The organism is Petrotoga sp. 9PWA.NaAc.5.4, from assembly GCF_002895485.1.
Classification (GTDB): domain Bacteria; phylum Thermotogota; class Thermotogae; order Petrotogales; family Petrotogaceae; genus AZRK01.
Genome location: NZ_AZRK01000022.1, coordinates 1 through 57,671, shown reverse-complemented (window position 1 = coordinate 57,671; position 57,671 = coordinate 1). Strand labels below are relative to the sequence as shown.

Genomic DNA, 57,671 nt, shown 5'->3' with positions numbered 1-57,671 from the left:
GCATCAATTGTTCCTACCCTACTATCTATTTTTAATATTTTAGCTGGATTTATGGTTAACATCTTTAAAAGATCTTCTTCTTTCGCACCATATCTTAACGCTGTGGCCGCTTGAATAGAAGCATATTCTAAGTGTATAACTGGATGATCACACATTAAAGAACATAATATGCCTTTTTCGTTTATTATAGATATAGATTCAAAACTCATATCTCTTGTTTCTAATTTTGTTCTAAAACCTAATAAAGGGCCTAATATTAGCGGAATATTTTTTTCTTTTATGTAATCTGCAATTTTATAAGCTTCTGTAGCATGCTCTATAATAAGATCAAAATTAAACTCTTCTGCCAATCTTATGGCTGTTAATATATCGTCTTTCCTATGTGCGTGTATTCGTGCAGGAATTTCTTTTTTTAAAACTTTTTCGCCTATTTCATATTTTATATCAATCTCACTAAAATCTTTTCCGTCTTTTTTTGCTAATTCTTTTTTCTTCATATAGTTTTTTACTTTTATGAAATAATCTCTAATTATGGCTGCATTTCCGAGCCTGGTTGAAGGAATTTTGTTTGTAGAACCGTACACTCTTTTAGGATTTTCACCTAAAGCCATTTTTAAACCAGCAGGCTCCCTAATTATTGATTCATCAGTAATCTGAGAATTAAATTTAACAATTGCTCCCTGTCCACCTATTGGATTAGCACTACCAGGTACTATCATAACAGTAGTTACGCCTCCAGCTAATGCTCTTTTGATTGCAGCATCTTCTGGATAAAAGGCATCTATAGCTCTCACTTGTGAAGTTACCGGATCTGTTGCTTCATTGCCATCTTGATAAGATCCTCCAACACCTTCTTCAAACAATCCTATGTGAGAATGAGCATCGATGAAACCTGGGAAAATATATTTTTCGCTTGCATCTATTATTTCAGCGGAACTCTCTTCAATATTTTCTGATATCTTAGAAATTTTGCCATTCTCAATTAAAATGTCTCCTACAAATGGTTTTTTTGAAACGGGAAATATCTTACCTTTTTTAAGTAACAAATTATGCATGTAATTATGCCTCCTTTATGATTTTAATTTCATCTGCTTTAAAAATTATAAAATTCACATTTTATAGAGATAATTTAGAGTTTATCTTTTTCGATAAGCATATGGAAGGAGAGAAGGGGGCTCCGCCCTGGACCCACTTTAAATTCAAAAGCTCATTTTTAAAAACTTCTCATTTCTAAAATACCTATACAGTTAATACTAAACCCACTTTAAATTCAAAAGATTATTTTCTAAAATCTTATTTATAAAATGCTTATGCAATTCTAATTTTGATAAATTACCTATATTTTTAAGTTCTTAGGTACGTATATCTAAGGAGGGAGGAGGGCTCCGCCCTGGACCCACTTTAAATTCAAATGCTCATTTTTAAAAATTTCTCATTTCTAAAGTACCTATACAGTTAATACTAAACCCACTTTAAATTCAAAAGCTTGTTTTCTAAAAATCTTTATTTATAAAATGCTTATGTAATTCTAATTTTGACAAATTAACTATTTTTTAGCTTCTTTGGTACTCGTAGCAAAGTAAGGGGGAGGGGGGCTCCGCCCTGGACCCACTTTAAATTCAAAAGCTCATTTTTAAAAATTTCTCATTTCTAAAGCACCTATACAGTTAATACTAAACCCACTTTAAATTCAAAAGATTATTTTAGAGAACCTAATAAAACTCTACTTTTAAAAGTTTTATTTACTAATTTTAATTATAGTTTAAAATAAGAATAATGTCAAACTATTAGAAATTTAAAGTATAATTACTCTTAGAATTATTTTAGAAGCTTTAGAAATTAAAAATTTTCTAAAAACAAAGTTTTGAATTTATGATGGATTTAAGAAGGAGTTTTTTATGACATTTGTAAGATTTTTAGTTTTTATAATTTTTTATTATTTTATAATATTTATATGTATTAGATTTCTCTTTAAAAAAGTTAATCCATATAAAGCGAATTTTCTATTAGGTTTAGTGAGCATATTTCTAACGCTATTTATTATCAATTTTTCTGGATTAAGTTGGAAAAATGCTGGATTTTCCTTTGGAAATGTAAAGGCAGGGATAATTATGATAATTATCTCTTTATTTTTAATTTTTTTATCTATAATTAGTATAAAAAAAGTTTCGGATAACGAACTTTTTAAGGTCCCTTACATTCACACAAAAAATAATAAGATGTTGTTATTGTATGTTTGGCTTTTAGTAGGACCCTCTGAAGAGTTTTTTTACAGAGGATTCTTTCAAGGAAGTTTAGAAATATTAATACAAGGTTCTTTATTATTTTTAAACTACTCAACATTAATTTCATCTTTATTCTTCGTAATTATTCATCTTTTTAATGTTTTTATGAGACAAGAAAGCTTTCATCAGTTCTTAAACCTTCTTCCAGGAAGAATAATAATGTCTTTAATTCTTGGATTTACTTTTCAAATAAGCCAAAGCATTATTTATCCTATTATAATACATACTCTTTCAGATGGGATAACTATCTCTTATCTGATAATTAAAAAAAATAAGTTGCTAAGTAATTATCGTTTATAGATTTCATGTGCTTAAATTTTTAGTTACCTTTATATTTAATACATATATTTCTATTTATTTATGGTATTAATATAAAAATCACTTTTTATAATTTTATTCTTGACCAACGTAATTTTTTTTTGGTATAATTTTAGTGAAAGAAATAATTAATAAGAAAAATATCAGGGGGTGGTAAAATGGCAGAAATTAGAAGAGCTGAAAGAGACGATTATTTATCACCTTTTGATTTTTTCAACAGAGAGTTAGAGGACTTTTTTAGATCCATTCCTTTTGGTGTTGGCATAACTCAAAGAGGAGAAATGGATGTTTACGAAACAGAAGATGATTTTGTTGTAGAATGTGAATTACCAGGATTAGATAAGAGAGATATAAAAGTAAAGTTGGACAACGATGTTTTAACAATATCTGCAGAAAAAAGAAGTTCTGATGAAGTTAAAAAAGGTAACATTTACAGGCAAGAAAGATATTTTGGAAAAATCGAAAGATCTATCCGGTTGCCAGAATACATTGACAAAGATGATATCCAAGCTAAGTATGAAAATGGTGTACTCAAGGTAATTATACCTAAAAAAGAAAGTGCGAAAGGCGAAAGTAAAGAAATATCAATAGACTAATTTAACAATAACAGCGGGCGTATGCCCGTTGTTATTTTTTTTTATAGTTATTTTAAATGTGAAAAATAAAAAATAAATTTTCTTAATAAAAACTAAATATGATATAATAATAAAAATTGTATTTTTAAGAATCATATGTTTATTTCCCTGTTCGCTTAAGTGTCTAAGGTGAAGTTCTTTTCCCCACATAAGCGGGGTGTCAGGTTGAAAACCTTAGAAAATTTTGTGCATCCTTGGTTGCAAGTACCAAAGAAGTAAAAAAATAAACGGGAGGAGATAACCATGCAGAATTTAATAAAAGTAAATTTAGGAGAAGCAGCGATTGAAATCTCAGATTTAACTCCTTTTCCTTTATTGTTGTGCGAGTTTCTATACGAAGGAGATTTTGAATTGATGAAGGCGGATTTAAAAAACAATACGAAATTTATTTTAGAAACCGAAAAAGTAGAGTTACTTATGAAACATCTTTCTGGTTTAACTTCTGATTTTGTAATAGAACCCTTTATTCTTTCCGAATTTTTAGATTATCTCTCTAATTTTCAAATCAATTCTTCTGACTTAAAGCATATTTCCCTGAATAATTTGTTTGATGCTGTCTTAATAGAAACCGATAAAAAAAATTATGAGACTGTAGAAAAAATTATTGCCTTTATGTTAAAGATGGATCCCGGTTTTGCTCCAGCGTATGAATTAATTGGTTCTATATTAATAGAAAAAGGAGAAATTGAAAAGGGAAAAGAATATTTAGAAAAAGCTGTTAAAACTGATCCCTGGAATATTGCAGCATTATCTGAATTAGGTGAATTATACTTTAATTTAGGAGAATATGAAAAAGCAGCTGAAATCTGGAAAAAAGAAATAGAACTTTCTCCCAATAATTATGTAACTTATTTCATGATAGCTGATGCTTATATTCAAATCGAAAATTATGAAAAAGCTGCGCATGTATTAGAAAAATTTTTGAATAGGTTTCCAAAAAGCATTCTTGGTAGATACGAACTATCTTCTATATATGAAAAACTACTTAGAACCACGGAGGCAGAAAAACTTAAAGAGGAGATTCTTAACGAAATTCCCGAATATTCAAGTGATATCGAAGTTTGGGCTAAAGTAATGTTTGAAAACAAAAAATATAAAGAAGTTCAAAATTTTTTGGAAAAATATATTTACGAAAACAAAGACCAGGAACATTTTAAGCTTTTATTAGTTATACCGTATTTAAAGTCAGGCAAAATATATGAAGCTAAAGAGATATACAACCAAATTAAAGAAAATTATATGTGGTACATTTATGGATTAAAAGAAATTATTGATTCAAATCTTTCTAAAGAAGAATTACAAAAATTAGAAGGGTGAGAACATTTTCAATAAAAAAGTATTTTTAATAATTATTGTTTTTATATTTTTAAATTTTATTCTTTACTTTATTGATTCTTCTTGGCAGAAAATTATTGTATTCAACAGCCTATTATTTATTGGGTTAGTTGATTTTTTTTATTTTATTATCCCAGATTTAGGAGTTGCTGTCATTTTTGTAATCGCTTTGCTAAATTTTAATTTAGAAAATCTTATGTATGCTTTATTTGTTTTTTTCTTAACGTTTTATTATTGGAAAAAAGCTAAAATGGGTTTTGGAGATGTTAAACTATTAACTTCTTTAACCCTTTTGTTTGGAATAGATATATTCTTTATCATAACAATTAGTGTTATTCTTGTGATTATTATAAACTTTAAGGCAAACCCTAAAAAAATACCTTTGGGTTTTTATACTATGTTAGGTACTATTATATTTTACTCAATAAGTGGATTATACTATGTTTTATGATATTTTTACTTCTTTCTTAGAAATACCTGGTATTTTTATTTCAATAGGTATAATATTAATGTTAATAGAGCTTTTTCGAAAAAAGGGTTCTTGGTTATCTATATTTATAATGTGCCTTTCTATTTATATATTATCATCTGGTTGGTTTGCTAAAATTTTTGTAACCCCATTAGAAAATAAATATCCTTCATTAGAAATTAACTCATTAAAAAATTTTTCGGAAGAAAGTGTTATCGTGATTCTGGGTGGAGGAATAATTCCTATGACTCCAAGGTATGGAGAGGGTGAATTATCTGATTCTGCTTTAAAAAGAGTTTATGAAGGATATTTGATACACAAAAATTATAATTTGCCAATTATAGTAACTGGAGGACAACTTAGAGGCACAAATATCCCAGAAGCTACTATAATGAAACAAGAACTTATAAACTTTGGTGTAAATCCAAGTTATATATACGCAGAAGAAAAGGCAAAAAACACACAACAAAATGCAATGTTTGTTTTGGAATATTTAGAAAATAAAAATTATAATAATATTTTTTTGGTAACAAGTGCTGTACATATGCATAGAGCTTTAAAATATTTTGAAAATGTTTCTGATGATATAAACATAATACCCTTTCCTACAGGATATCTTGTATCTAATGAACAAATAAAATGGTACGACTTTTTACCTGAGATAGATTCATTAAAAGCAAATGCTGCTGCCTTACATGAGTATTTAGGATTAATAAAATTCGCTGTTACCAATTAACTTTATTCAAATTAAACGGACAGGTAAAAATACCTAAAAAATTAAAAAAAATTGTATTTTGCAAGGATTAGAGTTGAGAAGATATTTTTAAAAAGATTAAACGTTAAAAACATTTATAGAAAATGAGTTTTATGATTTTTAAAGTGAATAACGAGAAAGTCTCAAGGAGGAAAAAATATGGAAGTAAAAACAAAAACTCCACAACAAATTTTAGAGGTTATAATTAACCAACTAAAATTATTACATAACGATACCGCTGTCCTTTGTGTTGATTGTCAAAATGGATTCACCGAAAGATGTTTATCAGAGCTTCCTGTAGAAGGTACAGATGAGAATTGGATAAGAGAGGTTAATGTCTTTTTGGATCTTATGAAAAAAAATAATTTTAAAATAATTGCAAGTAAAGATGATCATCCAGAAAATCATGAATCTTTTAAAATATGGCCACCTCATTGTATAAAAGGTACGTACGGAAATCAACTATTTATTGACAACTACGACCATATAATATTGAAAGGACAAAATGAGGATAGTGATAGTTATTCTGCCTTTTATTCTGATATAAATAAAAAAATTGAATCTGGATTAGACAAAATATTGAAAGATTACAAAATAAAAAATTTAATCATTTTAGGTTTGGCTGGAGATGTGTGTGTTATTGCAACAATCGAAGATGCGTTAAAAAGAGGGTATAAAATATTTCCGATAAAAGAATATATTAAATCAGTAAATAAAAAAGATATAAAAGAGATTTGTGAAGAAAAATTTGGGAAAATAATAGTTTAAAAAATAAAAGGCATTTTTAATGCCTTTTAGATGGTCGGAGCGACTGGATTTGAACCAGCGACCTTCAACACCCCATGCTGACGCGCTACCAACTGCGCTACGCTCCGAATATTTTTATAATTTTAAATACATAAAAAATTATAACATAAATTTTCGGAAACGTCAATTATAGAAAAAATACAGTAGAAAGTTAGTGGAGGAATATGAATTATAAAATAGGATTGGCACCGATGGCTGATTATACCGATTATCCATTTAGAAAGTTATGTAAAAAACACGGAGCACAATTTGTATTTACTGAGATGATTTCTGTAGATTCAATCATACAAAATAACGATAAAATTATTAAAATGTTACCACAAAAGGATGAAAAAAATATAGGAATTCAATTATTTGGAAATGATCCGGATAAATTTTGTTTGGCCGTACAAAAAATAGAACATTTAGCAGATTGGATAGATATAAATGCTGCTTGCCCTGTAAATAAAGTTGTTAAAAAAGGTGCGGGAGCAGCGTTGCTAAAAAATCCTAAAATTTTAAGTAAAATTGTATATTCATTAAAAAAATATACAACGTTACCAATAGGTGTTAAAGTGAGATTAGGGTACAAAGAAATAAACATTGAAGAAATTTCAAAAATTATACAAGATTCTGGAGCCGATTATATTATTGTTCACGGTAGAACAAGGGAACAATTCTATCATGGAAAAGCAGATAGAAGTTATGTTAAAAAATTAAAAGAACACATAAAAATACCTATTGGCGCAACTGGTGATGTTTTCTCAACAGAGGATATTTACGATTATTTAAATAATTACAAAGCAGATTTTGTAGTTGTAGCTCGTGGTGCTATAGGGAATCCATGGATATTTCGAATGGACAATTATATTCCAAACTTAGATGAACAAATAAATGTCTGCTTAGAACATTTAAGATATATGATTGAGTTTTATGAATCAGAAACTCAAGCTGTAAAAAAATTTAGAAAAGTATTAACAAAATACTTTTCTGGAAAAAAAGGTGTAAATGAAATAAGGAAAAATATTTCATCAATTTTTTCTTACAATGATGTTTGCGAAATTATTGAAAAAAATCTTGTTTTGAAAGACACTAACTAAGCTTTTTCATCAAATAAGATACCTTCAAGATCATTTAAGGCTTTTGCAAGTTTTAAAGAAACCTCGGGAGGAATTTGTCGTATTACTTTTTCAGTATTTTTTTCCACTATTTTTACTATTAAAATATCCAAATCTCTGTCTATTTCAAATCTTGCTTCACCCTTAAAAATTTGTGACAGTTTTTCAAGCCTATCTGCGATTATTTTTGATATTTTATCCAGGTCTTCTAAAGTAAGTTGATCTTCTTTTTTTATACTATTTATACTATTTGTACTATTTGAATCTCCAAAATTCTTTTGGAGGTTTAAAATGTTTCTATTAACAAAATTTATGGTACTTGCATCAGAAGTGTTACTCTTCCCCCCAATATTTGGTATTTCCATCAATAACCACTCCTTTTTTAACCTAATGTTTACTCATTTAGGAATTTCAAAAAATTAGATTTTATTGTTATTTTAAGCTTAAATTTTATAAAAATTACTTAATAACTCTAATTCTTAATAAATATGATTTTTTTAACTTCTTCGCTGCGTTCAGCTAAAAGAAGAGGGAGGGGCTATGATATGGACCCTTATAAAAATAAAACTTCGTTTTTAGAAAATTCTTCGTTTCTAAAATGTCTATCATTTAATTTTTACTCAATATAAGTATCGACTAAAATTAAAATAACTTTAATCAGATAATATCATAAAATAAGCATCGCATCTCCAAATGAAAAGAACCTATAACTCTTATCAATAGCTTGTTTATATGCATTCATAAGATAATCATATCCTGCAAATGCCGATACTAAAAAAATAAGAGAAGATTTTGGAAGATGAAAATTTGTTATAAGAGCATCTACTATTCTAAATTCAAAAGGAGGATATATGTATAGTTTTGTTTTACCTATTAATTTCTCTGGATTTCTGGAGATTGATTCCAAAGTTCTAACAACTGTAGTTCCGACTGCAACTACTTTATTCCCTCGGGCTTTTGTTTTTGCAATTTCTTCTAAAGTATTTTTTGAAACGCTGTAATATTCTTCATGAATATCGTAATTTCTGATATCTTTTTCTTTTACAGGTCTAAAAGTTCCTAAACCAACGTGAAGAGTTACTTCAGAAAAATTTATTCCATATTCTCTTAACTCTTGCAATAATTTTTCTGTAAAATGTAAACCTGCTGTAGGTGCAGCAACTGCACCCTCATATTTTGCATATTTTGTTTGGTATTTATTTGGATCATCCAATGACTTTTTTATGTAGGGAGGCAAAGGTATTTCACCTATTTCAAAAATTTTTGAGTAAAAGTCTTCTTCTTCAAATTCTAATATTCTTGATCCATCTTCAAGATGATCTATAACTTGACATGTTATTCCATCTGCAAAAATCAATTTATTACCCTTTTTTATTTTTCCACCAGGTTTTACAAGTGCTTTCCAAATTTTTTCAGATCCGTCCTTTTCTAAAAGTAATACTTCTACTTTAGCGCCTGTTTCTTTTTTTCCATGCAGTCTTGCAGGTATAACTTTTGTGTTGTTAACTACTAAAAGATCTCCTTTTTTTAAATAACTTTTAATTTGTCTAAATATTGCATGTTCTATTGTTCTTTTATTTCTATCAAGTACCATCAATCTGCAACTGTCTCGTGGTTCTACAGGTTCCTGAGCAATTAACTCTTCTGGTAAATCATAATTATAATTTTCTATATTAAATATATTTTCATTCATCTAAAAACCTCCGCAATTCTAAAAGTTTATTCGAATCAAAAGAATATTCTGAAAATTTGTCTTGAGAAATCATATAATATCCAAGCTTATTACTAAAATATACTATTAATTTATCAGCTGGAGATTCAAAATATATTCTCTTTTTTTCAGATATCCTTTTTAAAATATCTTTATCTTCTTCTTTTTTTAATACATGTTCTATATTTTTATCAAAAACAATTATGACAGGAAAGAAAGTTAAATTTTCAATATACAAATTATCTAATAAGTCCAACAATAAATTGATACTATTTATGTTGTTATATCTCACTACGTTATTACCATCTATAACAACGCCTTTTATTTGTTTAAAAGTTATGAGTCTATAATGATAATATGAAATATTTTTAAGCTGAAACTCAATTATCTGTTTTTCATACTCACTTAAATTTTGAAAGATTTCTTTTATCTTTTTTACTAAAGAAACTTTGGTTTCAAGCGGATCTATACTTAATATTTCATCTAATAGATTTTGTACAAAAGGCGTTTTTGCTTCTAAAGGAATATAGGTTATCAATGAATAAATATCTATATAATCTCTAAAATTTAACCTTTTTAAAATTACTTTTGCATCATAAAATTCTACTCCATATTTTTTTAGTTTTTCATTATATCCTCCTGGTGGAAACTTTTCTGGAAAAATTATAAACTTTAAATTTTCTATAGCTTCATCGCTCAATTTATAATAATTTTTTAAATCTAAAAATCTATTTTCTTTAGGTTTATTCAATATATGTAGAATTAAAAACTGAAAATCATGTATATGCTTTTTCGAAATTTTTAGTTCCGCATCTTTCCCTAAGATTCTATATATCCAAAACATTTTTCTCTCGTTTAATTCTTTTGGAGATTTGATCAATTTATTTACTTTTTCTACTAAACTTCTAGTCTTTTTTGCATGTTCTTGATAATCTTTATGGTCTATTACTTTAAAAATTCTTTGAAGCGACAATTTTTATTCTCCTTATCTTTCAAACTTCATAAAATAATATTTTTATGTTATCTTCTATTTTTTTATAATCATTTCCTTTAGCGTCTATTTCTATATTTCTAAAGTTATAATCAATATCATATGAAATATATATATCCAACCTATTTTCAGGTAGCAAATAGTCCAATAAATTTGCCCATTCTACCAAATAGATACCTTTTGGATCAGAAAAAATGTCTAAATATTCAATTTCATAAGGCTCCGTTAATCTGTAAAGATCTACGTGATAAACAACTGGATCAAAATCATAAACTTTAATCAAAGAAAAAGTTGGGCTGGTAACGTTAATTTTCTGATGGCTTAGTCCATTTATTATAAACGAAACTAAAGTTGTCTTACCTGTACCTAACTCTCCATATAGTAAGATTTTAGCACCTGGGAAGAGATTTTTTGAAATTATTAAACCTAATTTTTTCATTTTAGAAATATCAATTTTATGGTATTTTATTATTTTAAAAAACCTCCGTTTTACAAATTATTTTTATTTACTTTGGAAATTATGAAACTCCGATTTTATAAATGTTTTGAATCTTAGTTTTTTCAAAAATATTTCCTCAACTATAATCTTCACAGAATATAAATTTTTTTAGCTTTTTTGCTACGTGTAGCTAAGGAGAGAGGAGGGCCGTGCCCTGGACCCTTCTTAAATTCAAAAGCTCATTTTTAAAAACTTCTCATTTCTAAAGTACCTATACAGTTAATACTAAACCCACTTAAATTCAAAAGCTTGCTTTCTAAAATCTTTATTTATAAAATGCTTATGCAATTCTAATTTTAACAAATTAACTATTTTTTTAGCTTCGTCGATACTTGTAGCCAAGTAAGAAGGAGGAGGGCTCTGCCCTGGACCCGTTTTAAATTCAAATGCTCATTTTTAAAAACTTCTCATTTCCAAGTAAGGGGGAAGAGGGCTTCGCCCTGAACCCGTTTTAAATTCAAAAGCGTATTTTTAAAGTACCTATACAGTTAATACTAAACCCATTTTAAATTCAAAAGCTTGTTTTCTAAAATCTTTATTTATAAAATGCTTATGTAATTCTAATTTTAACAAATTAACTATTTTTTTAACTTCTTTGGTACTCGCACCAAAGGAAGAGTAGAGGGCTTCGCCCTGGACCCTTCTTAAATTCAAATGCTCATTTTTAAAAACTTCTCATTTCTAAAGTACCTATACAGTTAATACTAAACTCACTTTAAATTCAAAAGCTTGCTTTCTAAAATCTTTATTTATAAAATGCTTATGCAATTCTAATTTTGACAAATTAACTATTTTTTAACTTCATGTAATTCATATAAATAATGTTATAATATTAGAATTAATTTTTTTCTACAATTTCTCCTGCTTTAACTAAAGTTATTCTAACTATATATGGACCAATAAGTTCATAAATAATAACTCCACCTAAAACAATCGATCTAATCTGTTCTCCATAAGGAGAAGGTAGTATATTTTGGGCTATCATTGATAAGCCGATCGCAACTCCCGCTTGAGGTAAAAGAGTCAATCCTAAAAATTGTTTGACTGTTTTTGGACTGTTGGAAATTGCAGAACCAATATACGCTCCAAAAAACTTTCCCAAAGACCTTAAAATAACATAAACGATTCCTAAGATTCCCACTGTTTTTAAAACGGAAAAATTCAATTCTACGCCAGAAATTACAAAAAATAAAATAAGTATTGGAGGAGTGAATTGCTCAATTGTGGTAAAAACCTTTCTATTGCTGGGAATGATGTTTGCTAAAGTTGCCCCAAACATCATACAAGTTAAAAGAGACGAAAGATTAAGCTGAATAGCAATTCCAGAAATTAAAAAGATAAAAGCTATAATTAAAGATAAAAGTTCATCTTCTCCTTTTACTTTTTTAGAAATAAAAGCAACAATTATGCCTGTTAATAGACCTAAAAGTAAAGCAAGAATTATTTCTAACAAAGGAATTAAGATCATATTAATTATCGAAATTGTAGCTGATTTATCAATCAATGCCTTGCCGATTGAAGAAGCAATGCCAAAATACATTATTGCAGCTGCATCATCCAAAGCAACAACAGGAAGTAAAGTTTCTACAACTGGCCCTCTTGCATGATATTGTTTAATAACCATAATAGTGGCTGCAGGTGCTGTAGCAGCACTTATAGCACCTAATATTATGCCCATAAAAATTGGTTGCTTAAAAATAAATATGGTCCCTAAGGATACAAAAAGCATCGGAAAAAATGATTCAAAAAAAGTTATAGGCAAAATACCTTTTCCAATTTTTTTTAATCGCTCTAAATTAAGTTCACTACCAATACTGTAAGCAATAAAAGCCAAAGCCATTTCTGAAATAACAGAAAAATTTCCTATCACATTACTTGGTATTAATCCTAATATTGAAGGTCCTATTAGTATACCAGCAATTAAATATCCTGTTACATTTGGAAGCTTAAACTTTCCCAATATTTTTGATACAACAATTCCCGTTAATATTATGATTGCCAAGTAAAACAACATATGCATCTTTGTTCTATCTCCTTTGTTTTGATAAAATTTCGAATTCATTTATAGGAAGAGTAAACATTACTCCTATGTTGTTACCTTTTAAATCGCTAATTACTTTTCTTACGCAATCCATTGCTATAGGTATTTTTTCGTCGGGCAATACCATAAAAAGAGTTTTATTAAACGGACGACTCTCACTTAAGGCACTTCTTAATGCACTAAATAAAAATGATTCTGGATAAGAATCTACTAAAGTTTTCATCATACCTGAGCTGTCTATTATAGTCCCTCCACTTATATCGTGCTGACTTAATTCTAATAACAAGTCATTCAATTTTTCAATCCTATTTAAAACAATCACTAATATCTGCATATAACAAAACACCGCCTTTTCATTTTTATCGTTTTTTTATCGTTTATTTTTTTGTTCAAGATAATAACTGCATTCTTCTTTTAAAAAACAATCGTCACATTTTGGCGTTTTTTTACAAATGTCTTTTGAATGTTTGACAATCAAAGCATGATATTCGTTATAAAGCTTAAGATCTCTTTTTAGATTGTCTTCAAAAAAAGTTTGTACCTTTTCATAAGTATCTGAATCTACTAATCCTAATCTCTTAAACATTCTTTTTGTATAGGCATCAACTACAAAAATAGGATATTCAAAAGCATATAGTAATATTGAATCCGCTGTTTCATTGCCAATTCCTTTTATACTCAGCAATTCATCTCTCAATCTTAAAAAATCTTTTTCTTTTATTTTTTCTAAATCAAAATCATATTGTTTCAACCAATTTAAAAAATTCTTTATCCGCTTACTTTTAACGTTGTAAAAACCTGCAGGTTTTATAAGGTTTGATAATCTATTTTCTTCTAAATCACATAATTTTTGTGGACTCAAAACCCCTTCAACTTTTAAATTTTCAATAGCCTTTTCTACATTTTTCCACGAGGTATTTTGTGTTAATATAGCCCCTATAGTTACTTCAAACCAATCGTCACCGGGCCACCAGCTTTGAGGTCCGTAATATTTATATAAAGCATCATATATTTTAAGAACCCTGTTGATTTTTTTCACCTTCTACCTCCAAATAAGGTTTTTAGGAATATCTCCATTTAAAGCTGTAATTATATCTTGTGCAACCATCACGGACATTTTACTTCTTGTTTCGAATGTTGCCGAACCAATGTGTGGAGTTAATATAACGTTATCTAACTCTACTAATCCGGCTGTTATTTGAGGTTCATTTTCGTATACATCTAATGCTGCTCCTGCGATTTCTTTGTTTTTTAATTTTTCATATAAAATCTTTTCATCGATTACCGCACCTCTTGAAGTATTAATTAGAAAAGAGCTTCTTTTTATAAGAGACAATTTTTCCTCATTTAACAAATGAAACGTTTCTTTGGTTAAAGGTACATGTAAACTAATATAATCCGAACTTTCTAACAGTTCTTTAAGGTCTACATAAGAAGCATTTAAATTATTTTCAATTTGAGAAGAAACTCTGTGCCTTTGATTATACAAAACCTTCATGTTAAAACCTAATGCACGTTTAGCTACTGCTTGCCCTATATTACCAAAACCTATAATTCCTAAAGTTTTACCGTAAACATCGCTACCAAGAAAAAGTTCTGGTTTCCATCCCTCAAATTTACCTTTTCTTGTAAATTTATCTGATTCTACTATTCTTCTAGCAATTGATAAAATTAAAGCCCATGTTAAATCAGCTGTTGTTTCTGTTAATACACCAGGTGTGTTAGTAACATATATTCCTAACTCTTTAGCTTTTTCTACATCAATATTGTTATAACCAACTGCATAATTTGCAATGATTTTTAATTTATTTTTTCCTTCTTCTAAAATTTCTTTATCTATATTGTCAGCTAACATAGTAATCATAGCATCAGAAGTTTTTGCAAGACTTTTTATCTCCTGTTTAGTTAAAAGATTTTCCTTTGGATTAATCCACACCTCAAATTTCTCTTTTAATATTTTTATCCCTGCTTCTGGAATTTTATAAGTAATTGATACCTTTTTCACTAAAAACCTACTCTCCTTTCTCAACATTTATATAATAACTTTAAAAATTCAAAAATTCGTATTTTAATATGTTTTAGTGTTGATTTTTTTACAAAATACCTCCTCAGTTCTAATCCACATTAATTTCTAATTTTTTAACTTTTTCGCTACATGTAATGAAAGAGAGGGGAAGGGCTCCGCCCTGGACCTGGTATAAATTCAAAAACTTTATTTCTAAAGTGTATATCTAATTTTTATCAATTGTATATTTTTTAAATTCTTAACTGCGTGCATACAAGAAGAGAGGGGAGGGCTCCGCCCTGGACCTGGTATAAATTCAAAAACTTTATTTCTAATGTGTATATCTAATTTTTATCAATTGTATACTTTTTGGCTTCTTAACTGCGTGTACACAAGAAAAGAGGGGAGGGCTCCGCCCTGGACCTGGTATAAATTCAAAAACTTTATTTCTAAAGTGTATATCTAATTTTTATCAATTGTATATTTTTTAAATTCTTAACTGCGTGTATACAAGAAAAGAGGGGAGGGCTCCGCCCTGAACCTGGTATAAATTCAAAAACTTTATTTCTAAAGTGTATATCTAAATTTTTATCAATTGTATACTTTTTGGCTTCTTAACTGCGTGTATACAAGAAAAGAGGGGAGGGCTCCGCCCTGAACCTGGTATAAATTCAAAAAACTTTATTTCTAACGTTTCTAAAATATTCATAACAGACTACATAAAAAATGTAAAATATATCACGATATAATTTTTAGAAAATTCGAACTATATCATCCTAATTTTCACGAAACTTATTATAGCAAAAATATTTAATAAAAGTATTTTGCATCTTTACATTTTAATTTCATTTTTTCATACATAAAATACTTCAATCTTACCAGATTTAACTTTATTATATTTTATTATTTATGATATAATATTTGAAGTTATTTGAATTTTATCTTTATGTGTAATTCCCAATGTATTAGAGTAATTTATAATTAGAAGAATTTATAATCATGAATAGCGTTTATTAGAATTTTTAAAGTGGGTAAAGCGATTTTATTGTAGGAGGTGTCATTTTTATTGTTTGATCCAGAATTTATAAGAAACGTGGCAATAATTGCTCATGTTGATCACGGTAAAACAACTTTAATGGATAGAATACTGGAATTAACTCATTCTATAGATAAAAGAAATATGCGTGAACAATATTTAGATTCAATGGATTTAGAAAGAGAAAAAGGAATTACTATAAAATCTCATCCTGTTAAAGTATTTTATAGAGCAAAAAATGGTAAAGAGTACGAAATGAATATTTTAGATACCCCTGGTCATATAGATTTTACCTATGAAGTATCGAGAAGTTTAGCTGCATGTGAAGGAGCCATTTTATTAGTTGATGCAACTCAAGGTGTCCAAGCTCAAACTGTTACTAATACTTATTTAGCTTTGGAAAATAATTTGGAAATAATCGGAGTGGTAAATAAAATAGATTTACCGAGTGCCAATATAGAAGAAACTATATTAGAAATAAACGATTTAGTTGGTATAGATCCTGAAACTATAGTTAAAGTTAGTGCTAAAACAGGAGAAGGAGTTTTAGAGTTATTAGAAACTATCATTCACAAGGTCCCATCTCCTACATTCAAAGGTACATCAAATGAAAAATTACAAGCATTAATATTTGATGCTAAGTATGATAAGTATAGAGGTATAATAATATATACAAGAATTTTCAAAGGTACTGTAAAGAAAGGTGATATCATCCAATTAATGGCAACGGGAAGTACTTATGAAGTAACTGAAATTGGTATTTTCCATCCAGAAATGATCGAAACTGATAACTTATCGTCAGGAGAAATAGGATACATTGTAGCTGGTATAAAAAATATTGAGGAAGCAAGGATTGGCGATACAATTACTTTTGCTAATGATCCTATTGATAAACCTTTGCCTGGTTATAAAGAAGTTAAACCTATGGTTTACGCAGGGTTATATCCAGGTTTACCTGAATACTACGAAGAGTTAAAAAAAGCGCTTGAAAAATTAAAGTTAAATGATGCAGCCCTTGTTTTTACACCCGAAAGTTCTCCAGCAATGGGATATGGCTTTAGAATAGGATGTTTGGGACTTTTACATATGGAAATTGTAAAAGAACGTTTGCAAAGAGAATTTGAAATAGCGGTAATTTTAACAGCACCAATTGTAATATATAAGGCAAGGTTAAAAAATGGAAAAGAAATAGAAATAACAAATCCCTCAGAATTTCCTGAGCAAGATTATTTAGAAACTGTATATGAACCTTATTCTAAATTAGATATAATTACACCTCCGGAATACATGGGAGATCTTATCAATTTAACTCAAGTTGAAAAGAGGGGTACTTTTTCACATGTGTCTAATGCCGGAAAAAACAGAGTTGTTTTACATTTTGAGATTCCTTTAGCTGACCTAATTTTTGACTTTTTTGATAAAATGAAGGCTTTAAGCAAAGGTTACGCTTCAATGGACTATGAAATAATCGGTTATAGAGAATCTAAATTAGTAAAAATAGAAATACTTATAAATCATGAAAAAGTTGATGCTCTTTCGTATGTTGTACATGAATCTCAAGCTTACGAAATTGCAAGAAAATTAGTAGATAAACTACAAGAATTAATCCCTAAACATCAATTCGAAATACCTATTCAAGCGTATTGTAAAGGAAAAATAATTGCAAGGTCAACTATTAAAGCCTTAAGAAAAGATGTCCTTCAAAAGTGTTATGGTGGCGATGTCACAAGAAAGATGAAACTTTTAGAAAAGCAAAAAGAAGGTAAAAAAAGAATGCGAGAAATAGGTAAAGTCAATATTCCACAAGATGCCTTTTTAGCATTATTAAAAATAAACGAAGATGAAACTAAAAAATAGGTACTTTAGAAATAAAGATTTTGAAAAAAAGCATTTGAATTTAAAACGGGTCCAGGGCGGAGCCCTCCTCCCACTTCCTTGGCTACAAGTATCGAAAAAGTAAAGAAATCGGTAATTAGTAAAGACTAAAAGCGTTAAGGTATTTTGTAAAAGAATCACCATTAAAATATACGTATAATAAGGATTTTGGAATTTCTAAAGACAGTAACTAAAAAATAAAAGGAGGATCTTTCATGGCTAAAACTCAAAAACAAGAAAAATTAAATAAAAATATAATCTATCGAATAATTCTTTGGGTAGTTGGTATAGTTTCGTTAATCGTTTTTTCTTTGGTTATAAATCAACCTTGGATTCTTTTTTTAGTTACCTTTATAGCTTTATTAAGTAAAGAATGGCTTTTAACCTTTATAATTACCGGTATTAGAGGAACTGGCATTTTTGGGTTAATGGGAAGTATAGATATTTTATGGTTAACTTTATGCATCTTCTTTATATTTATTTGGGCTCTTTTTAGATTTTTCTTTGACACAGACAGATTTTTAAAAAAAGTTATTAGATCCAGACATATAAATAATTCTAAAAACACTTAATTTAAGAGAAGGTTACTCAATTAATGAGTAACCTTCTTTTTATGCCAGTTTATATACTGTATAGTTAGAACTTATGCTTCTTTTTATCAATTTTGTTTTATATTATATTTTCTTTCTATTTTCTTTATTTCATCTCTGTATCTTGCAGCATCTTCATATCTTAACTCTGAAGCTGCTTCATACATTTTTTCTTCTAATAAAGCTATATAATCTTCAGGAGATGTATTTTCTTTAACTGCGAACATTAAATCTTCTTCTTTGATTTCAGAATCTTTAAATGGAGCAAAGATATCTTGCGGTAATTTTTTTATTATACTCTTTGGAATAATATTATTTTCTTCATTGTATTTTATTTGTATATCTCTTCTTCTATTAGTTTCATATATAGCAGCTTTCATTGCTTCGGTTATTCTATCTGCATATAATAATACTTTACCATTAATGTTTCTTGCTGCTCTTCCTATTGTTTGAATGAGCGTAGTCTCAGATCTTAAAAATCCTTCCCTATCAGCATCCATAATAGCAACGAGAGAAACTTCAGGTAGATCAAGTCCTTCTCTCAACAAATTTACTCCTACGACAACTTCTATTTCACCATTTCTTAACTTTTTAACTACCTCGGCTCTTTCTATAGTATCAAGTTCTGAATGGAGATATAATGATTTTATTCCCATAAGATTTAAATGATCAGATAAAATTTCTGCGTCTTTTTTCGTTAAAACTATAACTAACGCTCTCTCTCCACGAGCTACCACTTCTTTAACTTCCGACACAAAATCATCAACCTGTCCCTCGGTTTTTTTAACTTCCACTTTAGGATCGATTAAACCTGTTGGCCTTATTATCTGTTCAACAATTTGATCAGATACTTCCATTTCAAAAGGACCTGGTGTAGCAGACACAAAAATTAGTTGATGAACTTTTTCTAAAAATTCTTCAAATCTTAAAGGCCTATTATCCAAAGCTGAAGGTAATCTAAACCCATAATCAACCAAATTTTTCTTTCGAGCATAATCTCCTCTGTACATTGCTTTTAATTGAGGAACAGCTATATGAGATTCATCTATAAAAGTTATAAAATCGTCATCAAAATAATCTAAAAGCGTCCAAGGGGCATCACCCGGTTCTCTGCCATCAAAGTATCTTGAATAATTTTCTATTCCTTTACAATAACCTAAAGTTTCAAGAAATTCTATATCTTGTCGAGTCCTTTGTTCAATTCTCTGTGCTTCTAACAGTTTACCTTCTCTTTTGAAATAATCTATTTGTTTTTCAAGATCTCTTTCTATTTCTTTTATCGCATTTAAAATCTTTTCGTCACTCGTTACAAACTCTTTCGCAGGATAAATAGTAATTTTATCATACTCTTCAATTGTAACTCTATTGAAAACATCCAAAGATTCTATTTTCTCTACTTCATCATCAAAAAAGCTAACTCTTATTCCAAAATCTTCGTAAGGAGGAAAGATTTCTAAAGTATCCCCTTTCCATCTAAACGTACCTCCCAGAAAGTCTTTCTCTTGCCTTGTATATTGCATTTTTGCTAACTTTTCTAAAATAATTCTTCTCGAATAACTTTCTCCTACTCTTAAATATAGGTTTATATTTGAAAAATCTTCTGGATTACCAGAAGCATAAATGGCAGATACACTCGATACGACAATAACATCTCTCCTTGTTAAAACAGATTTAAGAGTTGAAAGTCTCATTTTAACCAATATATCGTTTATATCCGCATTTTTTTCAATATAAATATCTCTTGATGGTATGTATGCTTCTGGCTGATAATAATCATAATAACTAATAAAAAACTCTACTTTATTTTCTGGAAAAAATTCTTTGAACTCATTATATAGTTGTACAGCTAATATTTTATTTGGTGAAAGCACCAAGGTTGGTCTATCAACTTTTGCAATAATATTTGCCATAGTATAAGTTTTACCTGAACCTGTTACACCAAGCAACGTTTGAAATCTATATTCTTTATCAATTCCTTCACTTAACTCCCTTATAGCTTTTGGTTGATCACCTGTTGGCTCATAAGTTGAATAAAGTTTAAACAATTCTTTGCACCTCCTTACAGCAAGCTTCAATTGCTTTCATTACAAGTCTGTTATAAATTATTTAGAATCTAAATAAAATACCCGCTCCTACTCGAAAATTATTTCCCAGATCAAATTCATAACTCGATTCAAAAGGCATCAAAATATTATATCCTGCCTCAAAATTTATTCCAAAATTATCAGTAAAATAATGACTATAATCAATAATAGGAGCTATTTTAAAATAAACTAGATTACTATTATTTGAATTAAAAATACTTTTTAAACCTACCAAAGCTCCCATTAATAAAGTAGAATTAGCGTCATCAAAATAATGTAAATACGCAATTTTAAAGTTAATATCCATGATAAAAATATTCTTCATAAAAAATGTTTCAAAAGAGTTTCCTACATAAAAATTATTATAAGTATCGACACCCATTTCAAAGCCTACACCATTTTTTGTAAGGTTTTCATTTACATAATAAACACTTATTATGGATCTGATTGGAGATAATTCTGAATTCTCTACAATATAAATATCTTTTCCTGAATAATCAAATTCTTTATGTTTTTCTAAAATTTTCAATTTACTACCATTATCCCAGACTTCTTCTACAATAAGTTTACCATCAAATAAATCATAATAGACTCCATCTATTTCTTTACTGTCAACAAATTCGAACATCATTCCTTTGTAAACACCAATGTTTTTCCCCGCGTCTATGTAAGCATACTCACCTTCTATTCTCGTTATATTCGCTTTTATTTTAAACAGTGAATTTAATTGACTTAAAATTAAAGAAGAGATGTTTTCAATTGCATTTCTTCTTGCAATAAAAATGGCTTCCACAAAATTTTGATAAGGTTTAATATATGAAGTACCCTTAGTTGAAAAAATTTTAGAGGAAATGCTTTCTCCCGAAGATATCTGAATAACATTTGATTTAACAAGAAGTTTATATTCCCACCATCTTGATTCAACTGTCCAATTCATATTGGGAAAAGATTCCAAAATCTCTATATGAACTAAAAAATCGACATCTTTTTTTATATTTGATTGATTGTATTCTCCAATAAATTCTCTAATACTATCAAAAAAAATATCATCTTTTGTTAATACTTTATATTTCCCTTGCTTTTCTATTTTAACTTCTAAGGATCGCTCTAACGATGAAGAAATTTCGGAATCGCCTTCCACGAATAATAAAAAGCTTCTTCTTAAATCAGAAGATTGAAGTAACTGAGAAAAAGTTAAGGAAAATATTGAAAAAAGAAATAACAAAATTAAACAACTTTTTTTCATTCCTCTCGCCTCATTAATTTTATTTTTTTAATTATAACATGTTTAAATTTAGATTCATTTAAAGATATGAAAATACTCCTAAACAGTTAATAACCATCGTCATTTCGTTTTTATAGTTGCATATACAACAAATTGAAACAAAAATTCGTTGTATATGCAACATTCTTTTTTTTATAATTTATTATAATATTAAGATAAGTACTATCCCAAGCTTATTATGAAAGTAATATGTAAAGACAATCAGTTTGGAGTCTCCAATTATGATTGTTTACGTATTTTATAAAGGGTTTAAATCTAAAGCATATACAAAAACAAATTTTAGAATTTATAAAGACAGTAAACATTTTTAGAACTTTAAAAATGAAGCGTTTCTAAAAATAGAATTTGAATTTAAAGTGGGTTTAGGGCGGAGCCTTTCTCTTCCTTGGCTAAGAGTACCAAAGAAGCTAAAAAATAGTTAATTTGTCAAAATTAGAATTGCATAAGCATTTTATAAATAAAGATTTTAGAAAATAAGCTTTTGAATTTAAAGTGGGTTTAGGGCGGAGCCCTCCTCCCACTTCCTTGGCTACAAGTATCAAAGAAGCTAAAAAATTAAGAATTAGTGAGGATTAAAATTGAGGAGGTAAATTTCAAATATGGCAAATAAATCAGAGGAATATGCAACAATTTTAAGAAAAATATCTTGTTTGTTTAGAAGTACCGGATCATTTATGAAGAAAGAACTTGAAAGCTACAATATTGGCAAAGGTCAATTCCTTTTTTTTATGTATTTGTTAAAGAATGGCGATGGAATAAGCCAAGAAAACTTAAGTGAAGAGCTTAACATAGACAAAGGTACTACCGCCAGAGCCTTAAATGTTTTGATAAATAACAATTATGTAATAAAAAAAGTTGATACAAAAGATCATAGAATCAACAGAATTTATCTGACGGATAAGGCACGTAAAATAGAAAAAGAAATAGAAAAATTGAATATAAAATGGGAAGAAATTATGACATATGGTATTTCTGAAGAAGAATTGAAAGTTTTTGAAAATGTTTTAGACAAAATGTTAAATAATCTGCATAATGTAAAACTTAAAGAGGAGGTTAAATAAATGGAAGAAAATGCACGACAATTAGAACAGGAAAAAATAGGTAAACTTTTAATGAAGCTTTCTCTTCCTGCTATTATTGCTATGTTTGTCCAAGCTTTATACAATTTTGTTGATACAATCTACATTGCTAGAGGTGTAGGAACACTTGGGATAGCTGGCGTTTCCGTTGCTTTTCCTATTCAAATGATAATTATGGCTTTTGGAGGAATGATAGGAATAGGGGGAGGAACATTAATATCCAGAAGCTTAGGTGCAAAAAATAAAGAAAGAGCTGAAAAAACTTTAGGAAATATTTTTTCATCTGTTTTTATTCTTAGTTTGGTAATTACCGTAATAGGAACGATATTTCTCGACCCTATTCTTGAATTATTTGGAGCCACTCCAGATATTTTATCTTACGCCGAAGACTACATGAGTATAATCTTATATGGAAGCGTATTTTTTACAATTGCTATGTCAAGTCACAATGTTATGAGATCTGAAGGAAAAGCCAAGGAAGCAATGATTTCTATGCTTATACCTGCTATTTTAAATATTATACTTGATCCAATATTTATTTTCGCCTTGAATATGGAAGTTAAAGGAGCGGCAATTGCTACAGTAATTTCACAATTCATAGGTGTTTTATATATAGCTTATTATTTTATCAGCGGCAAAAGTTCTTTGAAATTCCATATTAAGAATTTTAAATTTGATAAAAAAATTATCTCTGAAACATTGGCGGTAGGTTCCTCGGCTTTTGCAAGACAAGTAGCAGGAAGCATTTTAGCTATTGTTTTAAATAATTTACTTGGTATATACGGTGGTTCTTTGCATATAGCAATATTTGGAGTAATAAATAGACTTTTAACCTTTTTCTTTATGCCGATGTTTGGAATTGCTCAAGGGTTTTTACCTATTGCCGGTTATAATTATGGGGCTCAAAAATATGAACGTGTAAAAGAAGTTTTAAAAAAGGCTTTAACAGTTTCATCAATTTGGTCTGTAATAAGTTTTTTACTTATACAACTTTTCCCTAATTTTCTTATTTCTATCTTTTCAAACGATCCAAATTTAATTAGAGAAGGTACTTTAGCTTTAAGAATAAATGGTATGTTTATATGGATAGTTGGTTTTCAAGTTGTGGGATCCGCTTTGTTTCAAGCAATTGGTAAAGCTCTTCCGGCCTTAATTTTATCAATGTCGAGGCAAATTTTAATATTCATTCCTTTGGTTTTTATTTTGTCTAATTTTTTTGGGCTAATGGGAATATGGTACACTTTTCCAATATCCGATGTCTTAGCTGCTTTGTTAACTCTATTTTTTGTAGTTAGGGAATATAGAATACTTAACATTCAAGAAAAAAAAGAAAAAAGAAAAATTACTTTAAATGAAGAAGAATGTGAAATTTAATAACAAATAAAAACAAAAAAATAGAGAGGCTCAATTGAGTCTCTCTATTTTTATCGTCTTTACTCACTTTAAAAATTATAAAAATTAATTTTTATTTATACTCTTGATTTTAAGCTCTCTCTAAGTATTCACCTGTACGAGTATCCAATTTTATTTTTTGACCTTGTTCTACAAAAAAAGGAACCATCGTTCTTAATCCGGTTTCAAGAATAGCTGGTTTGCCACCTCCTGAAACAGTGTTGCCTTTAAAATTCGGCTCAGTTTCCACTACAGTTAGTTCTACTACTGTTGGAAGCTCTATAGAAATAGGATTCCCTTCAAAAAAGACCAATGACACCTCTAAATTCTCTTTTAAAAAATATTTTGCGTCCTCAACTTCTTCTTCTGGAAGGGCAAATTGTTCAAAATCATCCAAAACCATAAAATAATAATCATTTCCTTCCTTATATAAATATTGAGCTTTTCGATAAGTTAAAGTTGCTTCTTGTACCTTTTCACCTGAAGAAAAGCTTACTTCTTTGATGAGACCCGTTTTAACATTCTTTAGTTTTGTTCTTATTAAACCGCTCTTACCTCTTCCCATAAAATGTTTGTTAGCTTCTACCACTCTATAAACTTCATCTTGATATACTATATAATCGCCTTTCCTTAAATCACCAACATCAAGCATTCAATATCCTCCTTATAATACTACATCAGATTTTATACTCACTAAAGATTCAACTCTGTACCCACTTTAAATTCAAAAGCTTATTTTTCAAAAGTATTCATTTCTAAACTCCCTAATGTTACATCAAATTTTATATATCTTTATTTTATAATATTCTTTATTGAAAATATTTAATCACTAATTCATCTATCTTACCATTTTTCTGTAACTCTAATATTCCTTCATTTAGAGTATTTAAAAGATCTTTTCTATCCTTCTTAACTGCAATTCCATAATTCTCATTGGTGATAATTATTCCTACAATTTCTACGGGATCTGTTTTGGTAAATCTTTCTGCTACAGGATTATCTAAAACTATAGCATCTATATTTTTATTTATTAAATCTCTAACTGCAAAATTAAATGTATCATATCTCACAATATTGTTTTTTGATAAAAAACCTTTATCAACAAGATTTTCCGTAACCCATAAATCTCCAGTTGTTCCTGTCTGAACACCTATTTTGTTTTTTCCAAACAAAACAGTTATATTAAACCCAGAATCTTTTCTCACTAAAACACTTTGATTTGCACTAAAGTATGGCACTGTAAAATCTACCATTCGCGCTCTTTCTTCAGTTATGGTCATTCCAGCAACAACTATATCGATATTTCCAGATATCAAAGCAGGTATTAAAGAATCGAAACTCATATCTCTAATTTCTACATCAAATCCTTTTATTTTTCCTATTTCTTTGATTAATTCAATATCAAATCCTAAAAATTCACCTTTCTCAACATATTCAAAAGGAGGAAAAGAAGCTTCTGTTCCAACCACATAAGTTATCGAAAATGCAGAAACAACTAAAAAGAGACTTAATAACGTTACTAATAAAAATTTTTTTGCCATTTTTACCCCTCCCATCTCTAAATTTCAGAAAGTATAGTTTTTACACTTAAACAATTTATACAATTCAATTATATCATATGTTTAATAAATATGTTATAATTATTCTTAGCATGTTTAGACACTTGATAAAAATGATTATTTATTATTTTTATGTTATTCAAATTTCATGTTTTTCAAAATATTTTTCATATACTATATATAACCTTCAGAAATGAGAATTTTCTAAAAATTAAGTTTTTGAATTTATAATGGGTTCAGGGCGGAGCCCCACTCTCCTTCACTACACGTAGCGAAAAAGTTTAAAAAGTAGACGATTAGTAAGGATTAGATATAACCTTTAGAAATGAGAATTTTCTAAAAATTAAGCTTTTGAATTTATAATGGGTTCAGGGCGAAGCCCCACTCTCTTTCATTACACGTAGTGAAAAAGTTTAAAAAGTAGACGATTAGTAAGGATTAGATATAACCTTTAGAAATGAGAATTTTCTAAAAATTAAGTTTTTGAATTTATAATGGGTTCAGGGCGGAGCCCCACTCTCTTTCATTACACGTAGCGAAAAAGTTTAAAAAGTAGACGATTAGTAAGGATTAGATATAACCTTTAGAAATGAGAATTTTCTAAAAATTAAGTTTTTGAATTTATAATGGGTTCAGGGCGGAGCCCCACTCTCTTTCATTACACGCAGTGAAAAAGTTTAAAAGGTAGACGATTAGTAAGAATTAGAAATGAAGAGGTATTTTGTAAAAAAAGTTAATTTTAAAATATATATATAGGATTTTGTAATTTCTAAAGTGGGTATAAATATTGAGTATAAATATATATTATGTGAGGAGGAACAAGATGGCTAAAAAAATAAAAAGTTTAGGTGGAAGATCTCTTGCAAAGAAACCTTCTAACAAAGGAGATATGAATAAACTATTAATCGAAGCTCAAAAAGCCCAAGCACAAATGGAAGAAGAACTAAATAAACTTGATGAAGAACTTTCCCAAATGGAATTGGAAGCGTCGGCTGGTGGAGGAGTTTTGAAGGTTATTGCTACTGGAAACATGAAGATCAAAGATATTATATTATCTGAAGAGATTCAAGAAGAAGACTTTGATACAATTAAAGATTTAATAATTGCGGCTACAAATGAAGTCATTCAAAAGGTTCAAGATATGAAAGAAAGCAAAACAAACGAAATTTCGCAAAAGTATTTGGGACAAATTCCTGATTTTGGTTATTAAACTTATAAATTTTAACTTTTTATTTTCAAAAAATTATCATCGAACAGGTATAATAAAGTTAGAGAAAAAAATAACATTAAACTTAGCAGGAGGTGTATTAGATAATGGCAGTAAAAGTAGGAATAAATGGATTTGGTAGAATAGGTAGAATAGTATTTAGACAGATGGTGGAAAATTCAAACTTCGAAATAGTAGCAATAAATGATATTACTGATACAAAAACATTAGGCGCACTTTTAAAATATGATTCTGTACATGGAAAATTCAAGGGGACTGTTGAAACAACTGAAAAAAGTCTTATTGTAAATGGAAAAGAAATAAAAGTTTTTGCAGAAAAGGATCCTGGAAACCTTCCTTGGAAAGACTTAGGTGTAGAATTAGTTATAGAATCTACAGGGGTTTTCATAAGTAAAGAAAAAGTTACACCGCATTTAAATGCAGGTACCAAAAAGGTAATCATTACTGCTCCCGCAAAAGGTGAAGTAGACGCAACGATAGTAATGGGAGTAAATGATAATACTATAACTCCTGAAATGACAGTTATTTCAAATGCTTCATGTACAACTAATTCAATTGCACCAGTTATTAAAGTTCTTAACGAAAATCTAAAAATTAAAAAAGGTTTGTTAACTACCGTTCACTCTTACACAAACGATCAAAGAGTTTTAGATTTACCTCATAAAGATTTAAGAAGAGCTAGAGCTGCTGCATTAAACATTATTCCAACCACAACGGGTGCAGCAAAAGCCGTGGGGTTAGTCATTCCTGAACTAAAAGGTAAACTCGACGGTATAGCTTTGAGAGTACCTACTCCAGATGGTTCAATAAGTGATTTAACTGTAGAAGTAGAAAAATCAACTACAATTGAAGAAGTCAACCAAATGATAAAGAAAGCTACAGAAAATGAATTGAAAGGTATTTTAGGATACAATGAAGACCCAATAGTTTCTTCTGATATTGTCGGCTCAACTTTTGCAGGTATTTTTGACGCAACCTTAACAAATGTTATAGATGGAAATTTAGTCAAGGTATGTGCATGGTATGATAACGAAAATGGATATTCAGCAATGGTTGTAAAATTAGCCGAAAAATTAGCAAAAATGTTATAAATAATAATTAAAATTTGGTGAGTTAGAAAGAGGGGATTTTATCCCCTTCTTTATTTGAAGTTATAAAACTTTCTTAGAAAGAAAAATTTTTCTAAAAAATATCTATATTTTCTAAAGTGTTTTTTGAAATTAATAATATAAATAAAATTATTAAACAGGGGGTGCAAAAGTAAATGGATAAACTAACAATAAAAGATATTGATTTAGAAAACAAAACAGTTATAATGAGAGTAGATTTTAATGTACCAATTAAAAATGGTGAAATAACAGATGACACTCGCATTAAAGCAGCTTTGCCAACAATTAATTATGCTTTAGAAAAAGGAGCAAAGGTTATACTCTTATCTCATTTAGGAAGGCCTGATGGAGAAAAAGATCCTCAATTTTCTCTTAAACCCGTATCAGAACGATTAAAAAACCTCTTGAAAAATGTCAATGTCTTCTTTGTCGATGAAACGCGTGGAGAGAAAGTAGAAAAAGCGGTTTCTGAATTGAAAAAAGGTGAGATACTTGTATTAGAAAACACAAGATTTGAAAAAGGAGAAACTAAAAACGACCAAGAACTTGCTAAATATTGGGCTAATTTAGCTGATATTCATGTAAACGATGCTTTTGGTACTGCTCATCGTGCTCACGCATCGAATGTTGGGATTGCAAATTATATACCAAGTGTTGCAGGATTTCTTATGGAAAAAGAAATTCGCTTTTTGTCAACAGCTGCTTTGAATCCTGAAAAGCCTTATGTAGTTGTGCTTGGAGGAGCAAAAGTTTCTGATAAAATTGGGGTTATTAATAATTTACTTAATAAAGCGGATAAGATATTAATTGGTGGAGCTATGATGTTTACTTTCTTAAAAGCTTTAGGTAAAAACGTTGGGTCATCAAAAGTAGAAGAGGATAAATTAGATGTAGCTAAAGATATTCTAGAAAAAGCTAAAGAAAAAAATGTTGAATTAGTTTTACCGATAGATACAATTGCTGCACAAAAAATAGAAGCTAATGCAGAAAAGAAACTTATAAAGATTGATGATGGAATACCTGCAGGATGGATGGGTTTAGATATAGGTCCAGAAACTGTACAATTATTTACTCAAAAATTATCAAATGCAAAAACCATTTTTTGGAATGGACCTATGGGAGTCTTTGAGATAGAAGATTTTGCAGAAGGAACAAAAAAGATTGCTTTAGCAATCGCAGAAGCAACTAAAAAAGGTGCAGTTACTATAGTTGGAGGAGGAGACTCAGCAGCTGCTGCTGAAAAATTTGGGCTGGCTGATCAATTTTCACATGTTTCAACAGGCGGAGGTGCATCTTTAGAGTTCCTTGAAGGAAAAGAACTACCGGGAATTTCATCATTAAGTGTAAAAAAAAATTGAATGAGAGAAAATATATTTTAGCTGGAAACTGGAAAATGAATAAAACTAATATTCAAGCAGCTGAATTTGTCTCTAAAATTATTGGAAGTATGGGTCAAGAAAATAAATTTGAAATAATTGTATGCCCACCATTTACAGCTATTGAAAAAGTTATAGATATAGTAAGAAGTTCAACTATAAAAGTTGGTGCTCAAAATGTTTTTTACGAAGATAAAGGTGCTTTTACAGGAGAAATATCTGCAGAAATGTTAAAAAGTTTGGGAGTTAATTACGTAATAATAGGTCACTCTGAAAGAAGACATATTTTTGGAGAATGTGACGAAACAATCAATAAAAAAATTAAAAAAGTATTGAGTTTTGATATGACACCTATTTTATGTGTGGGAGAAAAATTAGAAGAAAGAGAAAAAGACCTTACTTTCAACGTAATTGAAAGGCAAATAAAAGAAGCATTGTATGGTTTGACTGAAGAAGAAGTTAAAAAAATTGTTATTGCTTATGAACCTGTCTGGGCAATAGGTACTGGCAAAGTTGCTACTCCTAATCAAGCTCAAGAAGTACATAAGTTTATAAGAGATTTGTTAAAAGAAATTTATAGCAACCAATTATCTGAATGTGTAACAATCCTATATGGAGGCAGTATAAAAGCAAACAATTATCTTGGATTATTTACAAAACCGGATATAGATGGCGGCTTAGTTGGAGGAGCTTCTCTCACCGAAGAATTCATAGAACTTGCTAAAATCATGTCTGAAGTTCTCCTTTAATCTTTTAACCAAAAAACCACCTATCGGTGGTTTTTTGTTTTGGTCCTTGTTAAACAACTTAAATGTTGTTAAATTATATTTTTTAGATATTTTATGTTAAAATATAATAAGATCTTAAGAAGAAAATAAGGAAAGGTGGGAGCTTTTTTGTATACTTATAAGCCTCTTAAAGAAGTTCCAACTACAACTGTAATAGAATTTGTAAATGAAGTTTTTAAAGATTACTTAGTTCCAGTTAACTGGACTTTAGAAAGTTTTGAAAAAGATATAAGAGAATATTCTATATCTCTGGAGGATTCTTTTGTTGTATTTTTAAATGAGAAAGCGGTTGGTTTCAGTATAATTTCTACAAGAAATAAAATTGGAAGAATTGACTCAATTGGTGTAAAAGAAGAATTTAGAGGAAGCGGTCTTGCCTCTGAAATCATGTTTAAAACAATTGAAAATTTGAAGTGGAAGGGAATAGAAACTCTTATTCTTGAAGTTGTTGATCTTGATAAAAGGTCTATAAGGTTCTATGAAAAACATGGATTTAGAGAAAAAAGGAAACTGATTTCATATTTTAAGAAAAAAGATACTCAAAAAAATTCCCATATATCCTTCTATTATGAAAAAACTACGAGTGATATCATATATGATATGGCAATTGAAGCTAAGTTCAAGTTAAAAAGGAGTCCGAATTGGCAAAGAGACCCTTTAACTTTAAAATTAAGTGGCGAAAGATATAATTACGAAACTATCAGTTCACAAAAAATAGGCAAGGTAGGATACTTAGTATGGGGAAGTAATAAAGATAATTGTTTTATTGTAGATGTTGCTCCTACAAATGAAAACATAGAATTCGATGTTTTAATACAAGACGTAACTTTCAAGCTTTTCAGCGAAAATAAAGAAATTATAATTATTTCTGTTCCTGAAGATGACCCTTTAAATGAAGCTTTGATTAGAAATGAATATAATAAATTTATACAACAAATAGAAATGGAAAGAAAAATACATTAAATACAATCTGAAAAATTTCAGGGAATATCTGTTAACTCAAAGACATTTTCTATTTGAATTTTTTTGTTAACTATCACAAAATAAAAAGATTTGCAAGATTTTTTTTCATTTTCATTAATTGTTAGTTCATAACTCTCGTTTTTGTTAATATAAATTTCAAAGATTAGATCTTCATTATTTTTTTTAAAATTATATTTTATTTTGTTTTGATCAACATCTGATAAGCATAAAAAAATTAAGAATAAATATTTATTCTTTCTTTTATAACCTATTTCTTTAAAAAGTATAGACTTATTGAAGTTAAATTTATAGAATAAACTGTCAAAAATGAGTTTTTCTTTTAATTTTATCAATTATATTACCCCCATTTTTTCGTTAATCTTAATTTACAAACTCTTTGTTTAATTTATTATAACATATTATTTAAAATTCGTCAATTTTTCTTTTTTTTGTAAAAATAATCAAATCTAAGAAAAATTTTAATCTTATTTTAAGTTTAAAAAATATAAAATAGTGTTATGTTTTTAAAATCATCTTGAACAAAATATGATCTCTATAAATGAAAATTATACAAAAATAAGCGTTTTAATTTATAAGTTATCTTAGAAGGACTTTAGAAACAGAGATCTTTCCAAAAATAAGTTTTTGTATTTAAAGTGAATTCAAGGTGAAGTGCTCTCCACCACTTTTAGGTACAGGTATCGAAAAGTTAAAAAATTCATAGTCAATAAAGATTATAGTTATAGAGCTATTTTATAATTTCTAAAGACAGTAAAAGAATAAAATTTAAGGAGGTTTCATATGAAAAAAAGTATTGTTTTATTTGGTATTTTCACAATTATTTTGAGTTCATTTGTTTTTTCACAGAGTATTGCTTATTTATCCTCAAAAGAAGGCAATATATATGAATCTTATTTTCTTGAGTACAATGAATTAATGGGCGAATATTATAATGCAATATTAACTATAAGCCTGCAAAATCAGACATACGACACATATTTTAACAAACCTGCAGATCTTTTACTTATAACCGACGTTCTTATGGAGTATAAAGCTATGGAAAAATTTTTAAACGACAACTCAATAACTTTAGATGCTACAGGAATGAATCAAAGAACTCAAGAAATATTTGATTCATATATGGGAAATGAAACAACAAAGCAAATGTTTTTGCAGTTTTTTGAGAGTGAAGATATTTTTAAGGGATTTGTTAAAAGCTTAGTTTATAGAGATGAAATTTATAATAAAATAATACAATATTTCTCTGATTTTTCGAATGAAGACTTATCGAATTTTGTATCTGAAAATTTTGATGCTTTGAAATCACAATTTGAAAGCGTAAAAATAAATATAATAGTTTTGAATGATGAAAGTAATGCAAAAATCCTAAAAGAACAATTGATTAATAATGAAATTTCGTTTACTGATGCCGTTTCTAAAAATTCTATTGATGGTGGTTCATTAGGATGGGTAAAACGTGGAGATGTTTCCAATGAAGTTTTTGAAGCGTCTATTTCGGCAAATATAGGAGATATAATTGGTCCAATACGAACTTTCTCGAATTATCAAATAGTAGAAGTAGAAGAAAAAAAGGTTTATCAAACTGTTGAGGAATTATTATCAGAACCAGAAATTAATTCTCAAATTAAAAATATCTATTTAGATTATTTATTAACAAATTGGTACAATGAATACTTGTTAAATTTTGATTTTGTTGTTTCGTATAAACCCTTGATGTTTGAATATGAAGTTTATAAAGCTCGAAGTATTGAAGATTTATTAGAAATTGAAAAAAATTACAGACCAATTATTTTATCAGAAAATACCGAGACTATTCCAGAAGAATGGTATATTTCATATATTTATTTAGCAGAAAATTTATATTATGTGAAAGATAACGAAAGATTTGATTTAGAAAATTATTTAAACATAGTTGATAATTATCCGGAACTTATTGAATACAACGAAGATGAATTACAAACAGAATTGGAATATTATTTACAAATAAAATACTCTGCTGAATCAACTGATCTCAGAAATCAAGCCGCTGAAAAACAATATGCAATACAGGAATTTATTCAAATCCAATATAAGTACGGAAGAATGACTATTTCTGAAGCTACTTCAAAATACGAAGAATTAAATAAAGATATTGAAAATATGAATTTAGCTTTAGAGAAAGCCCTCAAAGATTTAATAGATTTAAATCCTAATTCTATAAATATAATCGGTAAACTTTATCAATTAAAACCAAATGATCCTAATATTGCTTTTGATTACTATAAAACACTTTATTCATCATATATAGATTATTATAATGCTACCGGAGATTTAAAGTCTATAAAAGATGGCCTTAATACACTTAGAAGCATTATGAATTCATTACCAGATCAAGAATTAGAATCAAATAGAGCAACCAAAAAGTACGAAATAATAAATCAAATAGATGAATTAATAAAAATGTAACATTATCCATAAAAATCAAAATATTCTGGTAAAGTTGAAAAATTACTTTACCAGATTTTGTTGTTTGGAGGGGTTATGGAATCTAAAAGAATTGTAAGATCTGCATTAGTAGCTACACTGTATATTGTGCTATGTTTAATATTTCAACCAATAAGCTTTGGACCAATTCAAGTAAGAATAGCGGAAGCTTTTACTGTACTTCCTTTTTTAGACGCAGCTTATATTCCAGGATTATACATAGGAGTATTACTTGCAAATATGATAGGGGGCTTGGGTGCTTGGGATATATGGTTTGGAAGCTTTTTAACTTTGATTTCCGCCTTTTTAACGTGGAAAATGCCTAATAAATTTCTAGCACCTATTCCACCTATAATAATCAATAGTTTTGGTGTATCAGCTTACGTTGCTCCTCTTTATGGCTTTCCTTATATCGCTTCTGTATTATGGATAGCAATTGGTGAAACAATTGCAACATATGCTATCGGTTTACCTATATTACTTTTATTCGAAAAAAATATTTATAAAAAGAGGTGATTTCATTGAATAGAAAACCCTTTATTGTTGATACAACTTTGAGAGATGGTCAACAATCTTTGATAGCTACAAGACTAAAACGTGAAGATTTTGAAAATAAACTTACAACCTTTGATGAAGTAGGTTTTTATGCTATGGAAGTTTGGGGAGGAGCAACTTATGATTCTTGTATAAGATATCTTGATGAGGACCCTTGGGAAAGATTAAAAATAATCAGGGAAAATCTTAAAAACACAAAAATACAAATGCTCTTGAGAGGTCAAAATTTAGTGGGATACCGTAATTACGCAGATGATGTTGTAGAATTGTTTGTAAATAAAGTTGCGGATTACAATATGGATATAATAAGAGTATTTGATGCTCTAAACGATATCAGAAATTTAGAAAAGTCTATAGAAGTTGCAAAAAAAAGAGGTATTCATGTTCAGGGGGCGATTTCATACACTGTAAGTCCTGTACATAGCGTAGATTTTTATTTGAATTATACAAAAGAACTTGTTGAAAGAGGCGTAGATTCTATTGCTATAAAAGATATGGCGGGTTTACTTAAACCAAAAGATGCTTATAACATCGTTAAAGAGATTAAGAAAAAGTTTGCTATACCTGTTAATCTACACTCTCACGCTACGACAGGATTAGCTTCCATGGCTTACTATGCATCAATTGAAGCTGGAGCGGATATTGTTGATTTAGCACTTAGTCCTTTTGCGAATGGTACTTCTGAACCAGCTGTGGAACCATTCAAACATGCATTTGATTTAGATTTAGATGGTAATAAAATAATCGAGTTAGTTGATCATCTTTGGGAGGTAAGAAAAAAATATGAAGCTTATGATGTAAAAATGCTTTCAACAGATGCTAAAATATTAAATGCACAAATTCCTGGCGGAATGCTTTCTAATCTCATTTCTCAGTTAAAAGCACAAAAAGCCGAAGATAAGCTCGATGAAGTTTTAGAAGAAGTTCCAAAAGTTAGAAAAGATTTGGGCTATCCACCTTTAGTAACTCCAACAAGTCAGATAGTTGGAGTTCAAGCTACTTTAAATGTATTAACTGGCAAGAGGTATTCCATGATTACAAACGAAGTCAAAAATTATTTGATGGGGCTATATGGAAAACCACCAGCTCCTGTTAACGAAGAATTATATAAAAAGGCTTTGGCAAATACTACACCTATAAATCACAGACCTGCCGACGATTTAGAACCAGAACTTGAAAAAGCAAGAAAAGAAATTGGTATATTGGCACGAAATGAAGAAGATCTTTTGACTTATGTTTTATTTAAAGAAGTAGGAAAAAAATTTTTAATTAATAAATACAAAAAAGAATTAAAAATTGATTTTGATTTAGCAAAATCCTTTTTAAATGAAGATACTGTGATATACCCGGTATAATAATTTTATTAAAAAACAAGATATTTTGAGATTTTTTTAGTTATTCGGGAATAATTCTATTTAATTATCATTAATTTATAATAATCGTCAATAATTAGAATATGAAATTCTTCCTTTTTTTGATATAATTTTCATAGTAAAAACGTTTCCATTGAGAATATCAAATCAAAAGGGGGTATTAAAATGAAAAAAGTGTTAATACTAGGTTTGATCTTTATGTTAGGAACAGTTTCTCTTTTTTCAGCCACTTTAACTGTATGGTCATCAGAAGCACAAGTCAATTTTATGAGAAGGATTGGTCAAGAATTTACAAGAGATACTGGAATTAACGTTGACGTTCAAATGGTTACATTCGGAGATATTAAATCAAAGTTTTTAACAGCTGCTCAAGCAGGTGAAGGACCAGACATAATAGTAGGTGCTCATGACTGGGTTGGAGAATTAGTAATAAACGGATTATTAGAACCAATACCAATGTCAGCTATAGAACTTGACAAGTTTGCAGATTCTGCTATTCAAGGATTTACATATCAAGGAAGGTTGTATGGAGTTCCGTATGCTACCGAAGCTGTCGCACTATTTTACAACAGGGATTATATAAGCGACGAGGAAGTTCCAACAAACATTAATGAGATAAAAGCTTTAGCAAAAGAATTTACAACAGATGAAACCGTAGGATTTGCTGTCACAGCAAGTGATTTTTACCATGTTTATGGATTTATTTCAGGCTTTGGAGGTTACGTATTTGGATACGATCCTAGAACTGGTTACAATGTAAATAATTTGGGATTGAATAATGAAGGTGCAATAAAAGCTGGTTATCTTTTAAAGAGCTTCTTCGATGAAGGAATAATGCCTCAAGGAATGAACTATAATATAATGGATTCTATGTTCATGGATGGATTAGCTGCAATGATAATAAACGGACCATGGGCAGTAAAAAATTACTTAGATGCAGGCATAGATTTTGGAGTTATTCCTTTAACAAAAATAGAAGTTGAACCCGGTAAGACCATGAAACCATTTGTTGGAGTTCAAGGATTAATGATCAATTCGAGATCCCAAAATAAGGCTTTTGCTATGGAATTTGTTATTAATTATTTGGCAACCGCTGAAGGAGTATATCAATTCTACATTGCTGATCCAAGATTACCATCAAGAACAGACGTAGCTCAGATAATAGCAGAACAAGGTGGACCAGTTCCAGCAGAAATAGTAGCTGCTTTCACAGAAAGTGCAGCAGGTGGAGAACCTATGCCAAATATACCAGAAATGCAATCTGTATGGCAACCAATGGCTGATGCTTTGAATAATATAATAAATGGTGTGCAAACTCCAGAAGCAGCACTAAATGATGCGGTTTCTAAAATAAGATCTGCATTGAAATAATTATGAAGAAACTCACTAAAATATCAAAAAGTTAGCTCGTTGAAAAACAAAGTGTAAAGAGTTATTTATAGAAAGAGGGGAGGAATTTCCCTCTCCTCTTTTTTTTATATCTAATTGTTTTTTTTATATCTAATTGGTTGTATAATATTAAAAATAGAAAGAAAGTTTTTCGAAAATAAATTTTTGGTTTTATAGTAATAAAGGATGAAATCCTCCTCCTCTTCTTTATTCGTACGAAGAGGTTAAAGAAATCATTATTTTGTGAGAATTAGATAGAAACTTTAGAAATAGAGATTTTTAAAAAATAAGCTTCTAAAAGAGTCTGGATCGATCTCACCCTTTCTCCTTCGCTATACGTACCTATGAGGTTAAAGAAATAGAGAACGGGTTAAAAGTTAGAATTGTGAAGATATATTTTAAAAAGTTAAAAGAATTAAGAATCAGTGAAGATTAGAACTATAGGGGTATTTTTGAAAAAAATTAAAACTAAAATATTGGCAAAACTTAGGTTTTGGAATTTCTAAAGTGAGTATATTATCAAACTCAAGGAGGATTGAAATGAAAGGTGTTAAAATCTTTTTAATATGGACTATTATAAGCGTATTGAATGCCCTTTTAGTATGGGCTATTATCGTCCTATTCCTTCTTGCAAACTATGGATTAGGTATAGTAATAAGTGCTTTTCTTGTCTTAACAGACTGGGCTATATTTTCTAAAAAAGCTTATCCTTATAGATACACCTTACCTGCTTTATTTTTTCTATTTATTTTGACAATATATCCTATATATTACACAATAGATACCGCTTTTACGAACTATGGAACTGGACATTTATTTACCAGAACTAACGCTATAGATACTTTATTAAAAGATCCTACTTATTATTTTGAACCAGAAGATGCAAAAACATATGACTTTAAAGTATTTGTGAGATACGATGCACAATATAGACCTACTGAAGACTTTTTACTTTTATTATACGATGAAGATGAAATGTATTTAGCTGAAAAACCAACTATTTTGGAGTATGATTCCACTGGAAACTTAATATATACTGAATCAGAATTATTTGTAGTAAATAACAATATATCAGAAATTGACGGAAATATTTATGAAATAATAAGGCCTGCAGAGAGTGCAAGTGATAAAGGGTATGATCATATAATCGCAATCGAAAAAAATGGAGATGTTAGATACACCTATTTTTATTCTCCTACAGATTCCACTACCTTTACGAATTCTGCATTCTACAACTCAGTTTTAAGACAAAATTATATAAAATCATTAAATTTGAAACTTGGAGATCAAAACTTTAGACTTTCAAGTGCTTCTGTTTTTAGAAAATTTGGGGAAGCGTATAGAGTTTATGATACTGCTGTAAAAGTTATAATAAATGGAGAAAGAGAAATATACAAAACTGTAGTTGTAAACACTTTAACTAATAAAGAACTTATAGAAAGAGATTCGGCTTTTTGGGATTACAATGAGAATGGTAAGCTAGTTAGGCTTATAGGGTACAAAAGTTATGTGGGGGGAGAAAATTTTTCAAAGATTATTACTGATCCAAGAATTTCAGGACCATTTTTTAAAATATTTGGTTGGACTTTTGCATATGCAGCCTTAAGTGTACTATTTACATTTATTATAGGGTTAATATTTGCTATGTTATTAAATGATACAAAATTTAAAGGAAGGATTATATACAGGACATTATTGATAATTCCTTGGGCAATTCCTGCTTTTATATCGGTATTAGTGTGGAGAAATGGTTTTTTCAACGAAACCTATGGAATAATAAATAGATTTATACTCGGAAATTTGGGAATAAGTCCTGTTAAATGGCTAAATGATCCATTTTGGGCAAAAGTTTCGGTGTTGATAGCTAATACATGGTTAGGATTTCCATATATGATGACAATAACGCTTGGTTCTTTACAAAGTATACCAAGTGAGCTTTATGAAGCTGCGGTTATAGATGGAGCATCAAGATGGAAACAATTTAGACAAATTACTTTTCCTTTGCTGATGGTAGCAGTTGCTCCTTTACTTGTAATGAGTTTTGCTTTCAACTTTAATAACTTTACAAACATATATCTTTTAACTGGAGGAGGCCCTGCTATGGTTGGAACAAATACACCTGCAGGATCAACAGATATATTAATTTCTTATGTCTATAAACTTGCATTTGAAGGCTCGCAAGGACAAGATTTTGGATTTGCATCAGCTATTTCCATTTTAATATTTGCCATCATAGCCGTATTTAGTTATTTTAATTTTAAATTCTCAGGTTCCTTTGAAGAGGTGAGTAGATAATGGCTATGATAGAAAAGAAGAATTATACATTAAGACACGTAATAATGATAATTTGTGTAATAATAATACTTTTTCCTTTAGTGTGGTTGATATCAACATCCATAAGAAGGGATAATGCAGCATTCTCACCTAATCTCTTTTCAAACAGAGTTACTTTGAACAATTATAAAGATTTAATATTGCAAACGCCAAATGTGCCTGAAATAATAAACGAATTAAACGCTATCAGCTCTTATATAGGAAAATATAGTGACATAACAGTAGAAGAAGCTATTAAAATTTCTAATAATTATATAGACCAATTAGAGGATTATTTTTCAAAAACGATCCAAAATTTTGAAAGTGTCGAAAAGGCTTATTTAGATGCCTTATCTCTATATGAAAACACATATAAAGACAAAATATATGCTGATATTAATAAATTAAGAGAAGAAGATTATAATTTACTGCAAGAGGAATTAAATAACACACTTGCTTTAGCCTCAGATCTTGGCATAAATGTTGAGATTTCAGAATTACAATCTTTAATAAATGAATATTTTTTAGAAAGAAAAGAACTATTAAAATCACTTGAAAATAGTTCGTTGAATAAAGAAAGTACCTATTACTTAGAAACAATGAATACTTTACTTCAAATTCCATTAAAAACCTCAACTTGGAGAGTTAGAACATACAGAAGATGGATAAATGAAGAACCAGAAGCAGAAAGTTACGGAGAAGATATTTTATTATTAGAAGAAAAATGGAAACAAATAGAAGAGCAAATTGAAAAATTCAAGCAAAATATTCAAACTCAGGCAAACAACATTTATGGTGAAACATTTAATCAGATATCTAATTATCAAACCCAACTTTCAAATATCAATTCACAAATTTCACAAATTAGTGCACAACAATCTTCTCTGTGGCAACAAAATAGTAAACTATTCACAAGTTTGACTGCCATTGCTGAAATTTTTATGATGGAAAAAGAAAGAGTGGAATCTTCTTATTTAATTTTAAAAAATTATAATTATGAAAATGTGCAAGGTAAAGAACCTTTATTTGGAGAAGATAAACTTTTCTATGAGACGGTTCAAAAATTTGCAAGCATAATGTCTGTATCTTATGATAACTTAAATTCTATCGATACTTTTATTCAAAATGGGTTTGTAGAGACTTTGGAACTATATAGTGAGGTTTATAAATTTCTCAACGATAATTTTCAAAAAGTTTTTGCTATAAAAGATTTAACCGAAATATCGGCTGCTTATCAGGCTATAAAGACATCAACTATAAAAATGTCAGTCTCTTCAGATGAATTAGTTTCTTTAAGTACTTTATATAATGAAAATATGGAGCAACTTGTAAAATACAGTAATCAAATTGAAATATTAAGAGAACAAAGAAACGAAATCCATGAATCGTTAAACATTATAATGGAGAATAGCACAGATATTATTAATAAAATATCAAAAATTGAGAATATTCCTTATTTATTAGTAACTTTGGAGGTAGCTGCTCAAGAAATAACCAATAACTTTGAGGCAACAAACTATGCTTCGTTCATGAACTCAAGGTATTATACTTATTTTAGACCTGCTTTAAATAGATACGCTTTAATGAACTGGTATAACAATTTTACAGAGTCAATTCAACGGTTTGAGCAAGGAAGAGAAAAACTTTTAGAAATTCAAAATAAAATGAACAGTAATTTAAACATGTACAAAAACAATCTAAAAGAATATCTGAATTTAAATTTTGGAGGAACTACAGCGAGAATATTACCTCTTGTTGAAATGCAAAATCTATATAATACACAATATGGAAGTGCTTCGGCTGATATTGCACGAGCATCAAGATTAGTCAGCAACTTATCAAATACCACTCCATATAAAGAATTAAAAAATAAGCTTAGAGAGATCGATAAAAGTCTTTATTTATTGCAACAAGATTGGTCAGCAAAAATAAGAAAGCCTTTCATGAGGTGGTTACTAAATTCTATCATCGTAGCTGGTACTGTAGCCGTATTAACCGTTCTTATGACATCAATAGGAGCATATCCTTTTTCAAGAATGAGATTTGCAGGAAGACAACAAGGTCTATTCTTTTTAATGATAATTCAAATGTTTCCGGGAGTTATGTTCATGATAGCTATATATGGCATTTTAAAATTTATGGGAGACTACTTTGGAATTCTTGGATTAGATTCCTTAGATGGATTGATCTTTGCATATATGGGAAACGTCGCCTATAATATGTGGTTGTTTAAAGGTTATTACGACACGATTCCTGATTCATTAGAAGAATCAGCTATGATAGACGGTGCAACAAGATTTCAAACATTTTGGAGAATTGTACTTCCTTTGTCTTTACCGATAGTTGCTGTTGTTATGATACTAACTTTCATGAATATATTCAACGAATTCGTTATTGCAAGAATTATTTTGCAAAGTGAATCCAATTACACATATGCTGTTGGATTACAAACTTTTTCAACAGGTCCATATGAAACGGAATGGGGATTGTTTACAGCAGCTTCTTTATTAGGTGCTATTCCTATGGTTATTTTATTCTTATGTCTCCAAAGATGGATAATAGGAGGACTAACGCAGGGTTCCGTAAAAGGTTAAAGAAATTAAAGTAATTTAAAAAATATCGGTTCTTATTGAACCGATATTTTTTAATGCTAATATTTGAAAGAACTATTACCAATAAATTCTCTTATTATTGAAGTTCTTGGGATTTCGTCTAATTCCGTAATAGGTAGAAAATAATCTAAAAATCTCAATAACCTTTTAGCTTCAGTATATTCAGGAATAGAGTTATCAATTGATAATAATAGCGGTTCCGCAAAATTTTTTAAAACTGCTAATTCATATACCAAATGTGAATTGAACATAACATCAGCTTCTTCTTGATAAGGAAATATATTTCTATGTTCACCTTTTACAACAGAAGGCCACATTTTTAAAGTACTTTCTGCAGAATATCCTCTAAAACGATAATCTCTAACTATTCTTCTAATAAGCCTTGTATCAGTCGTTGGAATTCTATCCATACTATCTAAGTTCATTTGAGTTAATGAGCTCACATAAATTTTAAATTTTTTATCCTTAGGAATAGCCGAAGTAAGAGCTTCATTTAATCCATGAATTCCTTCAATAATAACTGGATGATTTTGGTCAATCCTTAGTGGTTTATCTTGCCATGATCTTGTGCCTGTTCTAAAATCAAACTTGGGTAATATTACTTCCTTTCCCTCTATTAAATCTTTCATAATTCTATTAAACAAGTCTAAATCTAACGCATTTATTGATTCAAAATCATAATTGCCATCCTCATCACGAGGGGTTTTTTCTCTTTCAAGGAAAAAATCGTCTAAAGAGATAGAAAGTGGTTTTAATCCATGAACCTTTAATTGAAGAGCTACTCTTTTAGCACTCGTTGTTTTACCTGAAGATGAAGGTCCCGCTATAGTTATTAATCTTATCTTTTCCCTTTTTACTATTTCATCAGCAATTTGAGCGTACTTTTTTTCATGTAAAGCTTCTGAAACTCTTATAATTTCTCTCACACTTTCAGGACCCTTAGAAATAAGTAAATTAAGTTCACCAACTGTTTCTATGTCCATTATATCAAGCCAGTTTTTATATTCTTCGAATGTAGCAAACAACTTTGGAGAATGTATATATTCGGGAACTTCATTGGGAGATTTTTCTGTAGGATGAAGAATGACAAAACCTTTTTCAACTTTTTTTAATTTGAATTTTTCTAAATAACCTGTTGAGTATGGTAAATATCCATAAAAATAATTAAAATATTTCCCTGCAAAGTATATATTAACTGTGCTTTTTTTTCTATATTTAAAGAGTAAAGCCTTATCTTCTTCTCCAATTCTTTTAAACATTTCTATCGCATCAAATTTATCAATGGTTTTCTTTTCAAAAACAATATTTTGTTCCACAATATCCCGCATTTTATTTTCCAAACAACTCAAATACTCCTCAGAAGGTTCCCCTAATTTTAATTCACAGTACATTGCATCACTTAAAGTATTATTAACGTATAATTTGTCTTTAGGATTAATTTCTTTCAAAGCTATATAAAATATAAAAAACAAACCTCTTCTATATATTCTAACCCCATCAGGCGTTTGAATATCACAAAACTGAATATTTCCGTTTTTTGAAACTTTGGCAAAAAGTTCTTTTATATCATTATTTACTTTTACATATAAAACTATCTTACCTGTTCTCTTTTCATATTCTTTTGCTAATTCTATATACTTTGTATTTTCATCGGCTTCATAAATTTCTCCCGTTTCAACATCTTTTAACTGATATTTCATTTATCAAAATCTCCTTTCTATAAATTTCTATAAATAATATAATATCTTTAGAAAATATGAAACTCCTATTAAATGTTTTGAATTCTAATTTTGACCAATTCTCTATTTCTTTAACTTCTTCGATACTTGTACCGAAGGAGAGGGGGCTCCGCCCTGGATCCGTTATAAATTCAAAAGCTTATTTTCTGAAAATTATCATTTCTAAAGTACCTAATTTATTTCTAATACTTACTTTAGAAATCCCAAAATCCTTATTATATATATGTTTTAGAATTGATTTTTTACAAAATACCTTCCCGCTTCTAATCCTCACTAATTCTGAATTTTTTTAACTTTTTGGGTACTTGTACCGAAGAAGAGAGGGCTTCACCCTGGACCCGTTATAAATTCAAATTCTCATTTTTGGAAAACTCCCATTTCTAAAGTTTCTAATAAATAATTTACTTATTGAGTTTCGTGGCTCCTTTTGACTTGTGACAAGAAAAAAGAATAAAAACCCGGGTCTACCCCGGGCTATGGAGCGGATAACGGGATTCGAACCCGCGACCCCTTGCTTGGCAAGCAAGTGCTCTACCGCTGAGCTATATCCGCATTTTCAACTAATACATAATGGAGCAGGTGATGGGGCTCGAACCCATGACCTCCGCCTTACCAAGGCGGCGCTCTACCGACTGAAGCTACACCTGCAATTAACTATATTCAACATAATCATATAAATTATACTATATTTAATCATTACCGTCAAGATTTTATTCATTACAATGTTCTTTATATTATTACTTATGTTTAAATCCATTAATCTGCTTTTAAAAATACTTATGAAAAACAAAGCTATTTCATTAATTTTTAATGTAAAAATCATATAATATATTTAACTATACACCTTTTAAAGAAATTTAAATTATTTTTAACTTTTATAAAATTTGACAGAAGATACATAATTTGCTATAATTTTTTTGACATATAATTTTCTAAATTTATTTTACTTATTAGAAGTATACAAAACTGAAAAGGGGGTTTTAACATGAAAAAGATAGCGATCATGGTAGGAATACTTGTTTTAGTTGTTTCGATATTTTCAGCTCCACTTGCTGTAGGTATTAAAGTGGGAGAACCAACAGGCCTTTATGTAAGAAATTATATGGGAAACAATCACATTGGATTTACCGCAGCATGGTCTTTTTCTCACAATTCTTTCGATTTGTATGGAGATTACAACTGGATTTATCCTAATTTGTTGCAAGGAATTGATTTTCATTATGGTTTAGGAGCCGTTGCAAGAGTAAGAGAAGAAAGTTTTAATGTAGGATTGAGATTCCCATTTTCATTTAATTACGATTTCCCGCAGGTACCTATTGTTGTCTTTTTAGAAGTGGCTCCAGGAATTGGCATTATACCAGATTTTAAATTCAACATCGGTGGTGGTTTAGGTTTCGCATATAAGTTTTAAAAAGTTATTAGTTGTTTGACAAATTTTGAAAAAGGTGATATAATATTAAAAATTTAATCTGAGGTTTAGAAATGAAAAAAGAAAAGATAACTAAGATTGATTTTGTAGAAAAAAATAAAAATATTGTTAATACAAGAAATTGGTGGTGGCATCTTTAATAGGGATGCCACTGCGTTGTTTGCTTTTTATTAATAAAAGGGCATCCCTCTAAAGGATGCCCTTTTTATTTGTAGAGGTTCTTCCTCCTTAAAAAGGGCGAAGAACCTCTTTTTATTTATAAAAAGGGCATTTTGAATGTTCGCTTAAAATGAAGGTTTTAGAATTTCTAAATTGAGTAAAACTTTATTAGAGACTTTAGAAAAGATAATTTTTCAGAAAATAAGCATTTGAATTTAAAGTGGGTTCAGGGCGGAGCCCCCCTCCCCTCCTTCGGTACAAGTACCGAAAAAGTTAAAAGAATTAAGAATTAGCGAAGATTAGAGCTATGGAGGTATTTTTGAAAAAAATTTAAAACTAAAAGATTGGTAAAACTTAGGTTTTGGAATTTCTAAAGTAGGTATAAAACTTTATAAACGGGAGGAAAACATGAAAACTATTACAAATTATAACAAATACAATGTTTTACCTATTATTAAAACTATTAAATACAAAGCCATAGATCCTGCTCTTCTTTATGAAGGCCTAGCGCAAATGTTTGAATATTCTTTTATTCTTGAAAATATAAGGTTTAAAGAAAAAATATTTTCTTTTATTGGGATTATTCCAGAAAAAATTATTAAATTTGAAAAAGACAAATATGATCATTTTTCCCTTATAATCCAAGCTCATACTTCCAGTAATCAATATCTTATAGATCAGGAACCAATAGAATACTTAAAAAAAGAATTGAATTATATAAAGGGACCTATTTTACCGAACATCCCTGACTTTTATTGTAGTTTTGTTGGGTATTTTGGATATGAAATGATTGACTTTTGGGAAGATATCTACCATAAAAATAAAGGTAAAAAAATAAAATATGGTGATCTACCTCTAACAACCATGATTCTTCCAAAAGTTTCTTTAATTATTGATCATAGTGAAAGATTAATTCATGTTGTTAATTGTGTTTATTTAACTAAAGACAAAAATTTTCAAAAGGAATTGTTAGAAGCAAATTTTGAAATAACTCAAATGGAAAAGAATATTAAATTATTACTTGATTCTTTTGAAAAAGAAAAAGATTCGAATTTTATATTTATCAATTCTTCAAATTATACCTCAGTTGAAAACCTTATTTTTCATACTAAAAAAAATGAATTCTTAGATAAAGTATGCAAAGCAAAAGATTATATTAACTCTGGGGATGCTTTTCAAATAGTTTTATCTCAAAAATTTTCTATCGAATTAACTTCAAATTCTTTTGAAATATATAAAGCATTAAGAATAATGAACCCATCACCCTACATGTTTTATATAAATACTCCTGAAGTTCAAATCTTTGGAACCTCTCCTGAAATGCTTGTAAAAGTTGAACAAAACAAAGTTATTACAAGACCTCTTGCCGGAACTAAAGCACGAAATAAAAATTTGGAAAAAGATCTTCAAGTAGAAAAAGAACTCTTGAATGATGAAAAAGAAAAGGCTGAACATATTATGTTAGTTGATTTGGCAAGGAATGATTTAGGAAGGGTATGCATAGAAAAAAGTGTCAAAGTAACTAAGTTGTTTGGCATAGAAAAGTACTCACATGTTATGCATATTTATTCCCAAGTAGAAGGAATAAAAAAAGAAACCATTAGTTCATTGGATGTATTAAAAAGAGTTTTTCCAGCCGGTACTGTCTCAGGAGCTCCAAAAATACGTGCGATAGAAATAATCAATGAATTGGAAGACGAGCCAAGAGAGATATATGCTGGAGCTATTGGTTATGTTGATCACAATGGAAATTTGGATACAAGTATTGCTATAAGAACTATCGTATGTAAAAAAAATAAGGCGATCATTCAAGCTGGCGCAGGAATAGTTTCTTATTCTGATCCTGAAAAAGAATACTATGAAACACTTAACAAAGCAAAAGCATTATTTAAAGCTATAGGAATTACAGAAGAGGCTTTTAATAATTTTTGATATAAATAAAAATTTCTAAAAGGGGGGTAACTCAATGATCTTGTTAATAGATAATTATGATTCATTTACTTACAACATATATCAGTATATAAGCCAATTTGATGAAGTTTGTGTTTTTAGAAACGATAAATTAACGCTTAAAAAAATAGAAGCTCTGAATCCTTCTCACATAGTAATATCTCCCGGACCTGGAACGCCATATGATGCAGGAATTTCGATGAAATCTATTGAGTATTTTAAAGAAAAAATACCCATATTAGGAATATGTTTAGGGCATCAATGTATAGCTGCTACTTTTGGCAGCAAGGTAGTTAGAGCTAAAGAAATATATCATGGCAAAACAGCGGAAATCTTTTTTAATGAAGATGATGATATTTTTAAAGATATCGAAAATCCATTTATAGCCACAAGATATCATTCTTTGATAGTTTCTCATGAAAAATTTCCCTTTGACTTAAAGATTTTAGCTCTTACAAAAAATGATGAAATTATGGCTATAAAACATAAATTATTTCCTATTTATGGTTTTCAATTTCATCCAGAGTCAATACTTACTACTGTTGGTTTGAAATTATTTGAAAATTTTTTTAATATAAAAAGGAGTGTGAACTATGTTTAATTACTATCTACAAAAAATTATAAAAAAGCAAAATTTGAGTTTAGAAGAAATGGAAGATGCTATGAGAATGATTATGGAAGGAAAAGTAACTAACAGTCAATTAGCAGGATTTTTAGTTGGATTAAACATGAAAGGAGAAACCATCGAAGAAATAACTGCAAGTGCCAGAGTTATGAGAGAAAAAGCTCTATCTTTTAACTTGATAAATGATAATCTTATTGATACATGTGGAACAGGAGGAGACGCTAAAGGAACTTTTAATATTTCTACTGCTGTTGGTTTCGTATTAGCAGCTTCCGGAGTTCCTGTTGCCAAACATGGTAACAGATCAGTTTCAAGTAAAAGCGGTAGCGCAGATGTTTTAGAATCATTAGGAATAAATATATCTCTCTCTAATGAGTTAATTGAGGAATGTCTAAAAGAAATAAATATCGCCTTTTTATTTGCACCAAATTTTCACAAAGCTACAAAATATGCCTCTACTGTAAGAAGAGAGTTAGGAATCAGAACTATTTTTAATCTATTAGGACCTTTAACTAACCCTGCAAAAGTAAAGTACCAATTAATGGGCGTATACGACGTTAACCTCGTCTATCCAATTGCAAAAGTTCTCAAAAATTTAGGGGTTAAAAGAGCTTTGGTTGTTCATGGAGCTGGAGGAATAGACGAATTTTCTTTAGCCGGTAAAAACAAAGTAGCGTTTCTAAAGGGAGAAGAGATAGAAGAATTTGAAATATCTCCTGAAGATGTTGGACTAAGAAAATACAGTTTAGAGGAAATTAGAGGAGGAAGTCCAGAAGAAAACAAAAATATAATTTTAAGCATATTTAATGGTGAGAAAGGTCCAAAAAGAGATGTGGTTTTGTTAAACTCAGCAGCAGCTTTTATTGTTGTTAACAAAGTAAATACATTTCAAGAAGGTATAAAATTGGCTCAAGAAATTATAGATAGCAAAAAAGCATTAAATAAACTTCAAGAAATGATTGATTTTACAAATTTTTTATATTTACAAAAAGAATTTGCTAATTAGGTACTTTAGAAATGAAGATTTTCTAAAAATAAGCTTTTGAATTTAAAATGGGTTCAGGGCGAAGCCCTCTCCACCTTCCCTTGGCTACAAGTATCAAAAGATTAGAGAAATTAAATGTGGACTTTAGAAACAATAATTTTTAGAAAATAAGCTTTTAAATTTAAAATGGGTTCAGGGCGGAGCCCTCTCCCCCTTCCCTTGGCTACAAGTATCAAAAGATTAAAAAATTTAAATGTGGACTTTAGAAACAATAATTTTTAGAAAATAAGCTTTTGAATTTATAACGGGTCCAGGGCGGAGCCCTCTCCCCCTTCCCTTGGCTACAACCATCAAAAGATTAAAGAAATTAAATGTGGACTTTAGAAACAATAATTTTTAGAAAATAAGCTTTTGAATTTAAAATGGGTTCAGGGCGGAGCCCTCCCCTCTCTTTCGCTACAACTACAGAAAAAGATAAAAAAATTAGTAAGGACTAGAAGTGCGGAGGTATTTTGTAAAAAGTTAAAAGTTGAAATATTTATAAAATATGAAGTTTAGAATTTTTAAAATGAGTCTATTAGTTAATTAAAGGAGGAATTTTTATGTATTTAGAAAATATTATAAAAACAAAAGAAGAAGAAATCTCAAAATTATTCGAAAAAAGAAATTCCTTAAAAGAATCTTTGAAAAAGAAAAATCTAACGTTAATTGCAGAAATTAAAAAATCATCACCAAGTAAAGGTATTATCTCAAAAGATTTTGATCCCTGCAAACAATTGAATGCATATATAGAGGGCGGAGCAGACGCTATTTCGATACTTACTGATAAAAAATATTTTCAAGGAAGTCCGGAAATTCTTAAAAATTTGAGAAATAAAACTACTCTTCCAATTCTCAGAAAGGATTTTATTATAAATCCTATACAAATATATGAAAGTTTTTTACTTGGAGCCGATGTAGTTTTGTTAATCGCTAAAATTTTAAGTAAAAAAGATATAGAAATTTTTTTAGAAATATCTCATGAATTAAGATTAGAGGCTATAGTAGAAATCCATGATTTTGAAGATCTTGAAAAGATATTAGATACAAAAACAGAAATTCTTGGTATAAATAATAGAAATTTAGAAAACTTTACTGTCGATATTACAACTACAGAAAAAATTTTAAATAAATTAGAAAAATTAAAAAAAAGAAATGAATTTTACATAGTATCTGAAAGTGGGATAAAAGATAGAAATGATATAATTTATCTTAAAAATTTGGGAGTGGATGGAGTTTTGATAGGAGAAGCACTTATGAGAGAGAAAGATCCTTCAGAAAAAATAAAAGAACTTTTCCCTGAGAAGGAGTTTATAAAAAATGGTTAGAATAAAAATTTGTGGAATAACTAATTTGAAAGATGCTTTGGAAATTTCCTCATTGAATATACATGCTTTAGGTTTTATACTTTCAGATAGTCCAAGAAAAATAAAGCTTTCAGAAGCTATAAAAATTTCATCTTTTCTACCTCCTTTCATAAATAGAGTTGCTGTTGTAGTTAATCCTTCAATTTTGGAATTGGAATCAATAGAAAATTCTAAAGCATTCGATTATGTACAATTTCATGGCAATGAAGATTTAAATTTAATAAAAAGATGCAAATTAAAAACAATAAAAGCTATAAAAATCAGTAAAGAAACGTCAACAAACAACTTAAATGTTGAAGAATTAAAAGAGATTGTAGATTACTTTCTTTTTGATACAAAGGTTGAACAAAAATTAGGAGGTACAGGCAAAACTTTTGATTGGAACATTCTCAAAAAATTAAACATCAATAAGCCCTTTATATTGGCAGGAGGTATAGGTCCTGATAATGTAATTCAAGCATTAAATGAATTAAACCCAGTTGCAATAGATTTAAATAGTAAAGTTGAAGAAAGTCCTGGTAAAAAAAATATAAATTTAATAAAAAAGACATTAGAAATTATCAAAAATACTTAAAAGTGAGGAGGAAAATTGATGAAAAAAGGTTATTATGGGCAATATGGTGGTCGTTTCGTTCCAGAAACACTAATCCCAGCTTTGGAAGAGTTAGAGGAAGCATATGAAAAATATTCAAAAAATCCTGATTTCCTAAAAGAGTTCAACGGATTGTTGGCTGATTATAGTGGAAGACCAACGCCGCTTTACTATGCCGATAGATTGGCTGAATATTTAAACGGCGCAAAAATATATTTAAAGAGAGAAGATCTAAACCACACAGGTGCTCACAAGATCAATAATGCTTTAGGACAAGTTTTACTCGCTAAGAAAATGGGTAAAAAAAGGATTATTGCAGAAACGGGGGCGGGCCAACATGGTGTTGCAACTGCAACTGCAGCGGCAAGATTTGGATTAGAGTGTATTGTATATATGGGAGCAGAAGATATAAAAAGACAGGCTTTAAATGTTTATAAAATGGAAATGTTGGGAGCAAAAGTTGTACCCGTTTATAGTGGAAGCCAAACATTGAAAGAAGCTATAAATGAAGCTATTAGAGATTGGGTAACAAATGTTGAAGATACTCATTATGTTATTGGTTCCGTTGTTGGCCCTCATCCTTATCCTATGATAGTTAGAAATTTCCAAAGAATAATCGGTGATGAAACAAAAAAACAAATTATTCAAAAAGAAGGGAGACTACCAGATTATATAATAGCCTGCGTCGGTGGTGGCAGTAACGCCATGGGAATATTTTATCCATTTGTTGAAAATCAGGAAGTAAAATTAATTGGAGTGGAAGCCGCTGGAAAGGGCTTAAAAACAGAATATCATGCTGCTTCTTTGACTAAAGGAAGAATTGGCGTACTTCACGGAAGCAAATCTTATGTTCTTCAAGATGTAGATGGTCAAATTCAACTTGCTTATTCAATTTCAGCTGGATTAGACTATCCAGGAGTAGGTCCGGAACACAGTTACTTGCATGAAATAAAAAGAGCTATATACAAGGCAGTTACCGATGAAGAAGCAATAGAAGCTTTTGAACTACTAACAAGGCTTGAAGGCATAATACCAGCATTTGAAAGTGCTCACGCACTTGCATATACTATGAAATTAGCTCCTCAATTAGATAAAAATAAAATAATCGTAGTTAATCTCTCAGGTAGAGGGGACAAAGATGTGGATTCATACAGAAACCTAAATAGGAAAAAATAATTTAAAAAACTTTAGACCAAATTAAGCCCTTCTTACAAATTAGAATTTTGGAATTTCTAAAGTGAGCATATAATTTATTAGGAACTTTAGAAATGATAATTTTTCAGAAAATAAGTTTTGAATTTAAAATGGGTCCAGGGCGGAGCCCTCTCCCCCTTCCTTCGGTACAAGTACCGAAAAACTAAAGAAATTAAGAATTAGTAATGGTTAGAAGTGGGGAGGTATTTTGTAAAAAAATCAACGCTGAAATATACAGATAATAAGGATTTTGGAATTTCTAAAGTGAGCATATAATTTATTAGGGACTTTAGAAATGATAATTTTTCAGAAAATAAGTTTTGAGTTTAAAATGGGTCCAGGGCGGAGCCCTCTCCCCCTTCCTTCGGTACAAGTACCGAAAAACTAAAGAAATTAAGAATTAGTAATGGTTAGAAGTGGGGAGGTATTTTGTAAAAAAATTAACGCTAAACCATACACATAATAAGAATTTCAGAATTTTTAAAGTGAGCATATAATTTATTATTAGGAGGTTTAAAATGCTTAAAATTCAACAAATTTTTAATAATAAAAAAGCTTTTATAACATACATAACTGCCGGTAATCCGGATTTAGAAACCACAAAAGAAATAATATCTGAACTTAATAAAGCTGGAGTTGACATAATAGAGATTGGAATTCCTTTTTCTGATCCATTGGCTGACGGTCCAGTAATTCAGGAAGCTAGCCAAATGGCAATAAAAAAAGGAGTAAATCTCTCTAAGATATTTAATACATTAGAAAGTTTAAAAGGAAGAATCAATACACCAATTGTGTTGATGGGATATTATAATTCTATCTTAAATTATGGAATTGACAAATTTATGGAAGATTGTAAGCGTACCAACGTTTCGGGAGTAATAATACCGGATTTACCGTTTGATGAAGAACCAGAATTCTATGAAAAGTTAAGAGAAAATGACATAGACGGAATATTGTTGGTTGCTCCGAATACATCTGAAGAAAGATTAAAAAAGCTTTCAAATTATGCAACGGGATTTTTGTATTGTGTTTCCCTTATGGGAGTTACAGGAGACAGTAAAGGACCTGTTGAATACATAAACGATTATATTCAAAAAATCAGAAAATATATTAATATACCAATAGCTATCGGTTTTGGAATAGACAATCAAGAAAAAGTTAAATCTTTAATCGACTATGTAGACGGAATCATTGTTGGAAGTGCTATTATAAAACTTATTGATAAAAATAAAGATAACAAAGATAAAATGTTCGAAGAATTAAGAAGTTTTGTAAAAAATTTGAAAGTTTGGTAATTATAATTAATACAAAACGGGCTTATAGCCCGTTTTTATTCTTTTAAATATACTCGCTAAGCTTCTGTGCAACCTCTTTAACTATACTTTCTACAGTCCTACTACTTATCGTTGCCCCTGTTATCGTATCAACATTTACATTATTGTAATTTAATCCCTCAAATTGCGATAAAAACTCACGTTCTGTTATTTTATCGCCCATACCTGTGGTTTCATTTTGTTCAATAATACGAACTCCTTTTAATGTACCATCGGTATTTAAACCTACAGCAACTTTAATGGTATCTATGAATCCTTTCTTGCTACCTATTCCTATATACCCCACAGTTTTGCCGTCTTTATAAACTTGATAAATATTCTCTTCTAATCTTCTAAATTGAGAATTCGGAAAAATTTCCTTAAAACTTCCTGGAACTTCATCTTCATATTCCATCACAAGCTTCTCAACTTCAGAAAGTTCTGCTTTTATATCCATTTCTAACTCTTTTATTATCTCCGAAATCAAAGAAAGTTCGTTTATTTTTTGTTCGATTTCTTTTAAGTCCTTTTGTAATGCATTAAATTGTTCTTGAGTTACCAAATTATCATGAATTGAAGGAGCAGCAACAAAAAAACCTATTATAAATCCTAAAGCAACTGCCAAAATAAATGAAACAACCATTCCACCCTTACTATTCAAACTCATACCTTCTCCTCCTATGTTTTTAAATTTTTACTCCCCTTAGAAATTCAAAAAAATAGATTTTATCAATATTCTTAGTTTAAATTTTTTTGAGATACCTATTTGAACTCTTAAACTTTTAAATTCTATTCTGAAAATATCTAAATATAAGTGAAATATTTAATTATGATAATTATATCATTTTTTAAAAGGTAATTTCAAATGAATATGCAATTCATTTGAAATTACCAAATCAATTTTTTGAGTTTCTATCAACATCATTAATAACTTCTTTTGTTTCTTTTATTTTTCTAAAAAATTCTCCACAACTTTCACTAATTGTTCTAAATCATCTATTAAAGGAGAATGGCCACACTTTTCCAAATAAACTAAAGTCGCATTATTTCCAATATCTGCTTTAATATCCAGAGCCATCTGTTTGGGAACAACTAAATCATTTTCTCCCCACAATATTAATGTTGGACACTCAATTTTTGAAGCTCTGTTATCGCCGTGTTTAACACCGTTAAATTCATTACTTATATTAAAGGTTGCTAAAGCGTAGTCTACGTCAACTAAGTTTCTTTGTGTTAGCATATCTTCAAGATATTCTTCGTACTTTGCATCATCCGGCTTATTATGGGTGTATATAGTGGCTTCCCATATTCTTTTAAGCATTTCTTTATCTTTATTTTTGTATGCACTGAGAATGGGAAGTACTTGAATGGGATCCTGTGCTATTTCTTCTTTCGTTTTTAAAAATTCTCCTATTATAGGTTTTCCTGTAACATCTTTTTTAAAAATCGGATATCCACGGGTTCCTACAGATTCCAATAAAACGAGTTTTTCAACATATTCAGGGTAATCTGCTGCAAAAACCATACAGACTCCACCGCCAGTTGACCAACCGATCAAACTAAACTTTTTAATGCCAATTTCATCAACAAAAAGTTTTAAATCTTCTTTAAAGTCATCTAAAGAATTTATTGGAGTATTATATGTAGAAATTCCAAATCCTCTTAAGTCAGGAGCATAAACGGTGTATTTAGGATCTAACGCATCAATAAAAACATCCCAATGTTTTGAAGAAGTCATATTTCCATGAATTAATAGAAGGATTTTTTCTCCTCCCTTTCTATATCTGTATCCAATAGTTTCACCATTTGGAATATTTACCTGATTCAAAATTACGTTCATTTAAAACACCTCCTAAATAATTAAATATGAATTATTTCTTACTTTATTATATATAATTTTAATTTAAGATATAAACACTACTAACAGTAGTTGTGAATAATTATAAACAACCCAAAATAATTAAAATTGCTTAGATACAAAAATCTCATTTTTAAAAATTTTTATTTTTTACATATGGATAGTTTATAAATTAAAATTAAAAGATTGATAATGCAGCCTGATCTCCAGTTATTGGAAAAGAAATAACTGAGAACCAGATTTGGGTGATTACGCTTTACACTTTTTGTTTTATCCCATAATCCCTCCAAATATAGATTGGAGAAAAATGAAGGAAATAATAAAATAAAAGTCAAGGGTGAGAACATGAAAAATAAAAAAGTACAAAAGATCAAATTATGATGACTATGTTTTTGGTGTCAAGAAAGGTAGAGCTAAATCTATTATTTCTGATTATTCTAAGATTTATCCTATCATTTATGAATCAGCAGGTATAGATAGGTCTGATGATTATAACAATTCTAATGATTCTGTTTATCTTAAAAGAAAACTTAGTTATTATGAAAAGATTCTTCTTGAAAAAGAATTACAGCTGAGAATAGTAATGGATGAACTTGAACTTTAAAAAAATATGAACCACTATTGGATATTATTGATGCTTTGATAAAACGATTGTTCCTTCACAGATAGGACATACAGGTAAAGAAAACGATTTCATCAAAGCTGTTCATACAGAAAAGCTAATCCTAAAGAACTCATAATCAGAACAGATAACGGTTCTCAATTTAAATCAACAGCAACTGAAGTTTTTATGAATAAGGTGATTCTTTGAATTATATGACACAAAATGAATTTAATAAGATGTTCGAGAATAATTCAGATTCTTATTTTAATTCAAAAACTATTTTTTATGAAAAAATGAGATTTTCTTATTTATTCTCCAATAACATAGGATCAGGCCGGTCCTAATGTGTTTTGTTTTACTTTTAACTCTGCACTTTGTTCTTCTAATAAGTTTAATATTTCTACTCTCATTTCTTCCGTTTCTTGTATTATCATCTCTTGGGATTCTATGGTTTGTACAATTTGATTGAACACATTAATTTAATCTAGTAAATAAATTCTTTGTGTTTTGAAAACTTTGTTTAAGCTCTTCTGTTGCTATTACCATACCATCTTTAATCAATTCTAATGGAATATTTAGCTCATTAAAAGAAGAAAATACATTATTTTATTGCTTGCTTCTAATGATGAAAAATATATAAAAGAAAGTTGCATAATATTATCTAATATTTCAATTGATCTATCTGAATAAAAAACTAAAGTTGAAAGAAATTTTTTGTCAGCAAGATATTTAACATTCAAAATACTTGTTTTAAATCATTAGAAATATTTGTAAAATCTTGATCTATAAGCCTTTCCTGAATTGAACCAAATTACCTAAATTAAACAAGCTTTCATAAGTTTCTACGTAACTTTTTAAATTGACAATTTCCGTCGATTCACTTGCTTCATTCATAAAATCATCTTTTATATTACTTATATTAATCAAAAAATTTTTTTGTGTCTCAGCATCATAATATATTACATAATCTTCTAAAGCTAAAGCTGCTTCAAAAAAATTCATTTCTATTTCTGAAATTCTACTTGTTTCGTCAGATAAATTTTTATAACTTTTCAGACCTTGATTAGAAGTTATCAAAGAATAAATAAGGATTTGGTTTTCCAAGACTTAATACAGAAATATCAATATAACTTGCAATAACATACTCTAACAACATTGTTTCCTGACTTTGACAGTTAAGAGGGGAAATTGAAGGAACCCCAACGGTAGAAAGCGGGTTTGATAACAAAAAAGAAGAGAAAAAAAATCAAGTGTAGTGACATGATTAGTATGTATAATTTCTTATTTCTGTTGACTTCATAATTGTTTTCATGGTATAATATAAGTGACATTATGAAGTCAAGGGGTGATTTTTATCTTTCTTAGAACTGTAAAAAATAACGAAGGTAAACAGTATCTTCGAATAGTAGAAAGTTATCGAGAAAACGGTAAAACTAAACAGAAAATCATAGCTAATTTAGGTAGAGTTGATTTAATAAGTGTAAAAGAAGCAGAAAATATAATTAGAAAGTTAGAAGAGATATTTGGGATAAAAGAAGGTTTAAAGATAGAAGAGATAGAAGAAGAACCAGAAAAGAAGAATTACGGGATAAAAGTAATAGTGGACAGATTGTTTAAAAAGTACGACATGGATGAATTCTTTAAAAACATTGATGAAAAGACAAGGTTTGATGTACAAGAGCTTTTGAAAATAATGGTAATGAACAGGATATTAGAACCAAAAAGCAAGTTAGGGATATTCAACAATCTTGAATATTATTGTAAAAGTCAATACCATAGT

48 protein-coding genes, 3 tRNA genes and 1 pseudogene (1 of these 52 running past the window's edge) are annotated in these 57,671 nt (G+C 29.1%); 30 read left to right on the top strand and 22 right to left on the bottom strand.

Annotated features, from left to right (window positions below; all coding sequences use genetic code 11):
• Nucleotides 1–1,055, bottom strand: partial view of an amidohydrolase gene (locus X924_RS07310; protein WP_121958275.1) — the 5' portion only. 103 nt of this gene lie to the left of the window's left edge; the window shows 1,055 of its 1,158 coding nt (coding positions 1–1,055); the start codon lies at nucleotides 1,053–1,055; the stop codon falls past the left edge of the window.
• Between the two features lie 843 nt (nucleotides 1,056–1,898).
• Between X924_RS07310 and X924_RS07305 the strand changes: the two genes are divergently transcribed.
• From X924_RS07305 to X924_RS07280, 5 genes are all read left to right on the top strand, one after another.
• Nucleotides 1,899–2,585: a CPBP family intramembrane glutamic endopeptidase gene (locus tag X924_RS07305; protein ID WP_121958274.1), complete on the top strand. Its 687-nt coding sequence runs from the start codon at nucleotides 1,899–1,901 to the stop codon at nucleotides 2,583–2,585.
• A 176-nt stretch (nucleotides 2,586–2,761) separates the two neighbouring features.
• The gene (locus X924_RS07300; RefSeq protein WP_121958273.1) at nucleotides 2,762–3,199 is read left to right on the top strand and encodes an Hsp20/alpha crystallin family protein; all 438 of its coding nucleotides are present in this window, start codon (nucleotides 2,762–2,764) and stop codon (nucleotides 3,197–3,199) included.
• Nucleotides 3,200–3,481: 282 nt separating this feature from the next.
• Nucleotides 3,482–4,555, top strand: a complete 1,074-nt coding sequence (locus X924_RS07295) for a lipopolysaccharide assembly protein LapB (RefSeq protein ID WP_121958272.1) — start codon at nucleotides 3,482–3,484, stop codon at nucleotides 4,553–4,555.
• A gap of 458 nt (nucleotides 4,556–5,013) precedes the next feature.
• On the top strand, nucleotides 5,014–5,778 hold the full coding sequence (locus X924_RS07285; protein ID WP_121958270.1) for a YdcF family protein: 765 nt from the start codon (nucleotides 5,014–5,016) through the stop codon (nucleotides 5,776–5,778).
• A gap of 177 nt (nucleotides 5,779–5,955) precedes the next feature.
• Entirely contained in the window at nucleotides 5,956–6,564 is a 609-nt protein-coding gene (locus X924_RS07280; protein WP_121958269.1) for an isochorismatase family protein, read from the top strand.
• A 31-nt stretch (nucleotides 6,565–6,595) separates the two neighbouring features.
• Here the strand turns inward: X924_RS07280 and X924_RS07275 are convergent.
• A tRNA-Pro gene (locus tag X924_RS07275) sits at nucleotides 6,596–6,671 on the bottom strand.
• Nucleotides 6,672–6,767: 96 nt separating this feature from the next.
• On the opposite strand from X924_RS07275, the gene X924_RS07270 reads away from it, so the two are divergent.
• On the top strand, nucleotides 6,768–7,682 hold the full coding sequence (locus X924_RS07270) for a tRNA-dihydrouridine synthase (RefSeq protein ID WP_121958268.1): 915 nt from the start codon (nucleotides 6,768–6,770) through the stop codon (nucleotides 7,680–7,682).
• On the opposite strand, the gene X924_RS07265 is transcribed toward X924_RS07270, so the two are convergent.
• From X924_RS07265 to X924_RS07230, 8 genes are all read right to left on the bottom strand, one after another.
• A complete protein-coding gene (locus X924_RS07265) occupies nucleotides 7,679–8,065 on the bottom strand; it encodes a flagellar protein FlaG (protein WP_121958267.1) in 387 nt (128 codons plus the stop codon). The genes X924_RS07270 and X924_RS07265 overlap by 4 nt on opposite strands.
• A 302-nt stretch (nucleotides 8,066–8,367) precedes the next feature.
• Nucleotides 8,368–9,393, bottom strand: coding sequence for a tRNA preQ1(34) S-adenosylmethionine ribosyltransferase-isomerase QueA (gene queA / locus X924_RS07260; RefSeq protein WP_121958266.1), 1,026 nt, complete (start codon nucleotides 9,391–9,393; stop codon nucleotides 8,368–8,370).
• The gene (locus X924_RS07255; protein WP_121958265.1) at nucleotides 9,386–10,384 is read right to left on the bottom strand and encodes a hypothetical protein; all 999 of its coding nucleotides are present in this window, start codon (nucleotides 10,382–10,384) and stop codon (nucleotides 9,386–9,388) included. Before X924_RS07255 ends, queA begins: the two co-directional genes overlap by 8 nt.
• Before the next feature lie 19 nt (nucleotides 10,385–10,403).
• Nucleotides 10,404–10,841, bottom strand: coding sequence for a tRNA (adenosine(37)-N6)-threonylcarbamoyltransferase complex ATPase subunit type 1 TsaE (gene tsaE / locus X924_RS07250; protein ID WP_121958264.1), 438 nt, complete (start codon nucleotides 10,839–10,841; stop codon nucleotides 10,404–10,406).
• An 898-nt stretch (nucleotides 10,842–11,739) separates the two neighbouring features.
• On the bottom strand, nucleotides 11,740–12,921 hold the full coding sequence (locus X924_RS07245; RefSeq protein WP_121958287.1) for a cation:proton antiporter: 1,182 nt from the start codon (nucleotides 12,919–12,921) through the stop codon (nucleotides 11,740–11,742).
• A gap of 7 nt (nucleotides 12,922–12,928) precedes the next feature.
• Nucleotides 12,929–13,276, bottom strand: a complete 348-nt coding sequence (locus X924_RS07240; protein ID WP_121958263.1) for a hypothetical protein — start codon at nucleotides 13,274–13,276, stop codon at nucleotides 12,929–12,931.
• Between the two features lie 36 nt (nucleotides 13,277–13,312).
• Nucleotides 13,313–13,981 (bottom strand): endonuclease III domain-containing protein, encoded by a 669-nt coding sequence (locus tag X924_RS07235; RefSeq protein WP_233186606.1) that lies wholly within the window; start codon nucleotides 13,979–13,981, stop codon nucleotides 13,313–13,315.
• A gap of 3 nt (nucleotides 13,982–13,984) precedes the next feature.
• Nucleotides 13,985–14,947: a D-glycerate dehydrogenase gene (locus X924_RS07230; protein ID WP_199172663.1), complete on the bottom strand. Its 963-nt coding sequence runs from the start codon at nucleotides 14,945–14,947 to the stop codon at nucleotides 13,985–13,987.
• A gap of 1,066 nt (nucleotides 14,948–16,013) precedes the next feature.
• On the opposite strand from X924_RS07230, the gene lepA reads away from it, so the two are divergent.
• Nucleotides 16,014–17,840, top strand: coding sequence for a translation elongation factor 4 (gene lepA, locus X924_RS07225; protein WP_121958261.1), 1,827 nt, complete (start codon nucleotides 16,014–16,016; stop codon nucleotides 17,838–17,840).
• Nucleotides 17,841–18,073: 233 nt separating this feature from the next.
• Nucleotides 18,074–18,430 carry a hypothetical protein gene (locus tag X924_RS07220; RefSeq protein ID WP_121958260.1) on the top strand — a complete coding sequence of 119 codons (357 nt, stop codon included), beginning with the start codon at nucleotides 18,074–18,076 and terminating at the stop codon, nucleotides 18,428–18,430.
• Between the two features lie 86 nt (nucleotides 18,431–18,516).
• Here X924_RS07220 and uvrB read toward each other — a convergent pair whose 3' ends face one another.
• Together uvrB and X924_RS07210 are read right to left on the bottom strand one after the other, a co-directional pair.
• Entirely contained in the window at nucleotides 18,517–20,493 is a 1,977-nt protein-coding gene (uvrB, locus tag X924_RS07215; protein WP_121958259.1) for an excinuclease ABC subunit UvrB, read from the bottom strand.
• Nucleotides 20,494–20,554: 61 nt separating this feature from the next.
• Nucleotides 20,555–21,778, bottom strand: coding sequence for a hypothetical protein (locus X924_RS07210; protein ID WP_121958258.1), 1,224 nt, complete (start codon nucleotides 21,776–21,778; stop codon nucleotides 20,555–20,557).
• Between the two features lie 638 nt (nucleotides 21,779–22,416).
• On the opposite strand from X924_RS07210, the gene X924_RS07205 reads away from it, so the two are divergent.
• Both X924_RS07205 and X924_RS07200 read left to right on the top strand, forming a co-directional pair.
• Nucleotides 22,417–22,878 (top strand): MarR family winged helix-turn-helix transcriptional regulator, encoded by a 462-nt coding sequence (locus X924_RS07205; RefSeq protein WP_121958257.1) that lies wholly within the window; start codon nucleotides 22,417–22,419, stop codon nucleotides 22,876–22,878.
• Complete coding sequence (locus X924_RS07200) at nucleotides 22,879–24,270, top strand: MATE family efflux transporter (RefSeq protein ID WP_121958256.1); 1,392 nt, start codon at nucleotides 22,879–22,881, stop codon at nucleotides 24,268–24,270. It abuts the gene before it with no gap.
• A gap of 109 nt (nucleotides 24,271–24,379) precedes the next feature.
• Here X924_RS07200 and efp read toward each other — a convergent pair whose 3' ends face one another.
• Together efp and X924_RS07190 are read right to left on the bottom strand one after the other, a co-directional pair.
• The gene (gene efp / locus X924_RS07195) at nucleotides 24,380–24,940 is read right to left on the bottom strand and encodes an elongation factor P (RefSeq protein WP_121958255.1); all 561 of its coding nucleotides are present in this window, start codon (nucleotides 24,938–24,940) and stop codon (nucleotides 24,380–24,382) included.
• A gap of 157 nt (nucleotides 24,941–25,097) precedes the next feature.
• A complete protein-coding gene (locus tag X924_RS07190) occupies nucleotides 25,098–25,829 on the bottom strand; it encodes a basic amino acid ABC transporter substrate-binding protein (protein ID WP_121958254.1) in 732 nt (243 codons plus the stop codon).
• An 841-nt stretch (nucleotides 25,830–26,670) separates the two neighbouring features.
• Between X924_RS07190 and X924_RS07185 the strand changes: the two genes are divergently transcribed.
• From X924_RS07185 to X924_RS07165, 5 genes are all read left to right on the top strand, one after another.
• Nucleotides 26,671–27,057: a YbaB/EbfC family nucleoid-associated protein gene (locus X924_RS07185; RefSeq protein WP_121958253.1), complete on the top strand. Its 387-nt coding sequence runs from the start codon at nucleotides 26,671–26,673 to the stop codon at nucleotides 27,055–27,057.
• Between the two features lie 104 nt (nucleotides 27,058–27,161).
• A complete protein-coding gene (gene gap / locus X924_RS07180) occupies nucleotides 27,162–28,166 on the top strand; it encodes a type I glyceraldehyde-3-phosphate dehydrogenase (protein WP_121958252.1) in 1,005 nt (334 codons plus the stop codon).
• Nucleotides 28,167–28,339: 173 nt separating this feature from the next.
• Entirely contained in the window at nucleotides 28,340–29,542 is a 1,203-nt protein-coding gene (gene pgk, locus X924_RS07175) for a phosphoglycerate kinase (protein ID WP_121958251.1), read from the top strand.
• Between the two features lie 35 nt (nucleotides 29,543–29,577).
• Nucleotides 29,578–30,309 carry a triose-phosphate isomerase gene (gene tpiA, locus X924_RS07170; RefSeq protein WP_121958285.1) on the top strand — a complete coding sequence of 244 codons (732 nt, stop codon included), beginning with the start codon at nucleotides 29,578–29,580 and terminating at the stop codon, nucleotides 30,307–30,309.
• Nucleotides 30,310–30,456: 147 nt separating this feature from the next.
• On the top strand, nucleotides 30,457–31,311 hold the full coding sequence (locus tag X924_RS07165) for a GNAT family N-acetyltransferase (protein ID WP_158245346.1): 855 nt from the start codon (nucleotides 30,457–30,459) through the stop codon (nucleotides 31,309–31,311).
• A gap of 17 nt (nucleotides 31,312–31,328) precedes the next feature.
• Here X924_RS07165 and X924_RS07160 read toward each other — a convergent pair whose 3' ends face one another.
• Nucleotides 31,329–31,664: a hypothetical protein gene (locus X924_RS07160; protein ID WP_121958249.1), complete on the bottom strand. Its 336-nt coding sequence runs from the start codon at nucleotides 31,662–31,664 to the stop codon at nucleotides 31,329–31,331.
• Nucleotides 31,665–32,112: 448 nt separating this feature from the next.
• Between X924_RS07160 and X924_RS07155 the strand changes: the two genes are divergently transcribed.
• The 6 genes from X924_RS07155 (at nucleotide 32,113) to X924_RS07130 (ending at nucleotide 42,019) form a co-directional block, all read left to right on the top strand.
• The gene (locus X924_RS07155) at nucleotides 32,113–33,777 is read left to right on the top strand and encodes a peptidylprolyl isomerase (RefSeq protein ID WP_121958248.1); all 1,665 of its coding nucleotides are present in this window, start codon (nucleotides 32,113–32,115) and stop codon (nucleotides 33,775–33,777) included.
• Between the two features lie 75 nt (nucleotides 33,778–33,852).
• Nucleotides 33,853–34,311, top strand: a complete 459-nt coding sequence (locus X924_RS07150; RefSeq protein WP_121958247.1) for a QueT transporter family protein — start codon at nucleotides 33,853–33,855, stop codon at nucleotides 34,309–34,311.
• A 5-nt stretch (nucleotides 34,312–34,316) separates the two neighbouring features.
• Complete coding sequence (locus tag X924_RS07145) at nucleotides 34,317–35,705, top strand: pyruvate carboxylase subunit B (protein ID WP_121958246.1); 1,389 nt, start codon at nucleotides 34,317–34,319, stop codon at nucleotides 35,703–35,705.
• Between the two features lie 183 nt (nucleotides 35,706–35,888).
• Nucleotides 35,889–37,094 (top strand): maltose ABC transporter substrate-binding protein, encoded by a 1,206-nt coding sequence (locus X924_RS07140; protein ID WP_121958245.1) that lies wholly within the window; start codon nucleotides 35,889–35,891, stop codon nucleotides 37,092–37,094.
• Between the two features lie 558 nt (nucleotides 37,095–37,652).
• Complete coding sequence (locus X924_RS07135) at nucleotides 37,653–39,407, top strand: ABC transporter permease subunit (protein ID WP_121958244.1); 1,755 nt, start codon at nucleotides 37,653–37,655, stop codon at nucleotides 39,405–39,407.
• The gene (locus X924_RS07130; protein WP_121958243.1) at nucleotides 39,407–42,019 is read left to right on the top strand and encodes a sugar ABC transporter permease; all 2,613 of its coding nucleotides are present in this window, start codon (nucleotides 39,407–39,409) and stop codon (nucleotides 42,017–42,019) included. Before X924_RS07135 ends, X924_RS07130 begins: the two co-directional genes overlap by 1 nt.
• Nucleotides 42,020–42,075: 56 nt before the next feature.
• Here the strand turns inward: X924_RS07130 and X924_RS07125 are convergent, their stop codons facing one another.
• The 3 genes from X924_RS07125 to X924_RS07115 form a co-directional block, all read right to left on the bottom strand.
• Complete coding sequence (locus X924_RS07125; RefSeq protein ID WP_121958242.1) at nucleotides 42,076–43,737, bottom strand: nucleoside kinase; 1,662 nt, start codon at nucleotides 43,735–43,737, stop codon at nucleotides 42,076–42,078.
• A gap of 516 nt (nucleotides 43,738–44,253) precedes the next feature.
• A tRNA-Gly gene (locus X924_RS07120) sits at nucleotides 44,254–44,328 on the bottom strand.
• Nucleotides 44,329–44,347: 19 nt separating this feature from the next.
• Nucleotides 44,348–44,424, bottom strand: a tRNA-Thr gene (locus X924_RS07115).
• Nucleotides 44,425–44,761: 337 nt separating this feature from the next.
• Between X924_RS07115 and X924_RS07110 the strand changes: the two genes are divergently transcribed.
• From X924_RS07110 to trpA, 8 genes are all read left to right on the top strand, one after another.
• Nucleotides 44,762–45,187, top strand: a complete 426-nt coding sequence (locus X924_RS07110; protein ID WP_121958241.1) for a hypothetical protein — start codon at nucleotides 44,762–44,764, stop codon at nucleotides 45,185–45,187.
• A 585-nt stretch (nucleotides 45,188–45,772) separates the two neighbouring features.
• Nucleotides 45,773–47,296 carry an anthranilate synthase component I family protein gene (locus X924_RS07105; protein WP_121958240.1) on the top strand — a complete coding sequence of 508 codons (1,524 nt, stop codon included), beginning with the start codon at nucleotides 45,773–45,775 and terminating at the stop codon, nucleotides 47,294–47,296.
• A gap of 34 nt (nucleotides 47,297–47,330) precedes the next feature.
• On the top strand, nucleotides 47,331–47,915 hold the full coding sequence (locus X924_RS07100) for an aminodeoxychorismate/anthranilate synthase component II (RefSeq protein ID WP_121958239.1): 585 nt from the start codon (nucleotides 47,331–47,333) through the stop codon (nucleotides 47,913–47,915).
• Nucleotides 47,908–48,945: an anthranilate phosphoribosyltransferase gene (gene trpD, locus X924_RS07095; protein WP_121958238.1), complete on the top strand. Its 1,038-nt coding sequence runs from the start codon at nucleotides 47,908–47,910 to the stop codon at nucleotides 48,943–48,945. Before X924_RS07100 ends, trpD begins: the two co-directional genes overlap by 8 nt.
• Before the next feature lie 581 nt (nucleotides 48,946–49,526).
• Nucleotides 49,527–50,291, top strand: a complete 765-nt coding sequence (trpC, locus tag X924_RS07090; RefSeq protein WP_121958237.1) for an indole-3-glycerol phosphate synthase TrpC — start codon at nucleotides 49,527–49,529, stop codon at nucleotides 50,289–50,291.
• On the top strand, nucleotides 50,284–50,904 hold the full coding sequence (locus X924_RS07085) for a phosphoribosylanthranilate isomerase (protein ID WP_121958236.1): 621 nt from the start codon (nucleotides 50,284–50,286) through the stop codon (nucleotides 50,902–50,904). The genes trpC and X924_RS07085 overlap by 8 nt, the downstream gene beginning before the upstream one ends.
• A gap of 18 nt (nucleotides 50,905–50,922) precedes the next feature.
• Nucleotides 50,923–52,098, top strand: a complete 1,176-nt coding sequence (trpB, locus tag X924_RS07080) for a tryptophan synthase subunit beta (protein WP_121958235.1) — start codon at nucleotides 50,923–50,925, stop codon at nucleotides 52,096–52,098.
• Nucleotides 52,099–52,634: 536 nt separating this feature from the next.
• The gene (gene trpA, locus X924_RS07075; protein ID WP_121958234.1) at nucleotides 52,635–53,411 is read left to right on the top strand and encodes a tryptophan synthase subunit alpha; all 777 of its coding nucleotides are present in this window, start codon (nucleotides 52,635–52,637) and stop codon (nucleotides 53,409–53,411) included.
• Nucleotides 53,412–53,454: 43 nt separating this feature from the next.
• Here trpA and X924_RS07070 read toward each other — a convergent pair whose 3' ends face one another.
• The 4 genes from X924_RS07070 to X924_RS07060 all read right to left on the bottom strand — a co-directional run bounded on the left by X924_RS07070 (nucleotide 53,455) and on the right by X924_RS07060 (nucleotide 56,995).
• Nucleotides 53,455–54,096, bottom strand: coding sequence for an FMN-binding protein (locus tag X924_RS07070; RefSeq protein WP_121958233.1), 642 nt, complete (start codon nucleotides 54,094–54,096; stop codon nucleotides 53,455–53,457).
• Nucleotides 54,097–54,375: 279 nt separating this feature from the next.
• Nucleotides 54,376–55,269 (bottom strand): alpha/beta fold hydrolase, encoded by an 894-nt coding sequence (locus X924_RS07065; protein WP_121958232.1) that lies wholly within the window; start codon nucleotides 55,267–55,269, stop codon nucleotides 54,376–54,378.
• A gap of 951 nt (nucleotides 55,270–56,220) precedes the next feature.
• Complete coding sequence (locus X924_RS10165) at nucleotides 56,221–56,364, bottom strand: hypothetical protein (protein WP_158245345.1); 144 nt, start codon at nucleotides 56,362–56,364, stop codon at nucleotides 56,221–56,223.
• A 310-nt stretch (nucleotides 56,365–56,674) separates the two neighbouring features.
• A complete protein-coding gene (locus X924_RS07060; protein ID WP_146255681.1) occupies nucleotides 56,675–56,995 on the bottom strand; it encodes a hypothetical protein in 321 nt (106 codons plus the stop codon).
• Between the two features lie 241 nt (nucleotides 56,996–57,236).
• Between X924_RS07060 and X924_RS07055 the strand changes: the two are divergent.
• Nucleotides 57,237–57,671 (top strand): annotated as a pseudogene (locus X924_RS07055) (hypothetical protein); the annotation flags it as partial.

Bases quoted from the DNA above. Each gene is read 5' to 3' on its own strand.
- X924_RS07085 (WP_121958236.1), top strand. From the start codon at position 50,284: ATGGTTAGAATAAAAATTTGTGGAATAACTAATTTGAAAGATGCTTTG.
- X924_RS07200 (WP_121958256.1), top strand. From the start codon at position 22,879: ATGGAAGAAAATGCACGACAATTAGAACAGGAAAAAATAGGTAAACTT.
- X924_RS07300 (WP_121958273.1), top strand. From the start codon at position 2,762: ATGGCAGAAATTAGAAGAGCTGAAAGAGACGATTATTTATCACCTTTT.
- X924_RS07185 (WP_121958253.1), top strand. From the start codon at position 26,671: ATGGCTAAAAAAATAAAAAGTTTAGGTGGAAGATCTCTTGCAAAGAAA.
- tpiA (WP_121958285.1), top strand. From the start codon at position 29,578: ATGAATAAAACTAATATTCAAGCAGCTGAATTTGTCTCTAAAATTATT.
- X924_RS07155 (WP_121958248.1), top strand. From the start codon at position 32,113: ATGAAAAAAAGTATTGTTTTATTTGGTATTTTCACAATTATTTTGAGT.
- X924_RS07280 (WP_121958269.1), top strand. From the start codon at position 5,956: ATGGAAGTAAAAACAAAAACTCCACAACAAATTTTAGAGGTTATAATT.
- queA (WP_121958266.1), bottom strand. From the start codon at position 9,393: ATGAATGAAAATATATTTAATATAGAAAATTATAATTATGATTTACCA.
- X924_RS07130 (WP_121958243.1), top strand. From the start codon at position 39,407: ATGGCTATGATAGAAAAGAAGAATTATACATTAAGACACGTAATAATG.
- pgk (WP_121958251.1), top strand. From the start codon at position 28,340: ATGGATAAACTAACAATAAAAGATATTGATTTAGAAAACAAAACAGTT.
- X924_RS07270 (WP_121958268.1), top strand. From the start codon at position 6,768: ATGAATTATAAAATAGGATTGGCACCGATGGCTGATTATACCGATTAT.
- X924_RS07220 (WP_121958260.1), top strand. From the start codon at position 18,074: ATGGCTAAAACTCAAAAACAAGAAAAATTAAATAAAAATATAATCTAT.
- X924_RS07070 (WP_121958233.1), bottom strand. From the start codon at position 54,096: ATGAGTTTGAATAGTAAGGGTGGAATGGTTGTTTCATTTATTTTGGCA.
- X924_RS07065 (WP_121958232.1), bottom strand. From the start codon at position 55,269: ATGAACGTAATTTTGAATCAGGTAAATATTCCAAATGGTGAAACTATT.
- X924_RS07100 (WP_121958239.1), top strand. From the start codon at position 47,331: ATGATCTTGTTAATAGATAATTATGATTCATTTACTTACAACATATAT.
- tsaE (WP_121958264.1), bottom strand. From the start codon at position 10,841: ATGAAAAAATTAGGTTTAATAATTTCAAAAAATCTCTTCCCAGGTGCT.
- gap (WP_121958252.1), top strand. From the start codon at position 27,162: ATGGCAGTAAAAGTAGGAATAAATGGATTTGGTAGAATAGGTAGAATA.
- X924_RS07150 (WP_121958247.1), top strand. From the start codon at position 33,853: ATGGAATCTAAAAGAATTGTAAGATCTGCATTAGTAGCTACACTGTAT.
- X924_RS07265 (WP_121958267.1), bottom strand. From the start codon at position 8,065: ATGGAAATACCAAATATTGGGGGGAAGAGTAACACTTCTGATGCAAGT.
- X924_RS07285 (WP_121958270.1), top strand. From the start codon at position 5,014: ATGTTTTATGATATTTTTACTTCTTTCTTAGAAATACCTGGTATTTTT.
- X924_RS07305 (WP_121958274.1), top strand. From the start codon at position 1,899: ATGACATTTGTAAGATTTTTAGTTTTTATAATTTTTTATTATTTTATA.
- efp (WP_121958255.1), bottom strand. From the start codon at position 24,940: ATGCTTGATGTTGGTGATTTAAGGAAAGGCGATTATATAGTATATCAA.
- X924_RS07240 (WP_121958263.1), bottom strand. From the start codon at position 13,276: ATGCAGATATTAGTGATTGTTTTAAATAGGATTGAAAAATTGAATGAC.
- X924_RS07105 (WP_121958240.1), top strand. From the start codon at position 45,773: ATGAAAACTATTACAAATTATAACAAATACAATGTTTTACCTATTATT.
- X924_RS07205 (WP_121958257.1), top strand. From the start codon at position 22,417: ATGGCAAATAAATCAGAGGAATATGCAACAATTTTAAGAAAAATATCT.
- X924_RS07295 (WP_121958272.1), top strand. From the start codon at position 3,482: ATGCAGAATTTAATAAAAGTAAATTTAGGAGAAGCAGCGATTGAAATC.
- X924_RS07135 (WP_121958244.1), top strand. From the start codon at position 37,653: ATGAAAGGTGTTAAAATCTTTTTAATATGGACTATTATAAGCGTATTG.
- X924_RS07210 (WP_121958258.1), bottom strand. From the start codon at position 21,778: ATGAAAAAAAGTTGTTTAATTTTGTTATTTCTTTTTTCAATATTTTCC.
- X924_RS07140 (WP_121958245.1), top strand. From the start codon at position 35,889: ATGAAAAAAGTGTTAATACTAGGTTTGATCTTTATGTTAGGAACAGTT.
- X924_RS07190 (WP_121958254.1), bottom strand. From the start codon at position 25,829: ATGGCAAAAAAATTTTTATTAGTAACGTTATTAAGTCTCTTTTTAGTT.
- trpC (WP_121958237.1), top strand. From the start codon at position 49,527: ATGTATTTAGAAAATATTATAAAAACAAAAGAAGAAGAAATCTCAAAA.
- X924_RS07125 (WP_121958242.1), bottom strand. From the start codon at position 43,737: ATGAAATATCAGTTAAAAGATGTTGAAACGGGAGAAATTTATGAAGCC.
- trpA (WP_121958234.1), top strand. From the start codon at position 52,635: ATGCTTAAAATTCAACAAATTTTTAATAATAAAAAAGCTTTTATAACA.
- X924_RS07110 (WP_121958241.1), top strand. From the start codon at position 44,762: ATGAAAAAGATAGCGATCATGGTAGGAATACTTGTTTTAGTTGTTTCG.
- X924_RS07245 (WP_121958287.1), bottom strand. From the start codon at position 12,921: ATGCATATGTTGTTTTACTTGGCAATCATAATATTAACGGGAATTGTT.
- trpB (WP_121958235.1), top strand. From the start codon at position 50,923: ATGAAAAAAGGTTATTATGGGCAATATGGTGGTCGTTTCGTTCCAGAA.
- trpD (WP_121958238.1), top strand. From the start codon at position 47,908: ATGTTTAATTACTATCTACAAAAAATTATAAAAAAGCAAAATTTGAGT.